The sequence below is a fragment of the Cyclobacterium xiamenense genome (genome assembly GCF_009467825.1).
Classification (GTDB): domain Bacteria; phylum Bacteroidota; class Bacteroidia; order Cytophagales; family Cyclobacteriaceae; genus Cyclobacterium; species Cyclobacterium xiamenense.
In genome coordinates this window covers 1-57,671 of record NZ_WIOK01000007.1, presented here as the reverse complement: position 1 = coordinate 57,671, position 57,671 = coordinate 1, and the positions used below count along the sequence as shown (strand labels likewise).

56 protein-coding genes (1 of these 56 running past the window's edge) are annotated in these 57,671 nt (G+C 42.2%); all 56 read right to left on the bottom strand.

Translation table 11 applies throughout. The features are described from left to right. On the bottom strand, window positions 1-446 hold the 5' portion of the coding sequence (locus tag GCU44_RS06970; RefSeq protein ID WP_154855450.1) for a sugar transferase. The gene continues 166 nt to the left of window position 1, outside the view; the window shows 446 of its 612 coding nt (coding positions 1-446); its start codon is at window positions 444-446; its stop codon lies beyond the left edge, outside the window. A 69-nt stretch (window positions 447-515) separates the two neighbouring features. Next, entirely contained in the window at window positions 516-1,655 is a 1,140-nt protein-coding gene (locus GCU44_RS06965) for a glycosyltransferase family 4 protein (protein ID WP_154855448.1), read from the bottom strand. 255 nt (window positions 1,656-1,910) lie between these two features. Next, window positions 1,911-2,099 carry a hypothetical protein gene (locus GCU44_RS06960; protein WP_154855446.1) on the bottom strand — a complete coding sequence of 63 codons (189 nt, stop codon included), beginning with the start codon at window positions 2,097-2,099 and terminating at the stop codon, window positions 1,911-1,913. Window positions 2,100-2,412: 313 nt separating this feature from the next. Beyond that, window positions 2,413-3,129 carry a hypothetical protein gene (locus GCU44_RS06955; RefSeq protein ID WP_154855444.1) on the bottom strand — a complete coding sequence of 239 codons (717 nt, stop codon included), beginning with the start codon at window positions 3,127-3,129 and terminating at the stop codon, window positions 2,413-2,415. 175 nt (window positions 3,130-3,304) lie between these two features. Further along, window positions 3,305-4,753, bottom strand: coding sequence for an MBOAT family O-acyltransferase (locus GCU44_RS06950; protein WP_154855442.1), 1,449 nt, complete (start codon window positions 4,751-4,753; stop codon window positions 3,305-3,307). Window positions 4,754-4,799: 46 nt separating this feature from the next. Further along, the gene (locus GCU44_RS06945) at window positions 4,800-5,921 is read right to left on the bottom strand and encodes a polysaccharide (de)acetylase (RefSeq protein ID WP_154855440.1); all 1,122 of its coding nucleotides are present in this window, start codon (window positions 5,919-5,921) and stop codon (window positions 4,800-4,802) included. 434 nt (window positions 5,922-6,355) lie between these two features. After that, window positions 6,356-7,576 (bottom strand): glycosyltransferase, encoded by a 1,221-nt coding sequence (locus GCU44_RS06940; protein WP_154855438.1) that lies wholly within the window; start codon window positions 7,574-7,576, stop codon window positions 6,356-6,358. Between the two features lie 27 nt (window positions 7,577-7,603). Next, window positions 7,604-7,780 carry an LbetaH domain-containing protein gene (locus tag GCU44_RS06935; RefSeq protein ID WP_154855436.1) on the bottom strand — a complete coding sequence of 59 codons (177 nt, stop codon included), beginning with the start codon at window positions 7,778-7,780 and terminating at the stop codon, window positions 7,604-7,606. Between the two features lie 586 nt (window positions 7,781-8,366). Next, the gene (locus GCU44_RS06930) at window positions 8,367-9,437 is read right to left on the bottom strand and encodes a glycosyltransferase (RefSeq protein ID WP_154855433.1); all 1,071 of its coding nucleotides are present in this window, start codon (window positions 9,435-9,437) and stop codon (window positions 8,367-8,369) included. Window positions 9,438-9,447: 10 nt separating this feature from the next. Continuing rightward, entirely contained in the window at window positions 9,448-10,473 is a 1,026-nt protein-coding gene (locus GCU44_RS06925; RefSeq protein WP_154855431.1) for an ATP-grasp domain-containing protein, read from the bottom strand. Continuing rightward, the gene (gene asnB / locus GCU44_RS06920; RefSeq protein WP_154855429.1) at window positions 10,474-12,357 is read right to left on the bottom strand and encodes an asparagine synthase (glutamine-hydrolyzing); all 1,884 of its coding nucleotides are present in this window, start codon (window positions 12,355-12,357) and stop codon (window positions 10,474-10,476) included. It lies immediately after the preceding gene. A gap of 4 nt (window positions 12,358-12,361) precedes the next feature. Further along, a complete protein-coding gene (locus tag GCU44_RS06915) occupies window positions 12,362-13,504 on the bottom strand; it encodes a CapA family protein (protein ID WP_154855427.1) in 1,143 nt (380 codons plus the stop codon). 3 nt (window positions 13,505-13,507) lie between these two features. Continuing rightward, on the bottom strand, window positions 13,508-14,623 hold the full coding sequence (locus GCU44_RS06910) for a hypothetical protein (protein WP_154855425.1): 1,116 nt from the start codon (window positions 14,621-14,623) through the stop codon (window positions 13,508-13,510). Then, window positions 14,620-15,903: an EpsG family protein gene (locus tag GCU44_RS06905; RefSeq protein ID WP_154855423.1), complete on the bottom strand. Its 1,284-nt coding sequence runs from the start codon at window positions 15,901-15,903 to the stop codon at window positions 14,620-14,622. Before GCU44_RS06905 ends, GCU44_RS06910 begins: the two co-directional genes overlap by 4 nt. Further along, complete coding sequence (locus tag GCU44_RS06900) at window positions 15,864-17,006, bottom strand: glycosyltransferase (protein ID WP_206670814.1); 1,143 nt, start codon at window positions 17,004-17,006, stop codon at window positions 15,864-15,866. The genes GCU44_RS06905 and GCU44_RS06900 overlap by 40 nt, the downstream gene beginning before the upstream one ends. A 164-nt stretch (window positions 17,007-17,170) precedes the next feature. Next, entirely contained in the window at window positions 17,171-18,061 is an 891-nt protein-coding gene (locus tag GCU44_RS06895) for a glycosyltransferase family 2 protein (RefSeq protein WP_154855421.1), read from the bottom strand. 4 nt (window positions 18,062-18,065) lie between these two features. Beyond that, on the bottom strand, window positions 18,066-18,932 hold the full coding sequence (locus GCU44_RS06890) for an NAD-dependent epimerase/dehydratase family protein (protein ID WP_154855419.1): 867 nt from the start codon (window positions 18,930-18,932) through the stop codon (window positions 18,066-18,068). Further along, window positions 18,932-20,248 carry a lipopolysaccharide biosynthesis protein RfbH gene (gene rfbH, locus GCU44_RS06885; RefSeq protein WP_154855417.1) on the bottom strand — a complete coding sequence of 439 codons (1,317 nt, stop codon included), beginning with the start codon at window positions 20,246-20,248 and terminating at the stop codon, window positions 18,932-18,934. The genes GCU44_RS06890 and rfbH overlap by 1 nt, the downstream gene beginning before the upstream one ends. Before the next feature lie 9 nt (window positions 20,249-20,257). Beyond that, on the bottom strand, window positions 20,258-21,319 hold the full coding sequence (gene rfbG / locus GCU44_RS06880; protein WP_206670813.1) for a CDP-glucose 4,6-dehydratase: 1,062 nt from the start codon (window positions 21,317-21,319) through the stop codon (window positions 20,258-20,260). Beyond that, window positions 21,316-22,092, bottom strand: coding sequence for a glucose-1-phosphate cytidylyltransferase (gene rfbF / locus GCU44_RS06875; RefSeq protein ID WP_154855413.1), 777 nt, complete (start codon window positions 22,090-22,092; stop codon window positions 21,316-21,318). The genes rfbG and rfbF overlap by 4 nt, the downstream gene beginning before the upstream one ends. 7 nt (window positions 22,093-22,099) lie before the next feature. Beyond that, window positions 22,100-23,074 carry an FAD-binding oxidoreductase gene (locus GCU44_RS06870; protein WP_154855411.1) on the bottom strand — a complete coding sequence of 325 codons (975 nt, stop codon included), beginning with the start codon at window positions 23,072-23,074 and terminating at the stop codon, window positions 22,100-22,102. Between the two features lie 196 nt (window positions 23,075-23,270). Then, window positions 23,271-24,278 carry a glycosyltransferase family 2 protein gene (locus tag GCU44_RS06865; protein WP_154855410.1) on the bottom strand — a complete coding sequence of 336 codons (1,008 nt, stop codon included), beginning with the start codon at window positions 24,276-24,278 and terminating at the stop codon, window positions 23,271-23,273. 12 nt (window positions 24,279-24,290) lie between these two features. Continuing rightward, window positions 24,291-25,211 (bottom strand): hypothetical protein, encoded by a 921-nt coding sequence (locus tag GCU44_RS06860; protein WP_154855408.1) that lies wholly within the window; start codon window positions 25,209-25,211, stop codon window positions 24,291-24,293. Window positions 25,212-25,515: 304 nt separating this feature from the next. Beyond that, complete coding sequence (locus GCU44_RS06855) at window positions 25,516-25,929, bottom strand: glycosyltransferase (RefSeq protein WP_161993906.1); 414 nt, start codon at window positions 25,927-25,929, stop codon at window positions 25,516-25,518. Continuing rightward, window positions 25,919-26,869 (bottom strand): glycosyltransferase, encoded by a 951-nt coding sequence (locus GCU44_RS06850; protein ID WP_154855404.1) that lies wholly within the window; start codon window positions 26,867-26,869, stop codon window positions 25,919-25,921. Before GCU44_RS06850 ends, GCU44_RS06855 begins: the two co-directional genes overlap by 11 nt. Continuing rightward, window positions 26,856-27,821, bottom strand: coding sequence for a glycosyltransferase family 10 domain-containing protein (locus GCU44_RS06845; protein ID WP_154855402.1), 966 nt, complete (start codon window positions 27,819-27,821; stop codon window positions 26,856-26,858). Before GCU44_RS06845 ends, GCU44_RS06850 begins: the two co-directional genes overlap by 14 nt. Beyond that, the gene (locus GCU44_RS06840) at window positions 27,815-28,768 is read right to left on the bottom strand and encodes a glycosyltransferase (RefSeq protein WP_262885315.1); all 954 of its coding nucleotides are present in this window, start codon (window positions 28,766-28,768) and stop codon (window positions 27,815-27,817) included. Before GCU44_RS06840 ends, GCU44_RS06845 begins: the two co-directional genes overlap by 7 nt. Window position 28,769: 1 nt before the next feature. Then, entirely contained in the window at window positions 28,770-29,696 is a 927-nt protein-coding gene (locus tag GCU44_RS06835; protein WP_154855398.1) for a glycosyltransferase, read from the bottom strand. After that, entirely contained in the window at window positions 29,693-31,219 is a 1,527-nt protein-coding gene (locus GCU44_RS06830; protein ID WP_154855396.1) for a hypothetical protein, read from the bottom strand. Before GCU44_RS06830 ends, GCU44_RS06835 begins: the two co-directional genes overlap by 4 nt. Window positions 31,220-31,456: 237 nt before the next feature. Continuing rightward, on the bottom strand, window positions 31,457-31,828 hold the full coding sequence (locus GCU44_RS06825) for an N-acetylneuraminate synthase family protein (RefSeq protein ID WP_262885314.1): 372 nt from the start codon (window positions 31,826-31,828) through the stop codon (window positions 31,457-31,459). A 145-nt stretch (window positions 31,829-31,973) separates the two neighbouring features. Beyond that, window positions 31,974-33,257: a DUF4910 domain-containing protein gene (locus GCU44_RS06820; RefSeq protein WP_154855393.1), complete on the bottom strand. Its 1,284-nt coding sequence runs from the start codon at window positions 33,255-33,257 to the stop codon at window positions 31,974-31,976. A gap of 1 nt (window position 33,258) precedes the next feature. Next, window positions 33,259-33,957, bottom strand: coding sequence for an AAC(3) family N-acetyltransferase (locus GCU44_RS06815; RefSeq protein WP_161993904.1), 699 nt, complete (start codon window positions 33,955-33,957; stop codon window positions 33,259-33,261). 118 nt (window positions 33,958-34,075) lie between these two features. After that, window positions 34,076-34,798 (bottom strand): SDR family oxidoreductase, encoded by a 723-nt coding sequence (locus GCU44_RS06810; protein WP_154855389.1) that lies wholly within the window; start codon window positions 34,796-34,798, stop codon window positions 34,076-34,078. Between the two features lie 4 nt (window positions 34,799-34,802). Continuing rightward, the gene (locus GCU44_RS06805; protein ID WP_154855387.1) at window positions 34,803-36,035 is read right to left on the bottom strand and encodes an AMP-binding protein; all 1,233 of its coding nucleotides are present in this window, start codon (window positions 36,033-36,035) and stop codon (window positions 34,803-34,805) included. Then, entirely contained in the window at window positions 36,035-36,262 is a 228-nt protein-coding gene (locus tag GCU44_RS06800; RefSeq protein WP_154855385.1) for an acyl carrier protein, read from the bottom strand. Before GCU44_RS06800 ends, GCU44_RS06805 begins: the two co-directional genes overlap by 1 nt. A 49-nt stretch (window positions 36,263-36,311) precedes the next feature. Next, entirely contained in the window at window positions 36,312-37,349 is a 1,038-nt protein-coding gene (pseI, locus tag GCU44_RS06795) for a pseudaminic acid synthase (RefSeq protein ID WP_154855383.1), read from the bottom strand. Further along, entirely contained in the window at window positions 37,346-38,209 is an 864-nt protein-coding gene (locus GCU44_RS06790; RefSeq protein WP_154855381.1) for a methionyl-tRNA formyltransferase, read from the bottom strand. Before GCU44_RS06790 ends, pseI begins: the two co-directional genes overlap by 4 nt. Further along, window positions 38,206-38,748, bottom strand: coding sequence for a GNAT family N-acetyltransferase (locus tag GCU44_RS06785; RefSeq protein WP_241684865.1), 543 nt, complete (start codon window positions 38,746-38,748; stop codon window positions 38,206-38,208). The genes GCU44_RS06790 and GCU44_RS06785 overlap by 4 nt, the downstream gene beginning before the upstream one ends. A 27-nt stretch (window positions 38,749-38,775) precedes the next feature. After that, entirely contained in the window at window positions 38,776-39,294 is a 519-nt protein-coding gene (gene pseH / locus GCU44_RS06780; RefSeq protein WP_262885313.1) for a UDP-4-amino-4,6-dideoxy-N-acetyl-beta-L-altrosamine N-acetyltransferase, read from the bottom strand. Window positions 39,295-39,675: 381 nt separating this feature from the next. After that, a complete protein-coding gene (gene pseF, locus GCU44_RS06775) occupies window positions 39,676-40,371 on the bottom strand; it encodes a pseudaminic acid cytidylyltransferase (protein ID WP_154855375.1) in 696 nt (231 codons plus the stop codon). Beyond that, window positions 40,364-41,572 (bottom strand): UDP-4-amino-4,6-dideoxy-N-acetyl-beta-L-altrosamine transaminase, encoded by a 1,209-nt coding sequence (gene pseC / locus GCU44_RS06770; protein ID WP_154855373.1) that lies wholly within the window; start codon window positions 41,570-41,572, stop codon window positions 40,364-40,366. Before pseC ends, pseF begins: the two co-directional genes overlap by 8 nt. 3 nt (window positions 41,573-41,575) lie before the next feature. Continuing rightward, window positions 41,576-42,586: a UDP-N-acetylglucosamine 4,6-dehydratase (inverting) gene (pseB, locus tag GCU44_RS06765; protein WP_154855371.1), complete on the bottom strand. Its 1,011-nt coding sequence runs from the start codon at window positions 42,584-42,586 to the stop codon at window positions 41,576-41,578. Further along, complete coding sequence (locus tag GCU44_RS06760) at window positions 42,573-43,892, bottom strand: ABC transporter ATP-binding protein (protein ID WP_154855360.1); 1,320 nt, start codon at window positions 43,890-43,892, stop codon at window positions 42,573-42,575. Before GCU44_RS06760 ends, pseB begins: the two co-directional genes overlap by 14 nt. A gap of 8 nt (window positions 43,893-43,900) precedes the next feature. Continuing rightward, entirely contained in the window at window positions 43,901-44,758 is an 858-nt protein-coding gene (locus GCU44_RS06755) for an ABC transporter permease (protein WP_154855358.1), read from the bottom strand. Between the two features lie 6 nt (window positions 44,759-44,764). Next, the gene (locus GCU44_RS06750) at window positions 44,765-45,880 is read right to left on the bottom strand and encodes a DegT/DnrJ/EryC1/StrS family aminotransferase (RefSeq protein ID WP_154855356.1); all 1,116 of its coding nucleotides are present in this window, start codon (window positions 45,878-45,880) and stop codon (window positions 44,765-44,767) included. After that, a complete protein-coding gene (locus GCU44_RS06745; RefSeq protein WP_154855354.1) occupies window positions 45,873-46,373 on the bottom strand; it encodes an acyltransferase in 501 nt (166 codons plus the stop codon). Before GCU44_RS06745 ends, GCU44_RS06750 begins: the two co-directional genes overlap by 8 nt. Before the next feature lie 422 nt (window positions 46,374-46,795). After that, window positions 46,796-47,266 carry a GNAT family N-acetyltransferase gene (locus GCU44_RS06740; protein ID WP_154855352.1) on the bottom strand — a complete coding sequence of 157 codons (471 nt, stop codon included), beginning with the start codon at window positions 47,264-47,266 and terminating at the stop codon, window positions 46,796-46,798. Between the two features lie 394 nt (window positions 47,267-47,660). Next, complete coding sequence (locus tag GCU44_RS06735; protein WP_154855350.1) at window positions 47,661-48,071, bottom strand: hypothetical protein; 411 nt, start codon at window positions 48,069-48,071, stop codon at window positions 47,661-47,663. Next, window positions 48,058-49,005: a hypothetical protein gene (locus GCU44_RS06730; protein ID WP_154855348.1), complete on the bottom strand. Its 948-nt coding sequence runs from the start codon at window positions 49,003-49,005 to the stop codon at window positions 48,058-48,060. The genes GCU44_RS06735 and GCU44_RS06730 overlap by 14 nt, the downstream gene beginning before the upstream one ends. Further along, window positions 48,993-49,406, bottom strand: coding sequence for a sugar 3,4-ketoisomerase (locus GCU44_RS06725; RefSeq protein ID WP_154855346.1), 414 nt, complete (start codon window positions 49,404-49,406; stop codon window positions 48,993-48,995). Before GCU44_RS06725 ends, GCU44_RS06730 begins: the two co-directional genes overlap by 13 nt. Next, on the bottom strand, window positions 49,403-49,804 hold the full coding sequence (locus tag GCU44_RS06720; protein ID WP_154855344.1) for a sugar 3,4-ketoisomerase: 402 nt from the start codon (window positions 49,802-49,804) through the stop codon (window positions 49,403-49,405). The genes GCU44_RS06725 and GCU44_RS06720 overlap by 4 nt, the downstream gene beginning before the upstream one ends. After that, window positions 49,782-50,675 carry a glucose-1-phosphate thymidylyltransferase RfbA gene (gene rfbA, locus GCU44_RS06715; protein WP_154855342.1) on the bottom strand — a complete coding sequence of 298 codons (894 nt, stop codon included), beginning with the start codon at window positions 50,673-50,675 and terminating at the stop codon, window positions 49,782-49,784. The genes GCU44_RS06720 and rfbA overlap by 23 nt, the downstream gene beginning before the upstream one ends. A gap of 264 nt (window positions 50,676-50,939) precedes the next feature. Then, entirely contained in the window at window positions 50,940-53,351 is a 2,412-nt protein-coding gene (locus tag GCU44_RS06710; RefSeq protein WP_154855340.1) for a GumC family protein, read from the bottom strand. A 3-nt stretch (window positions 53,352-53,354) separates the two neighbouring features. Continuing rightward, the gene (locus GCU44_RS06705; protein WP_241684864.1) at window positions 53,355-54,149 is read right to left on the bottom strand and encodes a polysaccharide biosynthesis/export family protein; all 795 of its coding nucleotides are present in this window, start codon (window positions 54,147-54,149) and stop codon (window positions 53,355-53,357) included. Between the two features lie 634 nt (window positions 54,150-54,783). After that, complete coding sequence (locus GCU44_RS06700; RefSeq protein ID WP_154855336.1) at window positions 54,784-55,500, bottom strand: LytR/AlgR family response regulator transcription factor; 717 nt, start codon at window positions 55,498-55,500, stop codon at window positions 54,784-54,786. Window positions 55,501-55,639: 139 nt separating this feature from the next. Then, complete coding sequence (locus tag GCU44_RS06695) at window positions 55,640-57,568, bottom strand: polysaccharide biosynthesis protein (protein ID WP_154855334.1); 1,929 nt, start codon at window positions 57,566-57,568, stop codon at window positions 55,640-55,642. Window positions 57,569-57,671: the final 103 nt, after the last annotated feature.

The following is a 57,671-nucleotide window of genomic DNA, read 5'->3' as shown; positions in this document are numbered from 1 at the left end:
GCATTGCGTCCATTCACTTGCGCCCAGCCCGTGATTCCGGGTTTTACCTCGTGCCTTCGCCGGTGGTAGTCGTTGTACAGAGGCAGGTAGCGTACCAGCAAGGGCCTGGGCCCCACCAGGCTCATGTCTCCTTTCAACACGCAAATCAATTGCGGAAATTCGTCCAGAGAGGTTTTTCGAACCCACCGTCCGAGGGGGGTAAGTCGCTCGGCATCCGGCAAAAGATTCCCCCAGGAATTACGGGCATTGCTCATCGTACGGAATTTCCAAATCGTGAAAATGCGTTCCCCTTTTCCCGGACGCTGCTGCCGAAAAAAAACCGGAGATCCTTGAAACAGAAGCAAGGCAAGAAATAGCACTACGAATACCGGTGAAAACACGAGAAGCACCGTGGACGCTCCTACCAGATCAATAACTCGTTTGATAATTTTTTCGGTTCGATTCATTGATTATCGTAATAAACTACATTTACTTAGGCAAAACCCGCTTCACACATACGGATATTGGTGTGCCTACTATTCGGCCAGAAATTTATTCGCATTCTGATAGGTATACTTCTGAGCCGCACTCCGACAGCGATTTTGAAGATTTTGGTAGTACGCCGGGTCGTTTTTGCAGGTTAAAAGGAAACGTGTCATGCGGTCAATTTCTAACTCTTGAAAGGCGCCGCCGAGTACCCCCTCCTCTACCAGACGATACAATCCAGAATCTGGGGCAGCCACCGCCAATATAGGCGTGCCATGGGCCAAAAAGTTAAATGTTTTACTTGGTATACTTATTCGGCCCATTTCGGCAGCAATCGTAACGAGGGCAATCGATGCCGCCGAAAAAGTCTCCTGTAAGCGATTTGCTGGCTGCCAGGGAAGGATACAGGAATTGGTAAGACCGGCAGTCGCTATCTCCCGCGATAGTTGCTCGTATTGTTCACCCCCACCTATCAATACAAACCGAAAATCATCCAAGTGCTGTAAGTTCCGCGCAAGTTGAAGGATCAGACGGACTGGATGAGATCTTCCCATGTTCCCGGAATACATGAGGACAAATTTTCCTTCCCATCCGAAGGAGGATAAAAATCCATTGTGCCTTCCAACAGGATCTCGCTTGCTTATCCCACAGCTCGCCCAAAGTGGTACAACGGTGATACATTCTTTCGGTAGGTACCGCGACAATTCCTGCTGCATGGATTCCGTGAGCGTGTAAACCCGATCTGCACCCTGCATTACGCGCCGATTGGCACGCTCCCAGACATGTGTTGGCCAAGATTTAGGGGTCAAAATCCCTAGCTTAACCAATGCATCCGGATAGATATCGTAAATTAAAAGTTTGTAGGGCCGACGTATCCAAAGCGGAAGTAAAACGGCAAACGGTGGATTGCTAACAATAAGCAAATCGGCCTCCGGATACTTCTTCCCAAGCTTGACCAATAGCTGAAAAAACCCCCAAATCCAGGTCCCTAAACGAAGCAGGTTTGTTTCCCGTCGGTAGCGGGTGATCCAGTCAATTTTTACGTCTGCATCCAATTTCCGAAAACTCTCCCCGACCGATCCACATATAAGTATCCGCTCGTGATAGGCATCTCGAAACGCATTGACCGTATCCACCATAAGGTACCCGGCAGACTGATTGATAACGACCAGTTGTTTTCTTTTTTTCAAAACTTCCAATTAATCAGATAGGCTAGTTGGGAAAATAAAATTGAATTAGGGGTTTTATAAATAAGTTTATACGGCTTGACGCACAATTCGTCAAACACTGTTGGGCATGAGAAATGGTCTGCTGTTTGACTCGTTCGCTGCTTTGCTACAATGAAAACTACTTCTGGGGCTTATCGGCCATCTATTGACTATTGATGTACCCCATTCAGAAACACAAGGTTCCAAGAGATTTCCGGTGTTGAATAAAAACAGCATTCAGTCTCGCCAGTGAATTACATACATTGCTGGTTGTTCGCTGCTAATAAGCGAGCTACCAAGGCAGCCAGCCACTAAAGTTGCACCCTTTTCATTTAAATGGGATAAATCAAACATTACATTTATATCTTTATTTAAATAAACAGTGTCAATGGTCACATCGTCGATATCATTCAGCAATTGAGCCATATTGAATTGATAATCTGCATTTCAAAACTTGTTTATCAAATACTTACTTTAATATTTTGTTAACAAAATTTTTAATAGCAAACTAAGATCAAAAAATCAATCGAACCAAAGTATCGGAATAGTTTATTACTACTATATGAGAAATACATTAATTGCACCTCTGGCAGATCTACATCACACCTAATTCATACCTAGTTACTATCACTACTTAATATGCAGCTTGTTACTTACACTATATAATTATCATCAAATAATCTAGGGAAATTTTATCAACAATATACCTATAAAATAGCTAAAAACTAGGAGAAAAAAGTTAATAGCATAACTGAGCAATCGTACACGGCTCATTTAAAACATCTAAAATATATTTAGTGAACTTTATTGCACCCTTTTCATTAAGATGACTATTTCCAATCCAATCTTCATCATCAACAAACAAGCTACCAAAATCATAGTAATTAAAATCATAAATAAAACCATTGCCCGACTCCTCATCTATCACATAACACGGATTGATCTTTTCATGACGAGTGTTTCTAAATCCCGGCATCTCCAAAATAATCAATTTAATTTTATTCGAATTACAAATATCAATTATGGCCTTTAACGATTGAGACGATCTATATTGACCAATTGGAAAAATCTTCCCCTTGGAAATACTAGTATTATCTGGGACTGATTTACTAAACCTCAACTGACCAGACTTAATATATGCGTCTCGATGTGGTTTCGAAACTATTTTTTTTAGCTGCTCTTTAAATAGCCACTTAAATTTAAAAATTGGAATATCTTCTAGCGAATAAGTTTTTTTCTTCATCATCGTAAAGTCTACTATCGGATTTATTTCTTCGCTGTCAAAATCATTTAGATATGACCCTAGGCCCAATAATACTATTTTTGGCTTATACTCATACATTGATAAGTACTCGCTTAATTGAATTATGTTTGTTTTTAGTGAAGCGCCACCCAAGGCTAAATTGTAGGAGGGGAAACCGCAATCTGTGAGATATTCCGTATCAATCCCATCCATAGCAAGGCTATTACCCAGAACAAGTATATCATATTTAGGAAAATTCAGATTGAGAGCTTCAATTCTTTTCGAAAAATTCCAATCGAAATTTATGACCATCGTCAAGTAGGAAATATTAATCAAAACGAACAAAACCATAAATAAAAATAGTCTCGTAATAAATTTCGTCATTTCTTTAAAATTGAAAGTAAATAAAATCTTGTTCAGAGCCGCTAAGTAACAATGAAATTGTAAAAATCGATATATAAAATGACCATCTTAGTAGTGGTAAACAGTCAAGATCAACTTTCTCCAATGGAAACTTCTTATGTCTTCCCATCCACTCAATAAAAATAAATATAATAAGAAAAAACGTAATAATAACAAAATCAAACCTTTCAATAATTATTGGCATATTAAATAGACTCTGTGAAAAAATTCCTGTAATATATTCCAAAGCTTGTGTAATGTTTTCAGCTCTGAAAAATATCCATGCAAAACCAATTAAACAAAAAGTTAGAACCATAGAAAAAAATTCGTTTATATGCGGGAAAAAATTTCCTTTGGCTACGACCTCCGTATTGTTTCGATGACTATTTGTCAATACCAACGGTAAAAAATAAATCGCATGTAAAGCCCCCCAAATGATAAATGTCCAATTTGCTCCATGCCAAAACCCGCTGACTATAAAGACGATGAACGTGTTCCTTACTTTCATCCATCTGCTGCCACGACTTCCGCCCAAGGGAATATACAGATAGTCTCTAAACCAACTCGAGAGAGATACGTGCCAGCGCCTCCAAAATTCGGCTACGTCTCTGGAAAAATAGGGAAATGCGAAATTTTGGTTTAAATTGAACCCAAAGAGTCTGGATGTACCAATCGCAATATCTGAGTAACCCGAAAAGTCACCATATATCTGAAAGGAAAAAAACAAAACTCCTAAAACAAGCGTACTCCCGTTCAGGTCCGCTGAGTTAGTAAAAATATGGTTAGCAAACCCGGCACAATTGTCAGCAATAACAAGCTTCTTGAATAATCCCCAAAGAATTTGTCGCATTCCGTCAACTGCATTTGAGTAGTCGAAAGTCCGTTTTCTGTAAAACTGGGGAAGCAAATGTGTTGCTCTTTCAATTGGCCCTGCAACTAATTGTGGAAAGAAGCTAACAAATGCTGAAAATGCAATTAAGTCTTTTGTTGGCTCCAATTTTCGGTGATAAACATCGATTGTGTAACTCATTGTTTGGAATGTATAAAAGCTAATCCCTACAGGCAAAATTATATTTAGGGAATTTCCCTGTATTTCTTGATCGAAAAATGAAAAGGCTGCAATGAAATTGTCCAAAAAGAAATTGTAGTATTTGAAGAATCCTAAAAGTCCAAGATTAACTAAGACACTTGCCGAAAGAAAAATTTTACGCCTTAACTGGTTTTCTTCACTCCTTAGTAGTAGACCAATCGTATAGTCGGTAATCGTACTAAATACAATCAAGGACAAAAACCTCCAATCCCACCATCCATAAAAAACATAACTTGCTACAACAATGAGCATATTTTGAATCCTCAGTCTTTTATTGTTCAGAAACCAATACACCACGAAGACTATCGGCAAGAAAATAGCAAAATCAAGCGAATTAAAAAGCATTTTTCTTTTTCATTTTTTGATGGTAATTCCGAACGTTTCTATACGCTCAGCGTACATCGCCACCATCTATCAACTGCCCCAATTCGGTACTGGTGATAAACTCTACATCCGGCCATTTTTTGAGCACCGCCGCCAGTAATTCCGATAGCTTTTTCAGGCTATTCGTCCGATTTTCTTCGTCCAGGCTGCCGATATAATTGGTGCGGTGGCTGCTGATCACCGCCGGCTTTCGCCACAGAAAGGCATGTTCTATTTCATTCAGACAGGATTGCACCCAATCCTGCCCTGGAGCATTTGGTTCAAAAAAAGCATTGCGTGTCAGGTACCGCTGTTGGAACCGATTTTTTTGCCCCAGCCAATGCAGCCGTTTGCGGTGCTTGCCCTGACCCAGGGGTTCCACCTGAACTTTGGAAGCACCGATATACCCAATCCCCATGTGCGCACTGGTTTGTTCCAATGCCCGGGGAAACGGACCGTTAGGGGGCACCAGGAAAGACGCGGAGTAACCGTGAATGGCGGCAAACAACCGTAGCCCGCTTTCCAATGCCTCCCGGTGGGAATCCAGGTCCTCTTTCCGCTCCAGGTCAAAGCTTGCCTGATAGCTTATCTGATAAGGCGTATGGACCAAAAATCCCCAGCAGCCCAAATCAAAACCCATGCGGGTAGCAATGTCCCCATTCTGCAACATACGCATCCAGACAGGTACATTAAGGTGCTCCCGGGCATGAAATTCCGGCACAAAAAGTTTCGCTTCCATTCCCTGTCTCCATAAGCGTAGCGCATCTTCACGCCGGTAACGGCGCAGCGTGTCCGTAAAAGGCTCGTAATGGTAACGAGAAAAGCGGTCTTCCCGAATCCTGTCAAAGTCCGGATTGGCTACCAAAGATACTGCCGTCACCACCGGAGGGTTTCCCTGCCGATCCTCAAACTTCGCTAAGGTGTCGAACAGTGCTTCCAGGTCTTCTGCGCTCGCCAGGGTATCCGTGCGATTGTATCGTCCTGCTTCTCCCTTCCCCAGGTTGATCCCTGCCGCTTGCAGCCGTTTGCGGACGGCTAACGAAGGCATGCGGATGGATCCCCAATCATCCGATTCGATGATCAGGTACTTTGTGGCAACCGATTTGCCCAGTATGTTTTTTAAGTGGGGTTTTAGTAATGATAAAGCCAAAACTAAATCGATTTATCTGAAACCAATGATTCAACATGGGTCCCTGAAAAAGAAATATCGCTAAGTGTAAGGTTACGCGCAATAAAACACATTCCTATGGAAAGCTTTATGAGCTATCTACCTACAACGGCAGCATAGTGAGTGTGCTTCTAATTACACCCTTTAAACAGATTCAAAGATCTATTACCGTACTGATTGCCCCACTGATGATTTAGAGGCTTGGCAATAATCAAGTGGTAGATCATATAATAAGAACAGAAAGACAGCCGATCCCTGTAGACCACATCAGTTCGAATACCGGGAGCCTAGAAATACTGTTTCGTCCATTGGAGCAGCGATCGGCCTATATTGGATTCGTTAATCTTTCATCAACCAAAATAGTTAATATAACCAACATACGCTTTTCGTGATATAATTATACAAATAGTTATTCTTCAATTAACCAAGGATTCATACAGGTTAAGATAATCCAAATATCTTTCGTTTTTATTGAATAACCTCTCAGCCCTTACTCTACAATCTGCTTTTACCTGATCTTTATTTTTGGATAGAAGCTTTTCAATCGCAGATAGTAAACCTTCAAAATCCCCTTTCTTAACCACTATACCCGTTAAGGGATTAATGGCCTCAGGACTACCTCCCGTGTCATATGTGATAACGGGAGTGCCACAAGCCAGTGCTTCTATATTAGTAGTTGGGAAATTATCCTGATAGGTAGGATTAATAAATACGTCGCTAGATGAATACCAACGTTTCAATTCCTCAACGCTATCTGTTCTTCGAATACCTAAAATTCCAGAAGGCAAGGATTGGATTTGGGAAGGGTTTAACCCAATTAGAACAAAATGAAACGCTTCCCCTAAAAATTTACGCAATTTAATAAAGTCGCCCAAACCCTTGCGTTTATCCCATATATTAGCTACTCCTAAGATTATCCTTTTTGATTTGGAAATACCATACCTGCTCTTATGATTCGCAATTTGCGAATTAGAAATTCCCTGGAATACATTCAAGTCCACTCCGTTAGGTATTACATTCAATGGATAGGTACTTAAAAAGGATTGCCGAACTTTTTCACTTAACCAATAAGACGGCGTAACAAAATGAAGCTTGTTTACATGATTGAAAACCCTCCTTTTATCCTCAAAGTTTCTCCTTGACTGATCCATAAAATAGGACGAGGGATATCTCCTGGTTTTCGGACATTTAGAACAGGTTGTTTTCCATTTTTCACAACCCACTGAATCAAAAAAAGTACAATGCCCTGTGAAACTCCAGGTGTCGTGCAACGTCCAAACAACTGGTATATCCAGTTTCTTAAGGTAATTAAATAAGATCTCAATATTCAAATAATACCCATGAAGATTGTGTAACCCTACCAAATCAGGCTTAATTCTTTCTACTTGAAGTAATAATTGCTTCGTAGCATACGATGAACCAAAACCATGCCGATCGAGCAACACGGTTTTCAAACCATGAGCATATATATCCCAAAAATCTCCTATCTTGATTAATTGGGATTTACTGGAAGGATTTCCCCGACCATACGCAATAAAACTCTCATGACCGTTCTCTATTAATATACTACCGATGTCTTCGGTAATTCTTCCAGTACTTCCAAAGTTCACGTTAGCGTTGATTTGAAGGACTTTCATTTTTTATCGATACTAAAAACTTGGCTACTATGATTCATTATTTTTTAAGAAAAATTCTAATACCCCCACGGCTTTTGCCAAATTTTCAGTTAACATCCTGTAATCATCTATATTCCCCCTCAAAACACTTCCCGCTCCGCTGATACCATTATTACCAGGCTTTAATCCAGGTAATAAAGTAAAGTTAATTTCAATATATCCCATATTCCCGACGCTAATTTCACGAATTACTCCAAGATCTGTTAGAGGCTTTGATCAATCAATATTAAGGCAGTAATGTAACTGTAATCAAGGGCTAAAAAATGGAGGTTCATAAAAACAACTAGCCTATCACCTAATGATACTTTATCGAAATCATTAACTCTGGGTTCCTTTGCAATAAATCTTCATGCTTAGGTATTTTTCAATTCTATTTTTTTTAAGTAACCAATTTAAACACCTTATATAAAATCTGCTACCGACATAAACCAAGATCCCAATCGAACGATTTACTATTTGTTATGTAACTGATTTGAGAATACTTTTTAATTCGCTAGACTACCTAATTATTCGAGTTTATAGGGTATTTCTGAATATAGGTTCCAATTAGACTAAATAGACTTTGATTCAAATACTATCTCTGTCCGTTTTTCAAAAAAAACTTTACCGCAACATCTTATTAGCAAAATCAAAACGGATCATCATTCGCAAGGGTTTTCTAAATCGGTACATTCGTTACTTTACTTGTAGCTGGATGAATTTTTACATTATCTAAACAATGACTTATCCACTCCTACCAAACCACTAAGACCTATCTGGGAGCTAGAAAATCCAAAAACCGTTGGGCAATTTTCTCCCTTTTAAATTTTTTTACGCTTCGGGTAGCATTGATTGCCATTTTTGTACGCAACAAGTGGTCCTGCATAAGTCGCGAAAGACACGCTTTAAAACGTTTATCGTCAAATACGGGCACCAAAAAGCCATTTTGGCCATGGTGGATTAAATCCGAAGGGCCTGAATCACAATCGTACGCAACTACGGGCAATCCAGCGGATAATGCCTCTCCGATCACGTTGGGAAAACCCTCGGAACTGGATGTAAACGCGAAAATTTTACTTTTTAGATAATAACTATCCACATTTGCTTGCTTTCCTACCAGAAAAATTCGATCCTGTGCTCCGTTTTCATCAATCATATGTTGCAAGCGTGCACGATGGTTTTGCTTGAGGTGGTCGTATCCCACCAAGACGAGCTTCCAGTTTCGCTCATCAATCTCTAAAAATATCCGAATAAGGCGATCTTGGTGCTTTGTAGCAATCAGTCTACCAACCATCAGGATCGTATTTTCTCGTCCCTCTTCCCGATAAGGACCGGAGAGGATTTGCCGTATGGGATTCCCGATCACGGTGATGTTCGGATGCTTATATTTCGTTTTATAGATTCGCCTTGCGTTCGATGTTTGAGCGATCACACCTTTTGCCTTCGGATACAACCAATTCCGTAGTCTTTCCTGGGTTCGGCTCAACGCCTTTCCTGGTTGACTTCGATCCGATACAAACAAAGGAACACTTGTACCCAGCAGGGATATCAGTACAAAGCTGTTCCAATATTCCCCAAAACTAAGCGCGGCATGCGGCTGTAAGTGGCTGAGGGTTTTTCTTAGGAAATAGAGCGTCCGTAGGCTACTTATAAACAATCTCGAACGATCAAATTTAAAATGGGGTCGATGTACTGTAATCCCATCAGCCAATGGATAAAAAACTTCCGGATTTACACCGAAAAGCACGACGTGCACCTCGTAGGTCCCTAGAGAGGCAGCATGGTTTACGATCTCCGACATCACTCTTTCCATGCCTCCGGCTTGAAGCGAATGAATGACCATGCAAATTCGTTTAGTGGAATTCAACCTCCAAACAAGTTAGCATTAATTCCACCATCCACTCCTCTTTTACAGTTTTGCCTTCATGCCAGTCCAGTTGCGTATCCCAGTATCCGGGACAATGGTCATAGGCGGCATGTGCGTAACCGTAACTTACCTCAACGATTAGCGGGTTATTTTCCGAATCAAAAACAAAATCAAAAACACCGACCTGCAATTTCAAACGTCGCACGGTATCAAAGGCAATTTGGACGCACCGAATGTCGAACAAGTCCCGGGAATAAGCAAAACTACCACTTCCGGATGCACGAAAATCCCCCTCCCTCACAAATCGCTTCAGACCGAAGGCCTTACCTCCGATGACGATGATACGGATATCCGAATCGTTATGCGGAACGAAATCCTGGAAGTACACGTACCCCACTTCCCGGGATCCCATGCGTGCATAGGGAGGTGCATAAAAAAGCCGGGCAACGCCCTTAAGCACCTCATGTACCGAGGCTTTTCCTCGTCGAAATTTATACAGTCGTTCCCGTAGACTTCCCCACGAATCGTATTTAGGGAAACCGGTAGAAAACGCTTTGTTGATGGTTCGAATAGCCTCCGACCGGGTTGGGATGAGTCGAACATTCTGGGACCCGGCGCCATTCCTCAATTTAAATACCTTGGGGAACGTCGCTTGATGCGCCCAATCCAGTGCCTCTGCTTGCGAAAAGTAGACGTAACTCGGGACAAGCGGCGCATCGATTGCCTCAAAGAGGTATTTCTGAGCTACTTTGTCATCAAAATGCCAGGCGGTACGGAAATCTGGAAATACCTGAAAGCCGGTGTGCTCCAATGCAAACAAGACCTGCTTGGCAATGAGATTATCGCGGTGATTCCCCTGATTAAAATGCCACATCAGGGCCCTACACTCTCTCAATTGATCCACGAGGTCGTTGGCATAGCAGTTTACCAATTTATAGGCAATTCCCCGCTTTTCGCAGTACGCAATCCATCGGGGATGAAACCCAAAGGTACTATTGTGAATAGCAATCATCTAATCAATGTATTGGTTTGCCCAAATCTCGAATCCCACCATCAACCAAATAGCATCCAGTTTTTCAGCAGTCATTGCTCCCGGGTTCTTCATCCATCGGGCAAGTGGTTTCGAATTAAAAATGCCTCTTTTCTGAATACCTGGCAACAACTCTCGTTCCCACCGGGTCTGAAAAGGAATGGAGGAAAAAAACGATTTGAGCGGAATGCCAAAGCCCATTTTATCCCGGTAAGCGAAGTGCTCGTCAAATAGCTCCATACATAGCTCTTTCAAAAGGAACTTGCCTTCCCATTTTCCTCTTTTTTTTCGAATTAGCAGTGCATCGTCTACTTGCATCGCGGCCGTTAACATTTCGTTGTCCAAAAATGGAACGCGGTTCTCAATGCTATGTGCCATGGACATTTTATCCTGTCGCATCAGTAAATCAGGCAGGTAGGTCAACAACTCGTACTTGCGTTTCTTTTTTGAAGACCTATCCTCAATCGAATGCCAGATAGCGCTGCGGCGTTGGAGTGCGCTGCGAACGGAAAATCTGGGATAAATGGCTTTTGCAACCGCAAGATCTCCGAAGGCGGTTTGCAATACGTAGCGCGAGATTTCCTCTCCCCATACACGAACGAATGGAAGAAAGTACCCCCGGTTTTTTATTGCTTTCTTTAAAGTTGTTAGGGAAAGTAGTTTTGCACAACCTGGCAAAAACCTACGATACCCGGCCAACGCCTCGTCCGCGCCTTCTCCACTCAACAATACCGTCACGTGCTTTTTTGCTTCACGGCTCAATAGTTTGATACCAATGGTGTTTGGGTGATTCAAGGGCTGCTCGAAATGCCATACCGCCTCATCAATCAGGTTCAAATAGGCGGAGGCATCCAAGTTGAATTGGTGCGACAGAAGTTGAAAATCAGCTGCCACCCGATCCATGTACTTTTTTTCGGAAAAATTTTCCTCACTAAACACGATGGAAACCGTCTCCAAAGACCCTTTAGGTAAAGTGGATGCCGCAAAAGCTGTTACCAGCGAAGAATCTACGCCGCCGGAAAGTTGGCAGCCCAGCTTTACATCACTGATCATTTGCCTGCTTACTGAATTTCGTAATGCTGCTTCAAGCTCTTTTTGACCAACTGCAGTAGATTGCCCGCCTTCTTTGCGGATATCGTAATAGCAAAACTCACTGATTTCGCCGGAAGCAGGAATTTCCCAATAGGTTCCCGGTGTAATATTGACGATATCTTTAAAAAGCGTCTGGTTAATCACGTTTCTGAATAGCAGGAACTCGGACAGCTTTGACTCATCCAATGCTAATTCCACCTGTGGTAGTGCTTTGAAACTCTTTATTTCAGAGGCGAACGCAATATAATTCCGATCGGTCAGCACATACAGTGGCTTGATACCCACCCGGTCTCGAATCAAATACAACGATCCCTTCCGGCCATCAAATATTGCCAGTGCAAACATGCCATTCAATCGGTCAAGCATCCCATCGAGACCATATTCCAGATAGAGGTTCAACACTACCTCGGTATCGCTATTCCCCTCAAACCGATACCCTTTGTCTATCAGGGATGATTTGAAATCAAACGCATTGTACACCTCTCCGTTCATCATCAGCGCTACATTCGCATCCTCATTTATCATGGGCTGATGTCCGGCATGGCTTACATCTAAGATGCTTAACCGATTAAAGCCAAAAACAAGGTTCGGTTTCGTTTCAAACGTAGACAAAACATGACCATCCAATTTCTCTATCCTACCACTTCGCATGTCAATTCCTGCCACGCCGGAGTCATCGGGTCCCCGATGACGTTGTATCGCCAACATCGATAACATGGTGGCAGAATTTGTTTCTCCCCCATTTTTTAGAAAATATCCACTAAGTCCACACATCGTTTTAATAAGGAGAATTTTTTAAGGTCCATAACAAAACCTCTCGGTGGGATTCACACTGAGCGAGAATTTGCAGCATTTTCCTTTTCGAAGGCCCCATCAGGTCGGGAAGAAAGCCCCGTTTGTGGAGCCCGACCAGAAAGCGGTTTTGATACGGCTGAATGCGACTGCACATCACGCTACTCAACCTCTCCGCATAGCGATCAAATGCACGACCCAATTCTCGATCGTCCGCTATGATCTCGTTCAAATGTAGCTGTTCTCTTTCCAGTTGTTGAACCAGCCTTTCATCGGCAAGACGAACACCTACAAAATCATCGTTTTGATGGATATGGGTGATTTCGAACGTCGGATGTTGCCCTTTTTCAAACAGCAATCGCAACAGCATCCCTTTATTCCAGGTGCCGTTTCTCAAACCCGGCCAATCGAAACAAAAATTTCCTAAACTAAAAAAAATAGGCTTGTTTTTATACACTTCGTACCCCGATACAATGTGCGTATGGTGTCCAACCACGGCATCTGCTCCTGCATCAATCATAAAACGAAATTGGGCTTTCATCCGGGGGCTTGGCAGCGAATAATGTTCGTGCCCCCCATGCAATACCACGATAACAACATCGACGTTTTCATTCCTCGCTTCCTGGATCTTTTGCAAGGCTATTGGGTAATCAATGGCATGACAACCGGGCTCTTCCCCATGGGTGGTCGTCCATTCATTTTCTGCCATGTTTATGACAGCAATCGATACCCCTTTAATTGCCAGAAAGTTGGTTTTGGATGCCTCCTGGCGATTTATCCCGCTTCCACACCATCCGATGTTCTGCGACCGCAAAGCCTCGTAACTTTCTTTCATTCCCGCCCATCCGTAATCCTTAAAATGATTATTCGCCGTCACCACAAGTTCACAATTAAGGTGCTTCAGTATCTCTGAAGTCTTAGGGGCCGACTTAATATGCGGTCCGGTTTTCCTGATTTTTCCAGTTGCGTTTGTTAGCGGGCATTCCAGATCAATGATATTGCAATCGTTTTCGTGAAAAAACGGAAGTACTTCCCGAAAACCACCCATCCAGTTACCATTAAAAAAACGATCTTGCACCCGCTGCCAGGGGCAGAAGTCTCCGGTAAAACCAATTTTTATTTTCGTCATGGCTTATAATGTGATGACGTTAGACAACTCAGGGGTGCTGACGAAATCCACATCCGGCCATTTCTTCAAAATGGCCCGTAACAATTTATTGAGATGATATAGTCCATTGGACTTATTTTTAGGGTCTATATACCCGACGTAATTCAATCGGTGTGTACAGATAACTGCAGGCTTTTTCAACAAAAAAGCCGCCTGAATACGCGCCATGGCAGCATCGGTCCAATCTGCGTCCGGATTATTGACAGGTTCAAAGAATACATTGCGAACGTTGTAACGGGAACCAAACCCATTCGATTGGCCAAAATGATGCCGAATTGGGCGATATGCATCGAAGCCTCCCGTGGGAGCGAGCTGCGTCGAAAGGCCTTGAATCCAGGAAATACCAATACTCGACAAGATCTGTTCGAGGGCAGGATCCCAATTGTAACAGGGGGCAATAAACGATCTTGGAGACTTTCCGAAGGTCTCCGTGAATAACCGTGCCCCTTCCCGGATGATTTCTGCCTGAGAACTGACCTCGTTGGGTGAATCCCAGTCAAAGGATTCCATGTAGGCATAATCCCCTTTTCCGGAATAGGTGCTCCCTAAGCGAAAAGAAAAAAGGGTTCGTTCATCTCCTTTTGCTAAAGCCTGTAACCAGCGGTTGATATTCACGTGTTCCCGTCCATGATACTCGGGAACGAAAACACCCAGCTCCAATCCCTTCTTCCACAGCTCCAAATTAGTTGCATGCTCGGGGTAACGCAAAAAGGTATTCGTAAATGGCTCGAAGTGGTACTCGAGAAAATCGGATGCCGCAATTTTTCCAAAATCAGGATTTGCCATGATCGCATTCGCCGTAAAAACGGGGGATTTACCGCTGGAATTTTTGTGGTTGAGCAATACATCAAAGAGGTCTTCCAGGTCCGTACGCGAAGCGAGTGCGTCTACCTTGTATAGGCTACCGGTAAGATCGAACCCTTGTTTTCTGAAAGCGCGCAACACCTCCCGGGAAGGGGTGCGGATGGCTCCCCAGTCATCCGATTCAAATACCACCACTTTCCTATCGGAATAGAGCCCCTGCCGGTTCGTCTTCAGACCGCCAATGAACCCCTTAACCCAGCTTGCGTTCGGTATCATAGGATCGATTTAATAAAAACTATCAAAGGTGTGGTATCCTGCACGAAAAGATTGATTAGGGGATTGCCAATAAAAAAGAATATTCCAACGAAATCCAGACCAGTGCGGATCTTGAATACACCAACCAGCAGAAACGAAGCCAACAATAGGTTCTTCCAGATACCTGGAATCCGAAAAGGGCTGTAGGACAGAAAATAAATCAACGATAACACGATCAGCAGATTGGAAAGTACGATAAATCTCCCACCCGAAGGAAGTTGCGCGACGAGGTTTGCAAACGAACTATATAACAAGGTTAAGGTAAATGCGGCATGTGCCCTGCCAGCTCGCAGCTTGGATCGAACATAAAAGAAATAATAGATTAACAGTACCGTGGCAACCATGCTGTAGCGCTCCAGCAAATTCGCCACCAGTACGTGTGTTCCCAGATTTTCGGATGCTTGCGAAATTTGCTCCACGTAGGCTTCGTTTAAATAGGATTTTCTCGACTGCATAAAACCCGGCAGAAGTTCGAAATAACTCCGGACCAGATCCAGATCAAGTTCCCCAACAAAAAAAGTACCGAGATACCCGTAAAAATAAAGTCGGATCGAACGTATGGGAAGGAATCGAAATACAAGGTAAAGCGCCAGTGGAAAAGCCAGGGAAAAATGAACGAATACCGGAAGTACCAACCAAATCCAAGCCTTCCGTTGACCCTGAACCTGATACAGCAGGAGACCATAAAAAAACATCTGTACCGCTGTCCACATGCGAACGCCGTTAATACTCCAAATAGGGTTTATCAGAGCCAATAATAGAAAGGCGAACAAAACAAGGCCACGAAAGGGAATACGGATTTGCTGGCGAATCAGCAAGAGCACTTTAAACCAAAAATACCCGAAAACCAGCGAAAACATTCCAAATAACCATTGATAGTTGCCCGTAAAGCGACTCACAGTCCAGGTCAGCAAGGGCTGGTACAAATCCACTTTCGTACCTTCCGTGTAAACGCTTCCCATGTAATCCGAGAAGCTGACCGACTCTTCGTGCAGGTAGGCCAACTCGGCCGCATACCGGGAGGCATCTACGCCGGAACCGGGCTCTATGACAAACGATACTCCAAAGAAAAAAGACAACAACAAAAAAGGTAGCATTTGCTTCCGGTAGCCAAAATCCCGAAAAAGCGGAATGGCCGCAATGAATGGGTTGATAAGCCAGATTCCCAGGTAGGTATGTAAATTGAGCCGCTTGTTCATCGCTATTTTTCTTGCCGCAGTAATGCCAGGAAGGCTACACATACGTTTTCAATTCGGTAGTTTTCGGTATTCGCTACGACTACCCGCCCTTGATAATCTCCCTTTAAAAAAGGGATTATTCGTTCGTTGTGCATTTCCTGCGTATCAATGTTTAAAATCGGTTTACCCATCATGGCGTAATCGATCAATTTGCTTGGCGTCTGTGCACTACCCTGATTGCTAAAGTTCACAACAAAGTGAAACGAAGAGAACACCCGAAGTAAATCCAGGCGCGGGATGGGCTCAAACACGCGTATGCGGGAGTCTCGGTTGGCATAGGGCATGATAAATTCCTTTTGGGTAGTGTAGACATGAAACTCGTAGCGAAACGAAGCATTTAGCGTGCAAAGAAATTCCAGGAAGCTTCTTGGATCCCGTCTCCCGCGGATAAAACTTCCACCATAGCCAAAACGAACGATTCCGTCATCTTTTACCGGTAATTGGGTTAAATCCTCAAAACGAAACCCTTGCGGAATTACCCGCATTTTGGAATGAAATTCCAGAAAATAGCCGGCTATCGATTGCTGAGTAGGGACGGTAATGAAATCAGTCTTTCGCATAAACCATTTTTCCACCCACCTAAAATAGATGGGTGGACGGAAGGTATCGTTTTCCTGCAAGCAATAGGGATCGCCACAATCGGCTACCCATACACTCGCGGGATTCTTATTTTTATCAGCCGACCAAATCGAAGCCACCCCCCAGTGAATGGGATAGGGTACGGCAATCGAAATCAATAAATCATACCGCTTCGTTTCTGCATTTAATGCCTTTCGGACCTTACTAAAAAGCTCCATCATCGGATATTCCAGGAGGAGTGGAAATAGCCGGTTTACGGCCTTGTTATACAGCCTCCCCGGAAGTCCGAGTGCACTGAAATTAAAAATTTTCCAGGTTAAATTACCCAACGATTTGTATTCAAATCCACAGTTTGCAGCCAAGGTCGCCGTGCCTTGCCGATAAGGAGCCATGACGGTAACCCGATGTCCTTGCCGACAAAATTCTTTCGCTAGTTCGGTGGCCCGAAAAGACCGAGGGCTTTGTTCCGGGTAGAAGCCGTGGGTAACAATTAGAATATCTTTACTCACTTTTTTCGATTCGCTCATTCGTAAACGATTCAAACGGAAACACGCTTAGTATCTAGATAAGCCACTTAAACAAATGCTCGATACCTAGGATCGCACAAGCATCTGCTCGACACATTACCAATGGTATGGATATTACTACCCAAACAGCCAACAAAAAATTCTTATCCCTATTAGACTCCTAGTTAATTGAGAATCTTTGAAGCGACTCCAACCATAGAATCTAAAAATTCCCTCTTCCAAATGTGTATTTTTATTTTCAGACGCAACCTTAAACCTATGTAGGCATGCAATCTGGCGTTATCCGCATTGTGGTTAGTTAAACAATGGTGTTTGACCATTACAGGGAACAACTGACGATCGATATAATTATTTTCCCATAAAAAAAGCAGTACATCTATTTGGGAATCATTCAGAATATCTCTTCGATTCGGATCTATTCCCCAAAAGGTATCGTTTTCCCACACATGAACATTTGTCGGCTTATCCAAATAACCTAATTCACTTTTTGCAAGTCCTGTAATCAACATGCTCGGATACCATACATTGCCGTATTTCACAAAAAAATCGTAATCAAACAAACTTCTGCTAAAACATAATCCTGTGAATGTATGTGCGGATTGGTAAATCCGCGCGATCTGCTCATGATCCAAGTCATCAGGATAAAGCGACAAATTAAAATACTTATTTAGTTTCCCTGTATTTGATTTTTCATTGTAAATATAATACGATGTCTTAAATGCCTTTGCTTTCGATTTTCTTGCAAATTCGCGACATAAATCCAACGCATTGGGCAATAGGAAATCATCGTCAGTCAATAGGTAAACGTATTCTTTTGTAGCATTATTAACCAGTTCGCGAAAGTTACCGATAAGTCCAAGGTTCTCGCCATTCCTAAAGTACTTTATCCGACTATCGCGTAAATAGCTACGTACAACGCTTTCTGTGTTGTCCTGAGAACAATTATCTTGAATTACTAATTCATCATTATCACCTAATTGGGTAATGACGGTATCAAGTGCTAACTTTAAATACGATGCCCTATTATACGTCGGTATACAAACTGAAAACTCCATACTCTTATAAAATCATTTCAAAATCCAGGTCTGCAATTATCCCATCCATCTCATATGGTCGACTTTCCAATGCACCGATAAGCAACTTTCCTTTCGCATTAAGCGATTGCCATTTCTCAAAGGCAAAATCGGAAAGCCTCGTTCCATATCCACTACCCAGATTTGATATCCAGGCGTTGTATTTCTTATCCGAAACTTCCTCTAACGCTGAGTGTATCAGATGGTCGGTAACCGACTCCACGCTGATGAAATCCCTAACTTGATTCCCCTCCGTCATTTTAAAATTTCTACCTTCCCTTGCGGCCGCTACGAGTGATGGATAAAATCGATGTAAAGCCTCGCCCTCACCGTACACTTGAAATAACCTGTGGTAATGTAGTATAACCTTATTTTTCAGTGCAAAATCCAGGAAAGCATTGAACGAAGCAGCTTTCGAGATTGAATAATTGTTTGAAGGTAAAAGGGGATCATCTACTCTAACCTTAGTTGTGAATCTTGCCGTATACCCGTATTCAAAATAACTTCCGGTCACAACAATCTTCTTCACACCTGCATCGCAGGCTTTCTTAAAAAGAGCTAACGGCCGATAAACATTATTTTCCACACACCTTTCTAATGTATCATATGGATACTGTATAGCATGCGCTGCCAAATGCAACACGACATCCACTTCTTTCAAATCCGATAGGTCTACCTTATCTAGCGACTCAGCATAAGAAAACCGTACCCGCTTATCCGATGCGAAATCAGACCCAAAAAATTTTTGATTTCTTACAAATACGATTAGCGAGTGATCAGAAAAGGTTTTCAAAAATTGCCTGATCCAATTCCTGCCGATAAATCCAGTTCCTCCTGTTAAAAATATAGTCATCAGAAATTCAGACCAAAAAACTCTTCTAACTTTAGAGCCATGTACTCAAAATGCTCCTCATGTAAGGCAGGGTATGTTCCAAGCCAAAATGTATTTTTCATGGTCCTTTCAGTGTTTTCCAGCGAACCAACCACCCTGTGTGTGATATCTTTGAAATAAGGCTGACTTAATAAATTACCCGCGAAAAGTAACCTACTCCCAATTTTATTTTGATCCAAATAGCGTAGTAAATCTACCCGCAGCACACCGGCATTTTCTTTCAACGTAATAGGAAAACCAAACCAACTGGGATTACTGTTATGCGTGGGGACTGCAACCTCTATGAAATCATTCAATGATAGAAGCCTGTTTTTCAAGTATTCAAAGTTACTTCTTCTTTTTTCAATAAATCCTTCTAGTTTGTCGAGCTGAGCGAGACCGCATGCTGCTTGCATATCCGTAATCTTCAGATTGTATCCCGCATGGCTGTATACATATTTATGGTCGTATCCAAATGGCAATGTCCCATGCTGCTGAGCAAATCGACAGCCGCATGTATTGTCCTTGCCTGGTGCACAGTAACAATCTCGCCCCCAATCTCTGAACGATTCTGCAATCATTTTTAATTGCGGATCTCTCATAAAAACCGCTCCGCCTTCACCCATGGTTATATGGTGCGCAGGGTAAAAGCTCAAGGTCCCTATATCGCCAAACGTCCCTACTTTCTTACCATTGTAGGTTGCTCCCAGAGCATCACATGTATCCTCAATCAGCCATAAATTATATTTTTTACATATCCCGGTTACTTTATCGAGATTAAAAGGATTCCCCAATGTGTGAGCCAACATGACAGCCTTGGTCTTGGGGCTGATGGCGCTTTCTATTAAATCTGCATTAATGTTATGTGTGCGGCTATCCACGTCAACAAAAACCGGTATAGCGCCGAATTGAATGCTGGGATTTACAGTAGTAGGAAACCCCGCGGCGACCGTTATTACCTCGTCTCCCTTTTTAATCGCTCTCTCCCCAAGCCTTGAAGAGGTCAAGGTAGAAAATGCCACCAAATTGGCAGAGGAACCAGAATTTACCGATAAAACAAAGGGGACCTCTAAAAAAGTGGCTAGTTTTTGCTCAAATGCTGCGTTAAACCTTCCTGCTGTAAGCCAGCCATCTAGCGAAGCATCTACCATATTAGCAATCTCCCTGCTATCCAATACTTTGCCTGATGGGGGAATTACGGAAACTCCTGGAATGGGCGTATTATCCTCGTATTTGATACCAGCATATGTTTCCACCAGTTCCTGAATTTGATTTCTTATGTCCTCTAACCTAGTCATTCTTTTTCCTTACGTATTATAATCTTCAATTTCGTTGAGAGTCAATTTCCTGACATTTCCTTTTCTCATAAAAACCTGGTACCAAGAGACAGTTCGCTTTAACGCTTCGTCGACACGCCACCTCGGTTCCCATTTTAAGTAATGCTTGGCCTTTGAACAGTCCAGCTTTAAAAAAACGGCTTCATGTGGATTGGGCTCGTCATCGTAACACCAAGAAGCCCCATCTCCCCAAAAGCGAATCATCTGATCCAATACCCATGAAACCGGCTTGCAATCGTCTTCGTCTGGCCCAAAATTCCAAGCCTCAGCGACTTCGGAGCCCCTTACATACAACTCTTCCGCGAGAATCAGATAGCCTGATAGCGGTTCTAAGACATGTTGCCAAGGTCGCGTAGCCATCGGGTTCCGGATCACAACAGGTCTATTCTTCTCAAAAGCAGATAAAATATCCGGTATCAACCGATCTTTTGCCCAATCACCCCCACCAATTACATTTCCGGCTCTAGCCGTTGCGACCGAAGCCCCGCCAGGTTCACTAAAAAAAGATCTTCTGTAGGCAGATGCAATCAGTTCCGCACATCCCTTACTGCTACTGTACGGGTCGTACCCGCCCATCCTCTCATTTTCTCGGTAACCCCAAGCCCATTCATTATTCTCGTAACATTTATCTGTGGTCACAACTACTAATGACTTAAGGCATGCACAAGACCGAGCGGCTTCCAGTACCTTAGCCGTACCCAATACGTTCACGTCATAGGTATCAATCGGCGATTCATAAGACAATCTGACCAGTGGCTGCGCTGCCAGATGTAGTACTATTTCAGGTTCAAATTGCCTCATGCTCATCGTCAGCTGCTCTAGATTCCTGATATCTCCATTTTCCGAAATCATGTTTTCGGAAACTCTTGCGGCTGTAAAAAGAGAGGGTGCAGTCGGTGGCGCAAGGGAATACCCTTTTACATGCGCCCCCATCTCTTGGAGCCACAGTGCCAACCAGCTTCCTTTAAATCCCGTATGACCGGTCATAAACACCTTCTTGTTCTTCCAGAAGTCAGAATTAACCCGCCTCATGACTCCCATACTTTCCACGGCGCATTTCCTGACTCCCACAATTCCTCCAGTTTTTCTTTATCTCTAAGCGTATCCATGGGTAACCAAAACCCATCGTGCGTGAATGCCATTAACTCTCCATCCTCAGCCAGCCCAATCAATGGCTCCTGTTCCCAAATAGACATGTCTCCCGATATTCGATCGATCACCCGGGGTGAAAGAACAAAGAACCCCCCATTTATTCGGGCACCGTCACCTCTGGGCTTCTCTCTAAAACTACAAACCCGGTCCTTTACAATATCAATGGCACCAAACCTGCCCGGTGGAAATGTAGCGGCCAGCGTAGCCATTTTTCCATGCCTCCGGTGAAAGTCAATACTCTTGGTAACGTCAACATCACTAACACCATCGCCATAGGTTAAACAAAATAATTCCTCATTCTGAAGATAATCTGCCACCCGTTTCAGTCTTCCCCCGGTCATCGTGTCGTCTCCCGTATCCACCAGCGTGACAATCCATGGCTCAGCTCGCTTCCGATGTACCTCCATGGTATTGGTTTCCATGCTGAAGGTGACGTCGCTTTGGTGCAAAAAATAATTGGCAAAATACTCCTTAATCACGTATCCCTTGTAACCACAGCAAACAATGAATTCATTTACCCCATGTGCGGAATATATCTTCATTATATGCCAAAGGATAGGTTTGCCTCCGATTTCTACCATAGGTTTCGGTTTCAAATGTGTTTCCTCGCTCAGGCGAGTTCCCAGGCCACCGGCCAAGATTACAGCTTTCATTAATTCGTTAGTTTGATTCTAGAAAAGCGTCAGCATAAAATTGACCTCTGCTTAATCCTTTTGAGAAAAGTAATTCTTTTGCATCTTCAATCATTTTCTTCGACCCACAGGCATAAACCGTGGCGTTACTTAAATCAATGTCCTGATCCAGAATGAACTTTTGAATGCGACCAAAGCGAAACCCTTCACAACGAACCCTCGATAAAGTAGGGTAGTAATGAATGGTACTACTTCGAAAATAATTCAGCCCTATCAAGTCGGACTCTACCCTACCTCCCTGAAACAAAAACACCTTTCTATCTTCTAACACTTTCTCGTTACCCGTACTGGTTAAAATAGAAAGGATCGGAGCGATACCTGTTCCGGTGGCAAGAAATACCAATGTATTTAAACTATCTCTTCTCAGAAAGAAGCTACCAAAGGGGCCTTCAATCCGGAGCAAATCGTTTTCCCTGGCCTCTTCAAATAGGTACTTCGACATATATCCCTTAAGATATCTTTTTATATAAAAAACGAGCGTGTTTTCTCCCTCCACGCCACCAATGGAATAACTTCTTTTGATACTGCCACGAATGAAATTTACGTATTGGCCAGGAAGAAATTTAAAGTCTGCTCCGGGCGGAAGTCTCATTACCAATTTGATGACATCCTCGGATACCTTCGTCAGGGTAGAGATTTTCGCTGGCACAGTTCTAACTTCCTCTAAGGTTACGCCTTTGAGTACATCCAAATCAAGAATCATATCGGAAGCAGCCCTTCGAACGCAGGTCAGGATAAATTTCTGCTCCTTTTCGCTGTCGGTTAAGCCAAGTTCCGGAAGGACAAGTTGACTCTCGCCTTCAATTACTTTCGCTTTACAATTGCCACATCTTCCGCTCAGGCAGCTATGATTGATTAAACAACCATGCCGTTTAAAATCATCAAAAATAGAATGCGATTTAGTTGATTGTATTTTAAACTGTCTCGTTTGTATCTCGTACATAGTTTACCAATTCCTAGACAAATGCGATTCAACTGCAAATAATATAACCTCAACACATACGTAATAGAAGACCTTACCACGTGCTGTTTTTGATAGCTTGACAGGTGATTTTAATCTATTAAAGCTTATTCTATTTCGACTGATTAACCAACTTTTACAAAGAATACGAAACAGATTTAGAGATAAATTGAGATACCTAATAAATCAATCTGCCCAGCTTAGCAACCGGCTTATACAGGTACCAAAATAGAATCGGACTCATCTTATAAAATAATCCTATAAATCTATAATAACCACTAACTCCATCTATTGATAGCTCATGATCTTGCTTTAAACCGATTAGATCGATCACTTGTAAATACCGTTTCTTCTTTCCAGCATCTATCAACGGTATTACTAATAGAAATAGAAACTTTGCTTTCACGTGATTTAACAACCGCTTTTCCGATACCTCAAGAAAAATGTTAGATCTATGGGTCGCTAACTCCTGCAGTGCGTTTAAAAAACCAGTTGTCGCCTGTTCACTGTAAAACAACTCCGAATTCGTCGCACTCCCCGGTCGGGTGGTCCGCTGGTAAAAATCATCGTCACTGTACCCAACCCGACTTGCCACGGAAAAAACTTTGCCTAAAAACAAGCCGTCTTCTAAAAACGGAACATCCCTGGGATAATCTATTTGATACTTTGTCAATAATGCTGATTTATACAATATGGCCACAGAACGATCCGGATCCTTGACCTTGGGTCCACGAACAGCGAAATACCCCTTGTAGCCGTTATCCACTCTTCCGATCAATAACGAATAATCTGTACGCCAAACAGATGTATGATTTTCATCAAATATCTCAAATGCGCAATACAGCACATCTAAATTTTTCGAATCTGCTTGAACCAGGGCATTTTTTAGGCAGTTGGATACCAGGTAATCATCAGGATCAATAGGCAAGAGGTATTTGCCTTTGGCTATAGCCATGGCATTATTCCTCGCCATGGATACCCCCTGATTTTCCTGATTTAGCAGTATAAGGTTGGGTATTTCCTGCTGCAAACCTTCGATGATTTCCTTGCAATTGTCCGGGGAGCCATCGTTCACACAGATAATCTCGTATTCTTCCGTAGGCATATCCTGATTGGCCAGGCTTCGAATACATCGATCCACGTAGGGCGCGACCTTGTACATGGGAACAATAATACTTAAATTCAAAATTTACGAAAGTTAAATTTGTACTCTACTAAATGGAACATCATTTATTGCTGCTGCGAATACCGGAAAATCCGATCTATACATTTCCCGAGTGGACACAGATAAAATAGAATCGCTTTGTGAAATTAAAAAAAAATCTAAAAACTCTTTGTGAAAGTCTTTGTCATGTATTCCAACGTTGAAATCCAAGTGCTTAGGTGTTCCAGGCACTGTTATTATACCTGGCATTTCTTTAATTTCATTTAGAAAAGTCACGGAACCTGAACAAACAAACGTGTTTTTTTTATGTTTTTCTAAATACTCTATTACAAATTTCTTGCACTTTGCGACCAATTTATATTTTTCAATTTCCGTAAGAATATTGACATTACGCTCGTTAAAATCACCTAACAATCCTATGAATCTAAAATGAAGTGTATCCCAGCCCTGATATTCAGCAATATAATTCGCTACTATCTGATTAATTTTTTCCGAAGGTTTAAAAAGTTCATGGAACAATTCTTTATAGGAATATCCAAAATCAGAAACCCAACTAAAGTGAGTAGATGAATACAAATAGACTTGTTTTTTAGATTTGGAAACAAATTTTTCAGTATAAATCTTAGAAAAATATCCAATATATAGCAGTCTAGTTTTGAAAATATTAAAACTTAAAAATTGATCATGAATTTTCCAATTATATGACCTTGGCTCTAAATATTCTTCAATATCAAATGGAGCCGTCATTTTAAATTTAAAAATTTTATTATGCTTTTTTGCTAGAGCATAAACTCCAAGGACTTGCCTAAACCTATCTGCAAGACCCATATTCAGCCTTGAACCATCTATATGATAAACAAGAGAATTCGGAATAGCGTTACCAGTAAAATTATATTTTTTTAATAAAATAAGATTATGAACTAAAAAACGAAATACCCTATTCAATTTCTTCATTTTTAATTATCTTTTAATTCTTTCGAAACCTAAGATATTACTAAATACTTTTTTATAAAGGCTTTAATGCCAAAAAATGACGTGCATATGACCTTTTTGTCTTTAAAAAGTTAATTATGATACCATCAAACAGTGTAAAATAGAATACCTTTTATTTTAATTATATAGCATCCTTTACTCAAACTTGAATTATCTATCAATTCTAAAATAGGCCATATACGCAAATCTATACTTTCGTATTTAAATAATTAGTTATTTTCGACGGGCGAAGATTTCAATGACTTTAACTACATTTTTTTAAATCCTACCGCATATTTAAAAGCCCTTTTGTCGCCTGTTTACTGTAAAACAACTCCGAATTCGTCGCACTCCCCGGTCGGGTAGACCGCTGGTAAAAATCATCGTCACAGTATTGCACACGCTTTGACACGGAACAGACTTTGCCTAAAAGCAAGCCGTCTTCCGAATACGGAACATCCCCGGCATAATCTATTTGATACTGTTTCAATAATGCTGATTTATACAATATAGCCCAGGAACAGTCCGGATCCTTGACGTCGGGTCCACGAACAGCGAAACAGCCATCGTTTACGCAAATAATCTCGTATTCTTCCGTAGGCATATCCTGATTGGCCAGGCTTCGAATACATCGCTCCACGTAGGGCGCGACCTTGTACATGGGAACAATAATGCTTAACCTCATCTCCTTACCTTCCATGGAATACCCGTTTACGAAAGACATTCATCCAGAAAAAAGGGTTGCCAAACACCGTACACCATCGGTAAAAAAAGCGATTCAAGGGATTGGGATCCATCCACTTTCTTGCAAGGAAGAATTTACTAATACGATAGGCCCAGTTTTCCTGCTTCACCTGCAGCCAGTGCAAGTGCGGATGCGCGTATTTCGCTCGCACCAGGTAAGAATTTATCACCGAAGGTTTGAAAAGCACCTCTCCGGTATTATTAGTCGCATGCCGGTGAACCCGGTAGCCTACCGTTGGCTTGTGGAAGTAGTATAGGCGAATTCCAGCCTGTGTCAGCTTTAGCCACATGGGATAATCTTCTACCAATTTGTTTTCCGGGTCATACCCTCCTACTTGCCGGTGGATCTTTCTGTTAAAAAAATACGAAGGTGTAAAATGAATTCGGTCCGATTCCAGCAAAATTTCGAACTGAGTCCGGGCACTATACGCCGGATGAAAGAGGTTATTCGGGAAATTCCCGGGAGTCGTTCGGAGATACCTCTTTTCCAGAAACGCATCCTGATACACCTTAACCTGACTAAACACCACCAACACATTGCGATTGTTCTGCACGAATTCAAGGTTGTCGACCAGGCAATTGGGTAAAAGTACATCATCTCCGGCAATAAACTTTATCCAATCCGTTTTGGACGCCTCGATGACTCGGTTGCAGTTGGCAGACACACCCGTATTCTTAGGGACGGTGACCAGTTCAATGGAAAGAAATCGGCACCTCACACGATCCAGTGCGATCCATCGATCGATAATTTCCAGCGTCCGATCCGTGGATCCATCGTCTGAGACTACCAAATGAATCAATGGATGGCGCTGGTTCGCAACGCTCTCCAATGTCTCTTCTACAAAATCAGCCGAATTGTAGGTGACCACACCAACCGTGATCTCAGTATTTTCCAAACGAAATCATTTTTTTTATCAAGCGCTTCTTTTGATTCAACCGCATGCGTTTTTTATACAGCTCGTGCATGCAATCCAGCGTTTCATTCTGATGTACCAAGAAGCCATGGCCTGGGTTTTGCTTCACCGGATTGGTAACTATAGGCCGGACAAAATCAACTAAGCGCGCTTCCCAATTTACCGCCGCCTGATCGGGAGTTAGCCAGGGCTGCCTCAACTTTTCCAGGTACAGGTCCTCGCTTTGATCGAGGGATATGATTTCCTCAATAACCCGGTCCACCTCCCGATGATCCTTCATCCAAATAAAGGACTCCGCATTAAAATCGTGATTGACGAGCGGATTTCCGTAATAGATGGGCAAACTATTTGCTACCATGGGCTCCATTAGCTTTTCGGTGGTGTAGCCCGGACTGGAACTATTTTCAAAGGCAATCGTAAACTTATAGTTTTTAATAAAGGCCTGTTTATCCTTTACCCGGTAGCCCAAATTATTTAGGTGCATCCCTCCCGCATCTACTTTTTTATATCTCGCTAATCTCTTAAAAAAATCCGTTCGCGTGGGATCGGCGTTGCTGGCATTGGAATACACAAAATTGCAAAATTTGCGATCCGATAGCTTACCGGAATCCAATTCGGGAGATGTAAAAGGCAATCGCTCGAATCCCGGATAGATGACATACAGCGGAAACCGCAGGTATCGGTTCGGGAACTCCAGGTGATGAAAGCCCAGCGCGTAGTCCGCTCGATTAAAATCTGGTAGTACATTTTCTCCCGTAAAGCAGAGGGTGATGCGATCCTGGTAGTTTAAGTGTGCGTAACCGTATACGGAAAAAATCACCAGGTCCGGATCATCCGACAATTTCACATCAAAATGTTTTCTAAAAAAATGGATGAAGTAATTATCTTCCGGATCAAAATTTTTCCAGAAATCAACAAATTTAATTTTTACCATAGTTGAATCGGCATGCCATTACAAATCTGAATCACACAGGTATCTGCCCACCGGGAAAAACAGCCTGTCAGGGCAAAAATGACCGCTGCATCCCGCCGAGCATCCCAGCGCGCTACCAGACCCAATCGAGAGAAAGGCAAACGAAAACTTGCTTTCACTAGTGCACCTACCTTCGAAGCGAAACTTGCCCGCTTTAGCTGCCAGAGCAATTCGTATGCGTTTATTTGTGAGGCACCCGATGTGAACCCCTGAAATAACCGATCCCGGTATTCTGGACGCAGCCTACTTTTTGGTATAAAATGCCTGAAGTGCAAGTCATTCGAATAGTACAGCGAGTAGCCGGAAAGTAAGACACGCAGGCAAATCTCCGTATCCCCTCCGGAGGAAAGTTCCTTACCGGCGCGATCGGTTAGCAAGGAATCTTGTCGATCAAACAGCTTCAGGAATAGTTCCCGGCGAACCGCCATCCCAGCACCTGTGAGGTAAATCCCGGAAGGCAGGAATCCAGTATCCAAGTCAGGTTTCCCTACCGCATATCCGTGTTGGAATGCGGAAAACCAGTCTGGAAACGCTGCATCACTGCAGGCCATTCCGTATCCCCCAAGCGCCCCTACTCGCGGATATTTCTGAAAGAGATTAGCCACCTCATGCAGGTATCCGGGTGATAGCCAGTTGTCATCATCACAAAACACAATAAAAGCTCCCGAAGCGGCCCCCACTCCTGTTTTTCGGGCGTGTGAAAGCCCGGGTTTCGGTTCGTCAACAAGGATCAACGGATACGGGCTGCCTAAGTCCTGCCAGGTTTTCTCCACTACAGAAACGGTATCATCGGTACACTTATTATCCACAAGCAGCAACTCACAGGATAAACTACCTAATTCCTGCGCTGCCAGATGCGTCAATGTAGGTACGATTCGCGCAGCACTATTATAACAGCAAATTACCACACTAGTATCCAAGGCTCAATAACAAGTATTTAATAAAATAGAACAGACCTTTAACCTTTGTTTCTGCGTGCCTGCCCATCATCCGTAGATGCGTTTTAGCGTTGGGGTTGTCAAGCTTCTTGCATTGTAGGTAGTTACTTTCCGCTACCTTGAAAATCACACGTCGGAAAGATCGCTCAAAAGCAGGCCTTTCCGCAGGTTCCACAATCGAGTCTAAAAAAATTTGCTTCAAACGAAATAAATCCCGCACATTTTCTCCCGTAAGGGCTTTTGCACCTGTACTTGAAACTTGATGAATTCGATAAGCGGCAAATGGATTCTTGATATAACCAATGGGATAGTGTTTGCAGATCCGTACCCACATCTCCCAGTCCTCTGTCCAGGCCAACTTATCATTAAATCCACCCATTTTCTCGAATACCTCTCTTTTAACGGTAATGGATGGCGTCTGAATGCGCTGTCCCTGCAGTAGACTCTTGTGATACTCATAAAATACGGTATCTTGAATAGCTTCCTTCTGAGAAATACCTAGGATATCATTTAACTCGTCTACAAAAAAGTGCCGGCAATAACTGGCTCCAATATCGGGGTACCTTTCATACATCTCCATCATAGACGTATAAAATCCAGGCAGTACGAAATCGTCTCCGTGCAACAAATGGACCACTTTTCCCTTTGCCCGCTTCCATGCAGTTTCAAAATTTCGAACATGGCCAACATTCGCCTTTTGCCGATAGAAACCAACCCTGTCACGCCCAAATTCCTGCACCACTTCGGCGACATTGTCCGAGGAGCAGTCATCGATGACCTCAACCTGCATAAGGTCTATCCCCAAATCCTGCTGCAACACCGAATGAAGCGTCTTGCGCAGGTACTGAGCGCAGTTATAGGTGGGTATCATTACCGAAAAATACGGTTTATCGATCATCTTGAAACGGTTCGTTTTAAGTGCAAATAATACCGAAGTATAATTTCCGCCTTCATTAACAATCTATTTATAAAAACCGGCCGTTTAATATGATTTGAAAAAGCTATTTGTGATAGTCTTGGAATAGCTTGCAAATTATAACCCCGATAGGTACCTGACATCAATGAATCGGACCTGTAGACCTCAAATTCATAACCGAAGGTACTCAGGTGATAGGCATACTTATACGTTCCCGACTTGTTCTTGGGCGGTAGTTTCCGGTCAGTGATCATTGGAATAACACTTTCCCTGCTGGGTGGATTGTATGTTACATCTAGCTGTTTATAAAAAGACACTCCCAAGTTTATCGAAGGAATACCCCAAAAAGTAGCTTCTATACCGACTGAGGAGCCGAATGTGACTACTTTATTTGCATTGAACAATAATTGGTAGGTACTTATCGGGGAGTCCGGCAAAATTATCCGTATTCGATTCGATTCGAACCGACATACATTTTTTACAAATTCAGCAGCAGTTCTGGAGTTTGGATGTATACGAATGTAATATTTAAAATTACCTGGATCACATTGCTTCGAAAAGATGTACCGCAAACCTTCTAACTGATTTGTGAACAACGGCGAGATCCACTTATCCCCAATCGCAATAAATTCATCCTCCGAGGACAAAAACAAAACAACATTGTAGTTATTGGCATTCCACTCCGCAGGTAATAAACCGGCTTTTTGATTTTCAGTAAATGAAAACCAACTTTGAGATTTCCCCTTACTCCTATCTTCATAAAACTTTTTCGCAATTTCAATTCTTTGGGGAACAGGGTGTGTGCTCCCCTCCCAACTTTCGTTCATGCATTGTTGAAAATAAGTTATATCATGCGGAAGCGTATTTTCAAATAGCATGTATTTACCTTGATTTGCTCCTCGCTCATGGGTGAAAAACTTTATCCCAACTGCTTCACAGGCTCGCAAAAGGGCGCGAGTATAGGTATAACGACCATTAAACAGAATAACCAAATCGGGTTGGATACGTGTCAGTTGTTCTGAAAAAAATTCGTACACCGCAATAGCATTCTTAGCTAGTATTTCTATTTCTTCTCGGTACTTATCTATCGTAATATATGGATCCCTATACCGAGAAACAATTGTCGATAATACCGCATATCCTACATCAAAACTTTTATAGCGGATAGACCTGAATTCACCAACCGTAATATCCTTTGAAAGATCGAATGTGTAGTCTTCCAGTTTAATAGGAATAGATTTAAACGTACATTTTGCAAGACTTAGACCCTTCTTCCTACTTTGCATGCATTTGGAACAGGTATTAATATCACTTGTAGCGTTTAGGTCACACGATTTAAGTGCATCATTGCAGACAAAATTCACACCTGTTATTCCTCTTTCCTGGAACTTTTCTATCAACTCCAATTCCGTCTCAAAATGACTAGGCCATAAAATATGCGAATGAAAAAAAGCAACTTTTCTTACTAATGGATATTTCGCTAGTATACTATCAATCCCATTCATGAAAAACATCTTTTTTAAATAAGTGAACAAAGAACTCTAACGCAGACCCATATTTATTAAAACCAAGTAATACCCACCTACAGCTCATGTGAACAGAGAAGGAGTTGTTCGTTCTTAATTGAATCTCAACCAACTAATAAAAATAAATACATACGGAAACAATCTATTCAAAAAACCACTATCTTCCTTCGCTACAAACTAAGCTGTAGCAGCACCAAAGCTACACCTATATTGATCCTAACGATCCTCGCAATATACCGAAGTGACACCTAGTGTTTTTTTAATATCTAAACCACTTTCGCAATTTTGTACTTTACTATTTATACCGTCCCTTTTTTTTTCCGTTACTTCAGAGGAATTTCTGCCAACCCCTCGTTGCGTTTCGCTTACGGCTTTGAACATGGTGGAGAACACTTCTTTGTTCATGGAAACGAAGGCATCCGGACAGCCAATAGAACAATCCAACAGAACATGCTCTTCAATGATCTTAGCACTTACGGTGGTGGCTACTATATACGCCGTATTGCCCAGAGTATCACCGGAAAAACCAGGGACTAATCCAAAACGATCATTAAACCCAGAAATTATTGCCATATTGGCTTCTTCAATGCCTCAGGAAACATGGAAGCGTATAAAATAGGGATATTGGTCATAGCCTGATTTACAACACGCATCTAAAACCAAATGAATATCTTCCAAAGATGCTATACAAAAAAATAAGTACTTTAACGACCAACTATTCAATAAAATACAGCTATAATTCCTTATCTAAGATACCATTTTCAATTAGTCTATCAACAACAGCATACAAATCTTTCACTGCGATTTTACTTTTTTCAGAAATTGTAATTAAATCATTTGTACCGTCAGACAGGTTTAATATCCACATCATTGCTCTAATAGAGTCTTCTGTACCTTTTTGTGAACCTAGCGTAGGATATAATCCCCTTTTTCCTAACTGTGGCTCACAGTATGGCATCTTATTGATGAATTTTTCATTCCTTTCTATAAGTTCTATTACATCAAGATATTTTTGTACGGATTGTTCCATTGCTTCAAATGAAACATAATCTTTATTGTCCGCTGAAGTATGGTATTCAGGATAGGTACCATACATAGTTCTCATTAAAGAACCTACGGGTAAGTTAAAGCCAGGCGAACAGTACTGCCGTTCATCACTACCACTTGGAAAAAAATCTACGATGTTAAAGTCGGTTTTTGTTTGTTTCAAAATCGATTCAACAGCCCTGTCAGGTAAGCTATTGCCTATTCTACTTCGTTTATAAGTAAACTTTCCTGCATCGCCAATACAGGTTATTACAAAACCTGCTTTCAAATGTTTTTTCCAATATTCTCCTTTTACCAAAAGGCTGTAAATACAACCAATTGTTTCAGGAACGAATATAAATCTGTAGGTATATTTAAGGCCTTTTTGCTCTTTTAGTTTGTTGTAAATAAAAGCCGAAACTAATGGCCCAGACAACTCATTGCTTGCTAACGATGGGTGACATATATAAGTTGAAAATAAAATCTCTTCGTCTGAACTACCCTTTATGATTGCTTCACCAATTGTCATCGAACCATTTTCATCCAACGAGGAATCAATAAAAACTTCATAAATTTCATTTGGATCAAGTTTCTCGAACTGATTCTGTGTTAAGCAAAATCCCCATCTTCTTTTGTAATACGATGTAAGGTATGGAATCAAGTCCGGCTGGTCAGGTAAGGTATATAAATGGGATTTCAATTCATCAAATGAAAGTTTCCCTAGAAAAGGCTCCGAATAACCAAGTATATGCAAATTATTTTCTGAGAAATCTACAATCTTATTACCTTTGCTATCCTTAATCCATGCTTCTCTAATATTCCATTCTGGTGGAACATTCCAATCAAAGCATTGTGTTCCAGAAGGGACTTCAGTTATTTCTAAATCAATAAGTTCGGATAGAATTTTAAGAGATTCTCTATTGCCATCACCTGTAAGGCTTCTAGTTATTGGCCAAAGCCTATCGAAGTATTCTTCAATTTTAGCTTTCATACTACTCAAAATCAGATAATTTAAAAGGCCTGCTCAATTCATTAAATTTTGCTTCCACCCAATTTCGAGTATTTTTATCGAGAAAGTAAAGTGGATCATTATTAAGACATTTAAGCCAGAAGGCGACAATTTTATCAATTCTTCCAATCAAAATTCTTGTTCGATGTTCTTTATACCTTTCAATAACACCATTTTCCAATAAATCCTCTTCAAGCCTATTCCAGTCGTAATTTAAATCATATCCCATAGGTCTGACATGATATATTAACTCACATTCATGGGTGCCATTAATAATATCTGTTACCTGACTTTTAAAAATTTTATCATATCTGTAAACTAGCCTATTGGAAATTCTCTCGACATAATGGATTAAAGTTGATGTTTGTAAACCGGAACCATAGTGCAATAATAACCCATTATTTTGATGCAAAAAGCCGAACAAGGAATCCTCACCAAATGGGTCAATTTTCCCATATTTAATTGTGAGTGGGTTTTCTCCAATCCCTGAAAAATTAAAAACAGGTATGGATGTACGCCAATCTGCTTTATTTTGTCTAAAATATTCAGAAAGTACACCTACTTGACTCTCCGAATCTTTCAAATTATATGGGATTCCTCTACAAAAATTATAATTAAACGACGGCATAATAATTTTTAGTGGTTGGCAGACAGCTTCCAACTCTTTATAGTGTTCTTCCAAAAAGATCTCGCGATTTCGAAACTTAATTTCAAACCCAAATAGAATATCTGAATGGATTAATATGTGACCGTTTCCATTCTCGGAAATGTATCTTTTTAAATTTGCTTTTAACATTTTGTTAAATCGTCCCATTATCAACATGAATATTCTGCCCTGTGATTGATTTCGCTTCATCAGACAGTAAAAATCCAATGGTTTCAGCAACAGAATCAACATCAACTGGTTGTTTCATTGAAGTTCTTTGATAAATACGGTTCTTCTGATTGTCAGAAAGTGTTGAACTCATTTCAGTTTCCATAAAACCTGCTACTAAACAATTAGATCGAATACCTTTTTCTCCCCATTCACGGGCCGTGTTTTTTGAAAATGCTTCTAACGCTCCTTTTGTAGAAGCATACATTGATAAACCTTTATAACCAGTATGAACGCTTATCGAAGAAATGTGAATGATACTGCCCTTGATATTATGCAATAGCATTTGTCTCAACACAAATTTTGTTAACGTCAAGGGTGTAAATACATTCACATGATACATTTTTTCGAGTGAAACCAGATTCAAATTGGTAATTAAATCATCGTAGGCCAGTGCAGCATTGTTGACGAAACCATGAATAGGTGTGTCAAAACCAATCCAATCTTTGAATATAGACTGCCTTACATTTACACCATCAGCTAAATCATAGTGCAACCATTTTAGATTGTCAGGATATTGGAGCAATAGTTCATTTAAATTTTCTGTTTTACTTCGGCTTATAGCATAGATTGTCAAACCTTTTTTTAATAAGAATTGAGTTGTTTTTAAACCTAAGCCTTTTGAAGCACCTGTTAATAATATATTCATGTCATCATCTCTTTAGTTTCCCTGTCCTTGTTGTAGAAAGTGAATCTACAAACTGAATTAATCTTGGAATTTTGAATTCCTGAATTTTGGATTGTAGAAATTTTCGGATAGAGATTTCAGTTACTTGGTCTCTATTTGCAACAACTTCACAGCAAACAATATTTCCAAGAACGGAGTTTGGTTTTGAATAAACACGAACATTATTAATGCCTTTTAAAGTTGATATTGCTTCTTCAACTTCAAGCGGATTTACCTTATAGCCACCAATATTTATCATCTCACTTTTGCGATTTACAAAACGAAACTTCAATGGCTTATGTGAAACTATCTCAATTACATCACCTGTTTTGTACCACTCACCAATGCTAGTTTCTGTTCTACCCATTAAACTTTTGTGAATTAAGAGTTCATTATTCTCAAAATGAACTAAACTCTCGTATTCAGGTCGTAGACTAAAAATATCATTTTTTGAAGCAAACAATGATCCTGCTTCTGTTGATGCATACACATTAGTTATTTTGGCATTAGGAAAAACTTGATTCAGTTGTTTAAAAGTTTTTTCATTAAATTTCTCACCACCAGATGTTATTCTTTCCACAGATGGAACCGTTCCATTATATGGTAATAAAAGTCTGTAAAATGTTGGAGTGGCTGAAATATGCGTTATTGCATTATTGGTAATCTCGGTATAGATGTCTTTAGTATTCAGACCAAAAAGCCGAATAATAGTATTACCATTAAGCAATGCCTGAAAGAAAACCTGAATACCGGCCATATGAGTGGGATTATAAGCAAAACCCCAAACACTCTTTTTATTGCGCTCTGTAGCTTTTACGAATCTTGTAATTGATTTAAAATCATGACAAACTTTTTTGGGAGTACCAGTTGTGCCTGATGTAAACAATGTTATTTTCCAATTTCTAGGAGAATTATTCAACTTTTTAAGTAGTTCCTTTTGATTATTCAAAATTGGAATTTTGCTTTTGTCAACAGGCTTAATAAATTCTTCAAAATCGGAATAGCCAGTAAGATTTATCAATTCAGATTCAGTAAAGTCTGAATCAAGTAGAATTATTTCTTCGTCTATTAGCAAGGTTAAAATTATTTGCTTAAATACGGTATAATAATCAGGAGACTTACAATATGAATTGTAAATTGATGAATTATTGATATCATCAATGAGATAGTCCCACGTAACAAGTCTATCGTTACCAATATCTTTAAGAAAGATATTCATTACTTCTTTTCTAATTTTTTAAGAATTTCTCCTACTGTGTTTACGATACCATCTTCGAAAATGTCAATGTCATAGTCTGCTTCAATCCTCACTGTTAGTTCAGCCAAATCAAGAGAGTCAAATCCTATGTCATATTTTAGATGCATTTCAGGTGATATTGATTCTAGCTTTTTATTACCCCTATTTTCAATAATTGTGTTAAACACTTCTAGAATGGTTGCCTTCATAATGATGGTTGCTCTTTACGCTATTTTTAATTTATTAAATCGACAGAATCTAAACAATCACAGATAATTCTAACCTTGATCCTTTTTCTACGTCAATTAGAAATCTCTTGCCTATAACTGTTTTTAGCTCCTTCGGATGCATTCCAAATCCCGGACGAATACTCCGCACATTCTCTTCCGTAATTAACTCCCCTTTTTTAATATCTTTTACCACATACAATGAACGCGAAAAATCTTTGCCTTTCTTTTGTTTTTCGGTGAGTTCATAAGATACTTTGCCAACTGCTTGTTCCGCTTCCCGCACTGCTTTGACCATGGCGGTGAATTCCTCCTCATTCATGGAAAAAGAAGCGTCGGGTCCGCCAATAGAGCGATCTAGTATAAAATGCTTTTCAATGATCTTGGCACCTAAGGTCGTGGCTACTATCGGAACCGTGTTGCCAAGGGTATGATCGGATAAACCAGGGACCACCCCGAAACGCTCCTTAAACTCAGGAATCATGGCCATATTGGCTTCTTCTATGGGAGCAGGATAGCTGGAGGTGCATTTCAATAATCCAATTTGGTCATTACCCATTCTGCGACATGAATCCAAGGCCAATTCAATATCCTCTAAACCTGCTATACCGGTGGACAAAATGATGGGTTTGCCTTTGGATGCCACATATTCGATTAAAGGAATGTCGGTAATTTCAAAAGAAGCAATCTTATACGCCGGTGCGTTTAAGCCTTCCAGAAAATCCACTGCTGTTTTATCAAAAGGAGATGAAAAGCAAGTCAATCCTTCTTCCTTAGCGCAATCGAATAGTGCTTGATGCCATTCCCAAGGGGTGAAAGCGCTTCGATATAATTCGTGAAATGTTTTACCATCCCATATACTACCCGCCTTAATGATAAAATCGTCCTTATCACATTCTATCGTTAATGTATCTGCAGTATAGGTTTGCAGTTTTATAGCATCTGCACCGCTGCGCTTCGCAGCCCGAATGGTTTCCAATGCCGTTTCTAGGCTACCGTTGTGATTGGCTGATAATTCTGCGATGATGAAAACACCATCATCTTCCACGTTTTTATGTCCTATCTTCATGATTTCAAAATACTTTCTAGTCGTAAGTGCTCGTTGCCTTCTCGAATAGTTGTTAAGCGAACAACACCATTAGGCGTCTTAACCCTAACGGGATTTATAGACAATATCAAACCATTGGGGTACTCATCTCGATATCCGTAATTATCGAACGCTACTTCATCAATAATCACCTTTTTTCCAAGCATATGCGTGAAAGCTCCCGGATAAGGGTGGGCTTGTGCTCGTACCCAATTCCGTATGCGTTCCTTCTGCCAATTCCAGTTGATCGCTCCATCTTCCGGTTTGCGTTTGCCAAAAAAGGTAGCCAACTCTTCATCCTGCTTTGAAGCTTTAACCTCACCTTTTTGGATTAATTCAATCACCTTTGTCACCAGACTTGGATAACGTTCATAGAATTTACCAAGCAGCATCGCACCGGTATCATTTGGTGCAATGCTTACCTCTTCTTGCAGAATGATATCCCCTTCATCACATCCTTCAGAAATAAAGTGGCAGGTGATTCCAGTTTTATCCTCATTGTTAATGATTGCCCAAATGTGCGGTGTTCTGCCCCTGTACTTAGGTAAGAGAGATCCATGAAAATTAACCGCTGCACGCTTTGGCCAAGCTATCAGGTCTTTTTCAATGAGGAATAAATAATTAATCGATAGCAATAGATCGATCTCTTTGTCTGCAATGAAATTTTGAGCCTTACCTTTCCTGGGTTTTCCTACAAAACAGGATATGTTTTCTTTACCTGCTTGTGATATGATTGCCTCTGAATTACCGTCTGTGAGAATGGCAGAAATAGTGACCCTAGTTTTTAAAAAATCAAAGACCTTTAATCCTAAACCGCCCGAAATCAATAATGCGATCTTCATCTTGCGGGATTTAATTTAGCGTAAATCACCACATCGATGTATTCCCCTAAAAAGTAGCAATGTTCTTTTAAACGGGCATCTAAAAAATAGGAGTTGGATTCCAGTGCTTGATATAAGTGAGGCCGAATGTCAAAAGCATAAACATAGAGTTTGTGGAATTTCAATGCTTCAAAAGCAACTTTCTCCAAATGCTCTAAGTAAATACCCCAATTTGAACTAAACCCATCTTTCTCTAGGTCCGTATTCATGATAAAGGAAACCTCAGCATTACGATCGACCCAATTTATGTGCACCAATCCCCCGTAACCAATACACTCCTCTCCTTCTAAAAAACTAAACAGCATTTGATCGGGTTGTTCTTGGTCGAACAGTTGATCCACAACATTCTCAAAATACCAATTTTGCTTTTCTTTGGTCAACGGTTCAGCTTGCCGCAAATGGTAAATCTGCTCATTGCGCCATTGCATAATGGCATAGCGATCTTCATGACGTATGGGGACGAGTCGGTATTTACCTGACTCAAAGACTTGTTGATTCAATAGTTTATACCTTCTAGTCATACAGCCTTATGAATTAAACCGTCTAAAATCTTTAAATTCCTGTGGACGAGTCAAAAAATCCTTACGAAGTAAGCGACCATGGACACTATCACCATTTGATTCGCCGACCTGTTTAATACCGAATACTTGCCACAACTTTAGCGCATCCTTGTTTTCTCGCTTGGCTATAAAAGAAAGGCTATGGTAACCCAAATTTGAGAATGAATATTGAACACCGTAAAATCCCAATCGCATACCAGCTCCTCGCTTCAGTAACTCGGGATTCACGTACATACCAAAGTCATTAACGGTATTAGTATCAATGTTATTAAGTTGAATTACCCCAATAAATCGAGAATCTTCTTTAACCAAATAACAAGCCCGTTTTTGGTCTAGCTTCAAAGAGGCTACAAATTGGAAATGGGAGTCCCATGAAATTCGTTCGCTGGTATTCATCCACTTTCTAATTAAAGGATGGTTTCTCCATTCGAGCACCATGGCTAACTCTTGCTCACTCAGGTTCTGAAACGAGTGAGATTGCACCATAAGATAGTGAATCAAGCAGGTTAAAAACTTTGGTATAGCCTGTTTCCAGGCTTATTTTTTTATGACATCAATTTGCTCCTCCATATTTTCGGAGCTATTTTTTTGTAGTACACCTTTATTGAGCTCAAAAAGCCAAGGATACTGCTGTTTTAAATAAAGAATACGTTCTAAATTACAAACATCACCTAATTTCAACTTTAGTAGACTCGCTTGGGCATAGTCACTGGGAGTGTTTACAGGCATTCTTGAATCCCCTGAATTGGCATTAGTGATTCGTTTCGTACAAAACTGTTAAGCAGGATGAACTGGAAGGGTAATGTGCTCTCTTTTTTCTTGGCTTAGTTTTTAACCGCCAGATCAACGACTTATTTGTTAAGGGACTTATAGGTGCTCACGCTTCTTGTTTTGAACCATTTTTTGAAACTTCAATTCAGCCAACTCCCAATCTTCCAGCGTATCAATATCTTGTACCTCCATGGGATCGAGGAATACCGCGGCTGTCTTTCCAGGCACTAATGTATCCTTGATAAAATCCCGTTTAATCCAATACCATTGTCCAGAATCATGATATAATGTTTCTAAATCTTGCGAGCGACTTTTTTCATGTTCAGGCCACTGATACGCGAGCCGCTTGGCTTCTATTCTAAAAGCCCTCCATACCGGAAAGGAAAATGCTGTAACCGGGATGGACGCATTATTTGTTTCCAAAAGATTGTAGCCTTCTTTCAGCCTTGCAGCCGTTACAAAAGGTGCAGTTGGGTACAGGATGCAAATGTTATCGAATGTCTTCCCCATATCTCGGTATGCGACCAGCACCTCTTTCACCACGTCTAGGGTAGTGGCGTAATCATCCGCATTTTTAATACTACGCATAAAAGGAACGGTTGCTCCAAAACTATTCGCCACCCCAACTATTTCCTCACTATCGGTAGAAACCATAACTTCTGCAAACAATCGGGACTTTAATGCGGCGTCAATGGAATAGGCAATAATAGGCTTACCTAGAAATTTTTTAATGTTCTTTCGAGGGATTCGTTTACTCCCTCCTCTGGCAGGGATGATGCACAAATTACGCATGGTAAAAATCAGTCACTGACTCAATAATAAAGCCCTGCTCCTCGCTGCTCAGGGTAGGATACATTGGCAAACTGATGCAATGGGAATAGTATACCTCCGCATGAGGCATGTCCCCTTCTTTCCAACCAAATTGTCTGTAATACGGCATCAGGTGAACAGGGATATAATGGATCTGGGCATAAATTTTATTTTCTCTCAAGTACTGGTAAAGACCTAAACGGTTTTCAACTTCAAGTACATACAGATGGTACGCATGGCCTTCCGCCACTCCTGATTGACCTTTAATAAACCATTGATCTTGAAAAGCCTCAAAATATCTTTTAGCTATTTCTCTCCTTCTCATCAGTCCATTATGCGCCCTGTTTAACTGGCTTAACCCTAAAGCAGCTTGGAAATCCGTCAATCGATAATTGTATCCCAAGTTTTGCATTTCCATGTACCAGCCCGGATAGACCTGTTGGCTCTCCGGGAAATGCGATGGATTCCCTCCGGAAGCAAAGGCGATGGAATTTTGGAATAAGGAATCGTTCCGTGTGATGCCATGCGTTCGGAGGGTTAGGAGTTTTTGGTAGAGCGATGCATCATTGGTGGTAATCATCCCGCCTTCTCCTGCCGCAATGTGTTTTACCGGATGAAAGGAAAAGATAGCCAATTCTGCAAAGTTACCGTTCCCACAATGTTGCTTTTCACCTTTGCTATCCATAAAATAGCCCCCCGGTGAATGGCAAGAATCCTGAATGATCCAAAGACCGAACGCATCGGCCAATTGTCGGAATGCTTCTAAGTTTACCGCTCTTCCAGCAAAATCTACCGGAATAATGCCCTGATAGGTCCCCTTAGGTGACGCCTCCAGCAATTGCCTAACTGCGTTTATGTCTAACAAATAGGTGTGGGGATCAATATCGGAAAATACCACTTCGCCACCGCAATACCTGATACAATTGGCTGAAGCCGCAAAGGTAATCGGGGTGGTAATGACTTTATCTCCTGGTTGCACGCCCAAAGCCACCGCATTCAAATGCAAGGCTGCCGTACCATTGGCCACGGCCACCGCATACCTGGCACCTACATATTCGGCAAATGCTTCCTCAAACTGCTGTACCAATGGACCTTGTGTCAAATAATCGGACTTGAGTACGTCCACCACCGCATCGATATCTGACTGCGTGATGTTTTGTTTTCCGTACGGTATTGCATTCATCCCTTATGCAGAAAAGGCCGGTTCGACATGTAATTTAATGAGCTTCCGCAAGCTTTCTACAGTCTCCCATTCGGAGTTCTGTTCCGAATTATAGCGAAAACCCAAAGGAACCCGGGTAGCATGGAAGTGGCTTACATACTCGTCCAGATTCCATTTATGGGTAGCAGGCAAAATGGTATAATACCTCCCCAGATCCCAGGTATAAAAGGAATCCGAACTGGTGATCATCTCTTCGTGTAGTTTTTCACCCGGACGAATGCCTACCACTCTGAGCTCGCAATCGGGTGCGATGGCCTCGGCCACATCCGTAATGCGATACGAGGGGATTTTGGGTACAAAAATTTCCCCTCCCCAGGCATGCTCCAAGGCATGCATCACCATCTCAACGCCACCCCGTAGCGATATATTGAATCGGGTCATGCTCAGGTCTGTGATTGGCAACACGCCCTCTGCACGCTTTTTCAAAAAAAAGGGAATGACCGAACCGTTGGAGCCCATCACGTTGCCGTACCTGACAACTGAAAATCGTATTGGATTCCAACCCCGAATATTATTTGCTGCAACAAAAAGCTTGTCGGAAGCAAGCTTGGTCGCCCCATACAGATTTATGGGAGCAGCAGCCTTGTCTGTAGAAAGCGCAACAACCCGTTCAACGGATGAGTCCAAACAAGCGTCGATTACATTTTGAGCTCCGGTGATATTCGTCTTTACGCATTCGTCCGGATTGTACTCCGCTATAGGAACGTGCTTCATTGCTGCGGCGTGCACTACATAATCAATGCCTTTCATGGCCCGGATCAGTCGATCCCTGTCCCGAACGTCCCCAATAAAAAACCGAATCTGAGGATACCGGTCGACTGGGTATTCCTGTGCCATCGCAAATTGTTTTTGCTCGTCCCGGGAGTAAATAACCAATCGCTTGATTTCCGGGTGGTGCGCAAAAAGATAGTTCGTGAGGGCTTTCCCGAGCGACCCCGTCCCGCCTGTGATCAAAACTGACTTATTTGATAACATATTGATCTATATTCAAATTTCTCATTTTCGTGTCAATGGTAAAAAACCCGACTGGATCCGAAGGGTTATACCCAAGTTCATACTCATCCTTATCGGATACGCAATTGAGGTAAAACCGAGAATCTACCACATCATAAGGATAGTGCTCTCCAATGATTTTCCTCGGTTTACCAATCCAGAAATAGGCGGGATACATCCCTGTCCTGAGCAAGCCTGGTGGTAGAGATATTGTGAAAGACACAATGGTACCCGCTTCAAGATTTTCTTTACTTACCGGAATCATTCTCGAAGCACCGATTGGCTCCGAACTCTCTCTACCCCTCAACATTAGTGTGAAAAAAAGTGACTCGATAACCTTTTGCACCTGTATTGTGCACTGAATACTGATCGTTTTGGAGGGATCAATGAATTCCACTCCATCGTTTACAAGGATCTCGGCAAATCTGGCTTCACCATTACCCCGTCGAATTGCTGGGTCACGAAGAAAATCTCGCTCCAATGGCACAGACCTGGGATCATTCAAGTAGCTTTTTATGACGGATGAAGTGTCTCGATTCATAGAAATCTGCCCGTCGGTCAGCAGAATTGCGCGGCTACAAAGTGCCTTTACACTCGCCATATTGTGACTCACAAATAGAATCGTTCTCCCCTCGCCCTTGCTTACCTCTCCCATTTTTCCCAGGCACTTTTTCTGAAAGTCCGCATCCCCTACCGCCAACACTTCATCTACAATCAGGATCTCGCTTTCCAAATGAGCGGCCACCGCAAAAGCAAGCCGCACGTACATCCCGGAACTGTAGCGCTTTACCGGCGTATCGATGTAGCGCTCCACCCCGGAAAAATCGACGATCTCCTCCAGTTTGCGGGAAATCTCCCGCTTGCGCATCCCCAGGATCGCTCCATTTAGATAAATGTTTTCACGACCGGTGAGCTCCGGGTGAAAACCGGTCCCTACCTCCAATAAGGAGGCGATTCTCCCCTTGACTTTGATATTTCCCGCTGTGGGCGCTGTCACCCGTGAAAGTAATTTAAGTAAGGTGCTTTTCCCTGCGCCATTTTTACCGATAATACCCACCGCTTCACCCTGATCGATGCTAAAGTTGATATCCCGTAAGCTCCAAACCACATTGGAATCTCCTCGCTTATCGCGCTGATTGGTCTCTCCGACCTTCAAAAAGGGATCTTCTTTGCCCCGCACCCGCGTAATCCACCAGCGCTCCAGATCTTTACTCAGCGTTCCGGTAGTGAACTCACCAATTTGGTAGGCCTTGGACAGTTGATGGACTTCAATTACTTTTCTTGACATCGTTGGTTTTAAATAGTATCGACAAAACTTCGCTCGGTCTTGTTGAAAATCAACACCCCCAGTATAAAAATAACCCCAATAGCCACACTGCTATACCCCAGGGAGGCCCAGCTGAAATTCCCAGCACCTAAAAAGGCCAATCGGAATGTTTCGATGATCGTTGTCATCGGATTGGCGGCGATCCAAGGCTTGTAATTCTCAGGAGCTGCATTCAATGGATAAATTACCGTGGTGCCGTACATCATCAACTGCACGCCAAAGGTGACTAAAAATGTCAGGTCGCGGTATTTGGTGGTAAGTGCCGTAATAATCAAGCCCAATCCCAATCCGAATAAAGCCATCAATACGAGCAGCACGGGAGACAAAAGTAATACCCATGAGAAAGCTAGTTCCACACCAATCGCATAATAATAGGCCAACAAAACCAAAAACAGAAGGAATTGAACGCCAAACCGAATCAGGTTGCTTACCACAATACTCAAGGGCATGATCAGGCGGGGAAAATATACTTTCCCAAATATGTTCGCGTTGTCCCGGAATACGGTACTCGTTTTGGTAAGGCAATCTGCAAAATAGCTCCATGCAGTAATACCTGCCAGGTAAAACAGGGGCTGAGGGAGACCATCCGTACTAATGCCGGCAAGATTTCCGAAGACGAAAGTATACACGATCATCGTAAACAAGGGCTGAATAAAAAACCAGAGCGGTCCAAAGACCGTTTGTTTGTAAAAACTGATAAAATCCCGCTTAACCAGGAGTGCCAGGAGATCCCGGTACTGCCAAACATCGTTAAACTTTAGATCGAATAAGGATGTCTTCCCCTCGATGATCAAATCCCAATCCTGAATACGTTCGTTTCTGTTCATGTAGCGTTAAAATGAATTGATCGTGGAAATTACATGGTCCACTTCTGTATCCCTCATCACCGGACTAATAGGCAGACTGAGGACTTCGCGATGCATAGCCTCCGTAATGGGTAGGGAGCGAGGGAAATACCCGGCATAGGCTTTCTGCCGATGGGGCGGAATCGGATAATGGATGCCTGTTTGAATGCCATGATCCTGTAAATAATCGCGCAGCCGATCCCTAAACTGGCTTCGTATTACAAACAAATGCCAAACATGGCTCAATCGCCCCGCGGGATTTTCTACCGGGTTAACCGCAGGCAATTGGAGTAGTGGCTGATCGATTTCGCCGATATACCGTTGCGCTATGGCAATTCTACGGGAGTTTTCCGAATCCAGGTAGCGCAACTTCACCGATAAAAAAGCGGCCTGTAGCTCTTCCATGCGGCTATTGAGCCCTCGGTAATCGTTGTGGTATTTTTCCTGGCTGCCATAATTTCCCAAGGCACGGACAACCGTTGCCAGTTCTTCATCAGAGGTTGTCACCGCCCCGGCGTCAGCCAATGCGCCCAGATTTTTTCCCGGATAAAAACTGAATGCCGCCGCATCGCCCAGATTTCCTGTTCCAATCCCCTTCCAGCATGCACCGATGGCCTGTGCGTTGTCTTCGATTACTTTGAGGCCATGCCTTCTAGCAAAATCATGCATCCGCTCCGACCAGGCTACCTGTCCATACAGGTGTACCACCAGCAGTGCCTTGGTTTTCTGCGACAGGTAATTTTCCAATCCTTTTTCTTCCATTAGATAGGTGTGGGCATTGGGCTCTACCACCCTTGGAACCAAGCCGTTATCCGTGATGGCTAAAATACTGGCAATAAAGGTATTGGCCGGAACCAGCACCTCATCCCCTCCCTTCAGCACCCCCAACTCTATGTAGGCTTTCATAATCAAGCGCAAGGCATCCAGCCCGTTGGCAACACCTATGGCGTATTTGCTGCCTACATATCCTGTCAATGCTTTTTCAAACTGCTCTAGCTCCTGTCCCATCAGGTACCAGCCGGAATCGATTACCCTGGCAGCGGCCGCTTTCAACTCGTCTGCGTAGCAGGCATTAACCGCCTGAAGGTCCAAAAATTTAATCATCTAAGCGCTGAATTTCGTCTTCTGTCAAACGCCGGATCAAAACGGCCGGACAGCCGCCAATTATTGAATAGTCCGGAAACGATTTGTTAACAAAACTATTTACTCCTACAATGCAACAGGTACCCAACGTCACATTCGGCATGATCACGCTATGCGCACCGATCCAACAATCATCGCCGATATGAATAGGACCATCAATAGCAGGAAAGATTCGTTGTAATTTTTTTGATGCATTTGGAGCCGAACCGGAAATCAATGTTATTCGTTGCGCAAAACTCACGTTTTTTCCAATGGTGACCCGCGCATTAAACCCTTCTAAAAAGCAGTACGGGCCGATATAGCAATCGTCTCCAATGGACATGGGAGATTCTGGAGAACCGAATATATTCACGTTGAACGCAATTCGACATCGATCTCCTACCGTTACATTATTCACCTTTGAACTATGGTGTATATCCACGTTTTCGCCTAAGTCAATTTGGTAAGTAATCATTGCTGTTTGATAAAGTGGGACACAACAAACCTGAAATAATCAATGTCTCTTTTGGTAAGGTTAGGAAATATGGCAAAGTTAAGTATCCTGTTAGTAATATAAACAGTTTGACCTACATACTCAAACTGTATTCAAAGGAGCTTATTAACGGTGTTACGTATACCGCTTTACATATTTAAAGATATTCGATAAGCCCTTGATGATCATTATTTTTGTCTACGACTGAATTTTAATTTAAAAAATTATATTCATTTTGCTATCTAAACAGGTAGCTTTTCAATTAAAAAGTTTTTTTACGATTTTTTTTATAAAATTATTTCTATTTCTTACTTATTATGTTACATCCACTAATAGCAACACCTAAAGATGAAATGATTAAATATTTACTTTATAAAAAGAAATAGCTGCCAGCTGACAAAATCTCATTTAATTTCCTTAGACATAATAAAATAAACGTCAGTTTCCTGTTTCAATTTAAAGTAACAATTATAATATAATTTGACCGCTCTTACGTTCCTTTTGTTAACTTTCAGATTTAGTATATTGATCCCAAAGTTTTTTGCAGTCCTCTCAATGCTACCTAATATCAACTTTCCTACCCCCTTGCCCCAATATTTCTTTTCTCCAATGTATCCCCAATATTCCGCTTGCCCATTGCAAATATTTTTCAACCCACATACTCCAATTGGTTCGTTGTTCAATAATATACCCCAGACTTTATAATCATCTTTTGTCTTTAAAGAGGCAAACCATTTTTCATGGGTCTCTAAGCTAAAATCCGAAAGATCAATTAACTTCGACAACTCCGCATCCTCTAACCAAAAAAAAGAAAGTCCGAAAAAAAAATTATCGAAGGTAACTAAAATGATTTTATCCGTATCTTGATAAAACATATTATTTATTTGAAATTAGATATTTCCATAGAAATCATCCGAAATCGATCCGGTAAAATTAACATATTTTCGTTTCAAAAACGTTTATAACACATAAAAAAGTAATTTAAATATAACAATTAATGTAACTAAATTAAACGAGAAAAATAGATTATTTATCACTATTTAATAATTTAAAAAATGATTATCTGAATGCTCAAACCTATATATAAAAATCACCTTACATTCTCTAATAAAAATAACACCCTTAATAATATTATTATATTTTATTCTCAGCGACAATTTACCAAACTAAAGGGTGTTAATATTCGACCAACTTTTAATTAACTGTATCGAGTAGTATCTATACTCGCCGAAGATATTTTTCCGAATTCTGACCATAAAAAGGTATACATCAATCATTGATAATCGTTAGTCCTTGCTGAATCAAGGTATTCTCTTCAGAAAAAGTGTCTCCAAATTCGTGATTTTCCAAAATAACGTCGGTCTCCTTACCTAGCTCTCGGTTCCACCGACATTTGTCAGCTACCGTATTGGTGACACAACCGCTGATGTACCGGTTATTGGAGGTGGTTTGAATGGTGACAAGGCTACCTGATTCAACGGCCAACTCCTCCAATGCCAGCCGTATTCCTTCCCTGCCATTACCCGTCAGCAACCAATTATCCGTCCCAAAACGTTCATTAAAATACGCCTCCGCCTTTTCAGTAGCCACGTGCACCGGCCCATGTGCTATTTGATGGGTCTGAAACGGACTGATACGATACGATGGCAGCAGGTACGGATCCGGATTAATTACAAACACTGACTTCCTTTGAAAACGTATATTTCAAACTCACCGAACAGCCAATACTTTCCTTAAACTCACACAGTCCGTAATTTGGCACCGAATTTTCGGTAGAGGTACCTATATCTATCAGGTATATGGATTGATTGGCATAGTATTCGAATAACTTGTAGGTAAGAAAATTCATCGGCCTACGATCACTAAACGAGGGGTTATCCCCCCAGTAGATCACCTGAACAATCCGAGCGGTTACGGGAAATACAATGGCTGCTGCTACGTCCGTTTGCTGATACTCCACCACGAAAAAATCAGCAGAAAATCGTTCGCTGGTTTCTAGCACCTGCTCCAATGACATTCGCAATGGCTTCTGACGGACCTTTCGGTTGACCGCGATAACCTCATAGGCTCGCTTGGCCTCGGATAGCGGAAGCTTTTGCCAACGAAAATCTTGTTTCAACGCATTCTTTAGATTTTTCCTGGCATTTTTCTGCAACATCCTCGGATAATTCTGGTCAAAGTTGGCCGGAAGCTCCATGTGGTGATTCAGATCGATCTGTTCGCTTCGATACCTTGAAACAAATAAACCGTTGATCATTCGGGTCAAAAACCTCCCATCGTAATATAGCGCCGGAAGCACCATGGTAATTTTACGGTATCCATGTTTACTTAACCATTTTTCAAGTGCATGCAACGCATCATTTACTACGGCTGCTTTCACTTCCTCCTGAATCGGAGAGAATCCTCCAAATGGAGCGGAGAATGGGGACCTTGCTTCTGTTCCACTGCTGCCAAGGATAAGGCCCAGGCGAAATCTGGAATCCTTAAACAAGAGGTAATGAACGGCTTCCACTTTAGCTGCATTAAATGCTGCAAAGTCTGCAGTATGAAAGAGTCCCGCTCGTTGGTGTACGTGCTGGGTATATAAGGATTTGTCTACGGCTACAACTTCCATTGAACAAATTCGTTGTAGTCCCGGATATAGTCGCTTTCATCGTAAGGAAGAGAAGCCAATACGAGGCATATCGAACCTGAAGAAAAGTTGTCAATCTCCCGCCATATTCCGGCAGGCAGGTAAACGCCAACATAGGGACGGGATAGGTGAAAGGTTCGCTTCACACAACCATCATCGATGATCAAATCAAAACTCCCACTAGCCGCAACGACTAACTGCTGTAGGTTACGGTGTGCATGGCCTCCTCGTGCCTCCCCGCCAGGGACATCGTAAAGGTAGTAAACGCGCTCGACAGCAAAGGGAACATCCCTTTCGTTCGTCACCGCTGTAATGTTTCCCTTTTCGGTGTGGTTTTTCGCCAATGTAAGCAAGGTACAGTCAAAGACCTGGGTGTCTCTCATTTGGTACAGGATAAGAAATATTCAAAATCCCGGATATAATCGTCTGGGTCGAAAACAGCGCTGGATAGGTGTAATCCCAAGGCGTTTGTAGAAAAATTGCCCATAAACCTCCAATTCATAGGTGGTAGGTAAAGGCCGTAGTACGAACGATTTAACGAATAATCAACTGTGTTTCCAAATCGATCCGTGACCGAAACATCAAAACTACCACTCAACGCAATAATCAGCTCCTCCTGCTTGTGATAGGCATGTCCGCCCCTTGTCTCCCCTCCTGGCACATCGTACGTCCAGAAAACCCTACGGATCTCAAACGGAAATTGATCGGAGTTTTGGAGAAAAGTCAGATTCCCCCTTTTATCCAGAATTTTAGGTAAATCAATAAGGGTTACTCCCGACATTATTGGCTATTTTTTTCAGATAGGCACCATACGAGGATTTCCCAAGAAAATCTCCCAGCTCACGTAGCTGCTCTCCAGTTATCCATCCGGATCTAAATGCTATTTCCTCCAGGCAGGCGATCTTTAAACTCGTCCGATGTTCTACTGCCTTTACAAATTCGGTGGCTTCCACCAAGGACTCCTGTGTACCCGTGTCCAGCCAGGCAAAACCTCGCGATAGCTGCTGTAGGTGTAATCGCCCCTGACCAAGAAAATGCTGATTAACTGAAGTAATTTCCAGCTCGCCCCTGGGAGAGGGTACTACCCCATCCGCCACATTTATCACTGAATTTGGATAAAAATAAAGGCCTACAACCGCCTGATTACTCTTGGGGACAGCTGGTTTTTCGTCAATAGCTACTACTTTACCGGACCTATCTACTGACGCCACTCCGTATCTTTCTGGATCATCCACATAATACCCAAATATGACGGCCAATTGTTCCTGTTCGACCCTTCTACGCGAATCCAACAACAGCTTCTGTAACCCAGCTCCATAAAAAATATTATCCCCCAATACCAGACAGACACTTTCGTTCTTTATAAAATCTCTCCCAATGGTAAATGCTTGCGCCAAACCGTCCGGAGAGGGCTGAACAGCGTAGGCTAGTTGCAACCCAAATTGACGACCATCCCGAAACAATCGTTTGAACGCAGGTAAATCCCGTGGAGTAGAGATAATCAAGATATCCCGGATACCTGCCAACATTAGTACCGAAAGCGGGTAATAAATCATCGGTTTATCGTAGACCGGCAACAACTGTTTCGAAACCGCAAGGGTCAACGGGTGCAATCTGCTCCCCGAACCTCCGGCAAGAATGATTCCTTTCATCTATTTATTACTCCATTTTTTTTCTACGACACCAGCAATTAAAGGCGATGTGTATAAAGATCTTTCAACCGCTTTCCTCATCACCCTGCAGATGCTGAAACAATTTCGAACGTTAATCGCGCGGCCAATAGAACTGGTCTTTACTCGATACATCTAGATCGATTTTCGGCATTTAATACCTCTACAAACCCACCATTCTTACTCCTGAAATTGCTACAAGTTCCGAAAAATAAAAACACCACAACCCCAAAAAACCAGTCTGCGCTATTTGAAACGGCTGATCCAGCGTTTCCAAAACGAACGCGGTTTTTTATTTTCCTCATAATAGCCATAACCATAACCATAACCATAACCATAACCATAACCATAACCATAACCATAGCCATAACCATAGCCAGTGACCTGCCTATGCACATCGTTTAAGATGGCATAAAATTTAACTCCCTTCACACGCGCAACCAGGTCGTTTAAAAAACCAATCTGCTGCTTTTGTGAATAATTTTGTCGGAAAATAAAGTAGTTAACATCTGCTTGTTTAAAAAGCTCCCTGGTTTCGGATACCAATCCCACTGGGGCACAATCCATTACCACCACGTCGTACTCCGCCTTTACCTCAGCCAGGATATTGTCAAGTTTTTCCTGTTGCAATAATTCCGCCGGATTTGGGGGAATTGGCCCCGAGAGTAAGATATCCAGGTGTTCGAATCCAGAGGGCTTGACGGCACGTCGCCAATCGAGTGCACTGCTTAGGCAGGTGCTAAGTCCCACATCGTTGGCCAGGTTAAAAATGCCCGCAATCTTTGGCTTTCGAAGATCCATCCCCATTAATAACGTTTTTTTACCCGCCAGGGCAAAAATCCCCGCCATATTGGACGAAACAAATGTTTTTCCTTCCCCGGACACCCCTGATGTGAAAAGAAGGCAGTAGTTTGTTTTACCGGGAGACAGGTATACCAAATCGGACCGTAAGTTGCGGAAGGCTTCTGCTATGCCAGACTTGGATTGCTTGAATACGGGGAGAGCATCATCTATCCCTGACCTTCCAATCATACCAATTAAATCGCTACTCAGGAGATTCTGCAATTCAGAGGGATCTTCTATCCTCGTGCTTAAAAAAAACCGTAAACCGATCAACGCAACCGGAATAAAGAGCCCGAGCATTAGGCCAAACACGAGATTACGAGACCTATTGGGATAGACCGATCCAGTGACCATCGCCTCGTCAAGAACCAGATTGGAGGGAGAATTGGAGGCTTTCGCAATTTCTACCTCTGCACTTTTCTCTAAAAGAAATAGATAGACGTTCTCGTTAATTGTAAATTGACGCTGCAAGCCTAACAACTCCCGCTCGGTAGCAGGCAGTTTGCTTAGCTCCTTCTCCAAGAGTGCCACGCGTTCCTGCAGCCCGACGATTCGGACTTCCCGTCCCTCAATGTTATTGGCCAGATTTTCATCAATTGCATTCTTGATCGTTTTGACTTGCTGCCGAAGTAGCATCAAACTTGGGTTATCGGGACGATAATTTCCGCTCATTTCGGCTATTTCCTCCTGGACCTGTGCTAATTTACCTACCAGCTCCCCGAGGGTTTTTTCAGAGGTTAAATCAAGTGCAGGAAACCAATATTTTTCGGAGTAGTCCCGGTCCATGTAATCCCTAATTCGCTTAAAAAAGACGATTTCCTGCTTTAGTTGCTCCACTTGTTCGTCCAATGAAACCAGACGGCCGAAAATAGAACTACCCTCCAGGCTCAGGTCATAGACCTGATTTGAGGATCTAAAATCCTCCAACTTTCCCTCATAAATTGCCAGTGTATCCGATAGACTGCGGAGCTGTTGCTCAATGAAATCAATGGTGTTTTCCGATGCGAGGTTCTTTAACCGAAGCTCTCGGTCAAGATAGCTCTCAATCAGTTGATTGAGATAATCCATCCCAAACTGCACGTTCTCGTGTTTTAATGAGACCAAGAGTACGGAACCACCCTGACTTGCCAGGTTGACACCCAGCCTGCCTCGCAGGCTGTTCGATAAGCTGGTTTCTGATTCCAACGAAAACACATAGGTCTGTCCAGCCATTCCACCCGAATAATTCAACGAAAATACCAGCTCCCCCATTTCCAATTCGGCTTCAAATTTCGCTTCAATAAACTCCTTTTCTCCAAATGAAAAAACGGATGCTAAAAAAGACTGCGCTTCGTATGTGCGGATAAGAAAGGTCGTATCATCTACTAATCGTACTTCAAATGCCCCAGCCATCCGCTTTGTCTTTTGCTGGTTTATATTGACCTGGAAGGGCTCGATGGGATAAATATCCAACATTTTCAATCTGCCTTTTTGGAAAAAACGCAGCGGAACGTCCATGGCCTGCACGGCTTCTTTGGCAAGGGATAACGATTTTAAGATACTGATTTCGTTGTCCAGCTTAATTGGTGAACCTAAAAGCGAGCCCAACTGCAATACCTCCCCGGACAGATTATCCGACTTGTCACTAACGATCACGGACGTTTCTACCTGATAAACGTCGACGAGGTACCGGTTGAAAAAATGCGCACTTCCTATCCCAAGGATCGCACAAGCCATTAATAATGGCCAGTACCGTATCAAACGAACCAATAGCCCCCTCAACTCGTCATTCGACTCGCTTTTATGATCATTCGGAATGCCTTCGTGTACCTGCATGCGCTATCTTACGATAAGGTTTAAGATCAATACAAAAGCGGAAACCGAAGAAATGAGTAACGAAAGGGACTGGGAAGCATTCTCACCTGCGCCTATCTCCCGCACTTTCATTGGTTCCGCGTAGTACAGGTCATTCGGCTGCACAAAATAAAAAGGAGACTTAATGATGCTTCGATCATTTAGGTTGATCTGATGCATCCGACTTCCGTCAGGGTACTGGCGAATCAGGACCAGTTGGTCCCGATTCGCGATCGTTGTCAAATCTCCGGCAGCGGCTATGGCCTCAAAAATGGTCAATCGTTCCTCCATCATCACAAACTTACCCGATCTCCGGAATTCCCCCAACGTACTAAATCGAATCCCACCCAATCGTACACGAACAAATACCTCTGTTGTAACGTACTTTTTCAATTCAACTTCTATGGCCTTCTTAGCCTCCACAACGGTGCTACCACCTACCTGGATCTTTCCTAGAATTGGTAGATCCACCGATCCATCTTTATCTATCCGGTAGCCACTGATGTAATTGATATCGCCCTGGATCATTCCACCCATCATCCCTCCAGCCCTGCTGCCCATATTGGGATCCAAATTAAAGCCGTTTTCTAATAATTGGTCCATCGTAGTGACCGATACATCGAGAATATCGTTGTACTGTAAGCGATAGTCGGTCAACTCATAGGGGATCAACTCTCCGAATTCAATAGGGGTCCCATCGGTGCTTTGTTGGAAATAGGTAATTCGTTCGTTTGAAACACAGGATACACAAGTCCCAACGACTAGGATTCCAGTCAACACGTGTACAAAATTAAACGATAACATATTCAGACACCTTCTTTGATGGATACAGCTTCGCCCCGTCGGTCCCATTTTGAGTACCTAGCGGGGTGTGAATAAGATCACAGAATCCAATGTATTTATCGTCGGATTCTTCGCTGCAAAACAAATTGTTCGAAAGGGATTTTTCATAGTTTGTACCTATATAAAAATAGAAAATGAAACGCTTTGTAAACAAAATGCACTATTTGAAAAAAGTTAGATAGAAAATGAGCAAAAAAGGACTTGGCTAGATATGATTCGTTTTATTAGCTAAATTGATCCGTTTATTTCCTTTGATTGGATACGTAGTCCTGTAGAAGTATATTTGACGATGATAACACCAATCCTATCACTATACCTGGGAATCGTTTTATTATCCAGCATCTTTTTTGGAATGATTTATTACCAAAATAGAAAAACTGAGTACAGGATTATACGCGTTGATTTCCCGTCAGGATTAACCGCTAATGACAAATACGATCTGATAAAAAGTTTTATACAAACCAGGAAAATTAAAGAAGTCCGCGGGATCTACATGTGCGGAAGCGAATCGGGAAGATTAGAGAATTTGGATAACGCTACGTTTGTCTACCTGGATTATATCGTATAGCAATCAATTCACTTTCTTCGTGACAACGTCGTGCAGGTGTTTGTATAATCCCCTTCGAATGGGAACGGTGTAATCGCCCACAATTGCATTTTTGCCGTTAAACGAGTGAATTTCTTTTTTATTTACAAGAAAAGATTTATGTACGCGTAAAAATAAACTGGATGGCAATCTTTCCTCTACATCCTTTAATATATCACGCAAAACGTAGGTTTTATTACGGGTAATAATCTTTGTATACAATCCATCCGCCTGAGCCAGTATGATATCCTCTGCATGAATAAAAATAAGAAAGCCTTTATCCCGAACTTTTAGAAAAGCAGGTGCCTTACCGCCGTCCGTTTCTTGCATTCGATCGATTTTGGAAAAGGCAAGCATAAGCGTAGTTTTCAAATCATCCATCTTATAGGGCTTCACTAAATACCCTGCGGGGTTTACCTCCAATGCCTTCGTAAAAAGTTCGTTGTCCGCATAGGCCGTTGAAAAAACGATGGGTAAATCCCATTTCTTATTCACCTGGCTAACCAACTCTATCCCATCCACGGCACCGACGATCATGATGTCTACCAGTAACAAGTCTACCACGTTTTCTTCCAGGTAAGCCAATGTCTCGCGGGCATTGTTGAATACAGCTGGAACAGAAAATCCCAATTTGATTAGCTGCTCCTTTAAATTCAATGCCAGCTCGTACTCGTCCTCCACTATTAACACACTACGCTTCATCGTCTAATTTCCATTACGTTTTAAAGGTACTTTATTTAAAAGATGATATCAATATTGGTGTACAAAAAGAAACAAAAAGAGGTCTAATGTAAATTAAAGGCGAATCTTCTCTGAAACGGCTACTATCGACTGCTTTGATCTACCTTTTTACGGGAATGCGGTCCAGTTGCGAAAAACGGGAGGCATTGCTTACGAACTCCGGTACAAGTACTTTCAGCTGCTGCACCAGCACATACTCAGCTGCGTCAGTTCCGCACAAATGCCGAAGCCGTTTGAGTTCTACGTCGAGCCAATAGTGATCGCTTTTCTCCGAGGAAACGATGCAAATCTTGGCATGATGGGTCGGCAGGGTCCGCTCCAGGTCGGAATGCAACTCCTCGTACATTTTCTCGCCTTCCCGCAATCCGGTAATGGAAATTTGCATGTCCACATGGGGTGTTTTTCCCGCCATCACAATCATCTTTTGGGCCAGATCGTAGATTTTTACTGGCTTGCCCATATCAAACACAAAAATTTCTCCACCTTTTCCCATCTTGCAGGCTTCCATGACCAGTTGACAGGCTTCCGGTACGGTCATGAAGTAACGAACCATATTTCGATCCGTGACCGTTACCGGACCACCGGCCTGGATTTGCCGTCGGAAAAGGGGAATAACCGATCCGTTCGAACCCAATACGTTGCCAAAGCGTGTCGTAATGAACCGCGTGCGCGCCGCGTCATTTCCTGCCTGATTCAGGGATTGTACGTATTTTTCCGCGACCCGCTTCGTGGCCCCCATGACGTTGGAGGGGTTAACCGCCTTGTCGGTACTGACCATTATAAACTTTCGAACGCCGTATTGCATAGAAAGGTCCGCTACATTTCGGGTGCCGAAAACATTGGTCTCTATAGCCTGGAGGGGATAGTTTTCGAGCATCGGAACGTGCTTATAGGCAGCCGCATGAAACAACAAGCCAGGTAATTCTTTGCTAAAAATCGGCTCTAGTAGCGTTCTCCTCCGCACATCTGCCAGAATCGCAAGGACCTCAAGTTGTGGATGGCGGCTTCGCAACTCCTGTTGAATATCGTACAGGGCCGATTCTGACTGATCAACCAGGAGCAGCTTCCGCAAACGATACGTCGCCAATTGCCTACACAACTCACTGCCGATCGATCCTCCCGCGCCAGTTACCAACACTACCTGTCCGTCAAATTCCCCGACCAAATGCTGCTGGTCAATCGCAATCGATTGTCGACCCAACAGCTCTTCCATTCGTATCTGCTGTATGTCCGATACGGTAACTTGTCCGTCCTTCCAATAGCGAAGATCGGGCGTTCGTTTTACGCGCACGTTCCGGGCATAACAGAGCTCATATATAGATTCCAATCGTGATGGAGATAACTGCCCCGTACAAATGAATAATTCCTGGATTGGGTATTGCTGCATCAGGTGGTCCATTGCATCCAGGCTGTCGTATATTTTTACGCCCATGAGGTATTTTCCCTTCTTTTTTGGGTCTTCGTCGATAAAGCCGTGGTTGATATACCGCGTACCAAAATCCCTCAACAGCAGCTGATATACCGAAATTCCAATCTCCCCTGCTCCATAAAGCAGCACATGCATTTCACGGCTGCGACGGATTTTATTGTTCCAAAAAAATTGTTTGACCAGTAATCGGTAGGCCATCAGAAAAGAATAGGACAGGGAACTGCTCAACACAAACACAGCGATCCCGATGGATTCCAGCCCGGCCACTTGAGTTAAGAGGAAATACGAGGGTAAGAAAGCGAGGAATGCATTAAAATGAATCCAAGTCAATTGGATGACTTCCTGAAGGGTGGTTTGCCGGATGACACCCTTAAATGACTTCTTCCAATTCATAAAGGATACCATCAGTGCCAAATAGCAACTGCCATACACGTACATGCTAATCAGACTATCCCAATCGGGAACCGAGGGGTAAACAATCAGATAGCCTCCCACAAATGCAACCAGTAAAAATAAGTAATCAACCAGTAAGACCAGATGAATGGGAAGGTGGGGAAGGTTCCTGAAGTACAGGAGCAAATAACGTTTTATACGATTCATATCAAACTAGTGTTATGTTAATCGTAAATTGACGGATAAAGTCTTTTTAATTTTATCCTTGAATCGGCAGTAGTGAACTGCCAATTTATCTTATTGTTTTTAT

Bases quoted from the DNA above. Each gene is read 5' to 3' on its own strand.
- GCU44_RS06960 (WP_154855446.1), bottom strand. From the start codon at position 2,099: ATGGCTCAATTGCTGAATGATATCGACGATGTGACCATTGACACTGTT.
- GCU44_RS06955 (WP_154855444.1), bottom strand. From the start codon at position 3,129: ATGGATGGGATTGATACGGAATATCTCACAGATTGCGGTTTCCCCTCC.
- GCU44_RS06950 (WP_154855442.1), bottom strand. From the start codon at position 4,753: ATGCTTTTTAATTCGCTTGATTTTGCTATTTTCTTGCCGATAGTCTTC.
- GCU44_RS06940 (WP_154855438.1), bottom strand. From the start codon at position 7,576: ATGAAAGTCCTTCAAATCAACGCTAACGTGAACTTTGGAAGTACTGGA.
- GCU44_RS06935 (WP_154855436.1), bottom strand. From the start codon at position 7,780: ATGGGATATATTGAAATTAACTTTACTTTATTACCTGGATTAAAGCCT.
- GCU44_RS06930 (WP_154855433.1), bottom strand. From the start codon at position 9,437: ATGGTCATTCATTCGCTTCAAGCCGGAGGCATGGAAAGAGTGATGTCG.
- GCU44_RS06925 (WP_154855431.1), bottom strand. From the start codon at position 10,473: ATGATTGCTATTCACAATAGTACCTTTGGGTTTCATCCCCGATGGATT.
- asnB (WP_154855429.1), bottom strand. From the start codon at position 12,357: ATGTGTGGACTTAGTGGATATTTTCTAAAAAATGGGGGAGAAACAAAT.
- GCU44_RS06915 (WP_154855427.1), bottom strand. From the start codon at position 13,504: ATGACGAAAATAAAAATTGGTTTTACCGGAGACTTCTGCCCCTGGCAG.
- GCU44_RS06910 (WP_154855425.1), bottom strand. From the start codon at position 14,623: ATGATACCGAACGCAAGCTGGGTTAAGGGGTTCATTGGCGGTCTGAAG.
- GCU44_RS06905 (WP_154855423.1), bottom strand. From the start codon at position 15,903: ATGTGTAGCCTTCCTGGCATTACTGCGGCAAGAAAAATAGCGATGAAC.
- GCU44_RS06900 (WP_206670814.1), bottom strand. From the start codon at position 17,006: ATGAGCGAATCGAAAAAAGTGAGTAAAGATATTCTAATTGTTACCCAC.
- GCU44_RS06895 (WP_154855421.1), bottom strand. From the start codon at position 18,061: ATGGAGTTTTCAGTTTGTATACCGACGTATAATAGGGCATCGTATTTA.
- GCU44_RS06890 (WP_154855419.1), bottom strand. From the start codon at position 18,932: ATGACTATATTTTTAACAGGAGGAACTGGATTTATCGGCAGGAATTGG.
- rfbH (WP_154855417.1), bottom strand. From the start codon at position 20,248: ATGACTAGGTTAGAGGACATAAGAAATCAAATTCAGGAACTGGTGGAA.
- rfbG (WP_206670813.1), bottom strand. From the start codon at position 21,319: ATGAGGCGGGTTAATTCTGACTTCTGGAAGAACAAGAAGGTGTTTATG.
- rfbF (WP_154855413.1), bottom strand. From the start codon at position 22,092: ATGAAAGCTGTAATCTTGGCCGGTGGCCTGGGAACTCGCCTGAGCGAG.
- GCU44_RS06870 (WP_154855411.1), bottom strand. From the start codon at position 23,074: ATGTACGAGATACAAACGAGACAGTTTAAAATACAATCAACTAAATCG.
- GCU44_RS06860 (WP_154855408.1), bottom strand. From the start codon at position 25,211: ATGAAGAAATTGAATAGGGTATTTCGTTTTTTAGTTCATAATCTTATT.
- GCU44_RS06855 (WP_161993906.1), bottom strand. From the start codon at position 25,929: ATGGAAGGTAAGGAGATGAGGTTAAGCATTATTGTTCCCATGTACAAG.
- GCU44_RS06845 (WP_154855402.1), bottom strand. From the start codon at position 27,821: ATGGTAAAAATTAAATTTGTTGATTTCTGGAAAAATTTTGATCCGGAA.
- GCU44_RS06835 (WP_154855398.1), bottom strand. From the start codon at position 29,696: ATGATCGATAAACCGTATTTTTCGGTAATGATACCCACCTATAACTGC.
- GCU44_RS06830 (WP_154855396.1), bottom strand. From the start codon at position 31,219: ATGAATGGGATTGATAGTATACTAGCGAAATATCCATTAGTAAGAAAA.
- GCU44_RS06820 (WP_154855393.1), bottom strand. From the start codon at position 33,257: ATGAAAGCTAAAATTGAAGAATACTTCGATAGGCTTTGGCCAATAACT.
- GCU44_RS06810 (WP_154855389.1), bottom strand. From the start codon at position 34,798: ATGAATATATTATTAACAGGTGCTTCAAAAGGCTTAGGTTTAAAAACA.
- GCU44_RS06805 (WP_154855387.1), bottom strand. From the start codon at position 36,035: ATGAATATCTTTCTTAAAGATATTGGTAACGATAGACTTGTTACGTGG.
- GCU44_RS06800 (WP_154855385.1), bottom strand. From the start codon at position 36,262: ATGAAGGCAACCATTCTAGAAGTGTTTAACACAATTATTGAAAATAGG.
- pseI (WP_154855383.1), bottom strand. From the start codon at position 37,349: ATGAAGATAGGACATAAAAACGTGGAAGATGATGGTGTTTTCATCATC.
- GCU44_RS06790 (WP_154855381.1), bottom strand. From the start codon at position 38,209: ATGAAGATCGCATTATTGATTTCGGGCGGTTTAGGATTAAAGGTCTTT.
- pseH (WP_262885313.1), bottom strand. From the start codon at position 39,294: ATGGTGCAATCTCACTCGTTTCAGAACCTGAGTGAGCAAGAGTTAGCC.
- pseF (WP_154855375.1), bottom strand. From the start codon at position 40,371: ATGCGTAATTTGTGCATCATCCCTGCCAGAGGAGGGAGTAAACGAATC.
- pseC (WP_154855373.1), bottom strand. From the start codon at position 41,572: ATGAATGCAATACCGTACGGAAAACAAAACATCACGCAGTCAGATATC.
- pseB (WP_154855371.1), bottom strand. From the start codon at position 42,586: ATGTTATCAAATAAGTCAGTTTTGATCACAGGCGGGACGGGGTCGCTC.
- GCU44_RS06760 (WP_154855360.1), bottom strand. From the start codon at position 43,892: ATGTCAAGAAAAGTAATTGAAGTCCATCAACTGTCCAAGGCCTACCAA.
- GCU44_RS06755 (WP_154855358.1), bottom strand. From the start codon at position 44,758: ATGAACAGAAACGAACGTATTCAGGATTGGGATTTGATCATCGAGGGG.
- GCU44_RS06750 (WP_154855356.1), bottom strand. From the start codon at position 45,880: ATGATTAAATTTTTGGACCTTCAGGCGGTTAATGCCTGCTACGCAGAC.
- GCU44_RS06745 (WP_154855354.1), bottom strand. From the start codon at position 46,373: ATGATTACTTACCAAATTGACTTAGGCGAAAACGTGGATATACACCAT.
- GCU44_RS06740 (WP_154855352.1), bottom strand. From the start codon at position 47,266: ATGTTTTATCAAGATACGGATAAAATCATTTTAGTTACCTTCGATAAT.
- GCU44_RS06730 (WP_154855348.1), bottom strand. From the start codon at position 49,005: ATGGAAGTTGTAGCCGTAGACAAATCCTTATATACCCAGCACGTACAC.
- GCU44_RS06725 (WP_154855346.1), bottom strand. From the start codon at position 49,406: ATGAGAGACACCCAGGTCTTTGACTGTACCTTGCTTACATTGGCGAAA.
- GCU44_RS06720 (WP_154855344.1), bottom strand. From the start codon at position 49,804: ATGTCGGGAGTAACCCTTATTGATTTACCTAAAATTCTGGATAAAAGG.
- rfbA (WP_154855342.1), bottom strand. From the start codon at position 50,675: ATGAAAGGAATCATTCTTGCCGGAGGTTCGGGGAGCAGATTGCACCCG.
- GCU44_RS06710 (WP_154855340.1), bottom strand. From the start codon at position 53,351: ATGCAGGTACACGAAGGCATTCCGAATGATCATAAAAGCGAGTCGAAT.
- GCU44_RS06700 (WP_154855336.1), bottom strand. From the start codon at position 55,500: ATGAAGCGTAGTGTGTTAATAGTGGAGGACGAGTACGAGCTGGCATTG.
- GCU44_RS06695 (WP_154855334.1), bottom strand. From the start codon at position 57,568: ATGAATCGTATAAAACGTTATTTGCTCCTGTACTTCAGGAACCTTCCC.